General features: G+C 59.2%; 55 protein-coding genes (2 of these 55 running past the window's edge). 32 read left to right on the top strand and 23 right to left on the bottom strand.

Annotated features, from left to right (window positions below; all coding sequences use genetic code 11):
* Positions 1 to 926, bottom strand: the 5' portion of a protein-coding gene (locus tag AQ621_RS13465) for an ABC transporter permease (protein WP_058341868.1). 349 nt of this gene lie to the left of the window's left edge; the window shows 926 of its 1,275 coding nt (coding positions 1–926); its start codon is at positions 924 to 926; its stop codon lies off the left edge, out of view.
* Positions 923 to 1,624, bottom strand: coding sequence for an ABC transporter ATP-binding protein (locus AQ621_RS13460; protein WP_058341867.1), 702 nt, complete (start codon positions 1,622 to 1,624; stop codon positions 923 to 925). The genes AQ621_RS13465 and AQ621_RS13460 overlap by 4 nt, the downstream gene beginning before the upstream one ends.
* 69 nt (positions 1,625 to 1,693) lie before the next feature.
* Here AQ621_RS13460 and AQ621_RS13455 point away from each other — a divergent pair, with 69 nt between their 5' ends.
* Positions 1,694 to 2,206 carry a DUF3299 domain-containing protein gene (locus tag AQ621_RS13455; RefSeq protein WP_058341866.1) on the top strand — a complete coding sequence of 171 codons (513 nt, stop codon included), beginning with the start codon at positions 1,694 to 1,696 and terminating at the stop codon, positions 2,204 to 2,206.
* A 2-nt stretch (positions 2,207 to 2,208) separates the two neighbouring features.
* Here AQ621_RS13455 and AQ621_RS13450 read toward each other — a convergent pair whose 3' ends face one another.
* Positions 2,209 to 2,775: a ZrgA family zinc uptake protein gene (locus AQ621_RS13450; RefSeq protein ID WP_058341865.1), complete on the bottom strand. Its 567-nt coding sequence runs from the start codon at positions 2,773 to 2,775 to the stop codon at positions 2,209 to 2,211.
* A 184-nt stretch (positions 2,776 to 2,959) separates the two neighbouring features.
* Here AQ621_RS13450 and AQ621_RS13445 point away from each other — a divergent pair, with 184 nt between their 5' ends.
* From AQ621_RS13445 to AQ621_RS13425, 5 genes are all read left to right on the top strand, one after another.
* Positions 2,960 to 3,559, top strand: coding sequence for a UPF0149 family protein (locus tag AQ621_RS13445; protein ID WP_036219211.1), 600 nt, complete (start codon positions 2,960 to 2,962; stop codon positions 3,557 to 3,559).
* Positions 3,560 to 3,571: 12 nt separating this feature from the next.
* Positions 3,572 to 4,891 carry a Xaa-Pro aminopeptidase gene (gene pepP, locus AQ621_RS13440; protein ID WP_058341864.1) on the top strand — a complete coding sequence of 440 codons (1,320 nt, stop codon included), beginning with the start codon at positions 3,572 to 3,574 and terminating at the stop codon, positions 4,889 to 4,891.
* A gap of 19 nt (positions 4,892 to 4,910) precedes the next feature.
* Complete coding sequence (ubiH, locus tag AQ621_RS13435; RefSeq protein WP_227508386.1) at positions 4,911 to 6,182, top strand: 2-octaprenyl-6-methoxyphenyl hydroxylase; 1,272 nt, start codon at positions 4,911 to 4,913, stop codon at positions 6,180 to 6,182.
* A complete protein-coding gene (locus tag AQ621_RS13430) occupies positions 6,172 to 7,395 on the top strand; it encodes an FAD-dependent monooxygenase (protein WP_058341862.1) in 1,224 nt (407 codons plus the stop codon). Before ubiH ends, AQ621_RS13430 begins: the two co-directional genes overlap by 11 nt.
* Positions 7,396 to 7,491: 96 nt before the next feature.
* Positions 7,492 to 8,406, top strand: coding sequence for a DUF808 domain-containing protein (locus AQ621_RS13425; protein WP_058341861.1), 915 nt, complete (start codon positions 7,492 to 7,494; stop codon positions 8,404 to 8,406).
* A 19-nt stretch (positions 8,407 to 8,425) separates the two neighbouring features.
* Here the strand turns inward: AQ621_RS13425 and AQ621_RS13420 are convergent, their stop codons facing one another.
* From AQ621_RS13420 to ubiE, 9 genes are all read right to left on the bottom strand, one after another.
* On the bottom strand, positions 8,426 to 9,145 hold the full coding sequence (locus tag AQ621_RS13420; protein ID WP_058341860.1) for a 16S rRNA (uracil(1498)-N(3))-methyltransferase: 720 nt from the start codon (positions 9,143 to 9,145) through the stop codon (positions 8,426 to 8,428).
* Positions 9,145 to 9,927 (bottom strand): twin-arginine translocase subunit TatC, encoded by a 783-nt coding sequence (tatC, locus tag AQ621_RS13415; RefSeq protein WP_022988341.1) that lies wholly within the window; start codon positions 9,925 to 9,927, stop codon positions 9,145 to 9,147. The genes AQ621_RS13420 and tatC overlap by 1 nt, the downstream gene beginning before the upstream one ends.
* Positions 9,924 to 10,373: a Sec-independent protein translocase protein TatB gene (tatB, locus tag AQ621_RS13410; RefSeq protein WP_022988340.1), complete on the bottom strand. Its 450-nt coding sequence runs from the start codon at positions 10,371 to 10,373 to the stop codon at positions 9,924 to 9,926. Before tatB ends, tatC begins: the two co-directional genes overlap by 4 nt.
* 11 nt (positions 10,374 to 10,384) lie before the next feature.
* On the bottom strand, positions 10,385 to 10,612 hold the full coding sequence (tatA, locus tag AQ621_RS13405; protein ID WP_058341859.1) for a Sec-independent protein translocase subunit TatA: 228 nt from the start codon (positions 10,610 to 10,612) through the stop codon (positions 10,385 to 10,387).
* A gap of 86 nt (positions 10,613 to 10,698) precedes the next feature.
* Positions 10,699 to 11,028 (bottom strand): phosphoribosyl-ATP diphosphatase, encoded by a 330-nt coding sequence (locus AQ621_RS13400; RefSeq protein WP_022988338.1) that lies wholly within the window; start codon positions 11,026 to 11,028, stop codon positions 10,699 to 10,701.
* 12 nt (positions 11,029 to 11,040) lie between these two features.
* A complete protein-coding gene (gene hisI, locus AQ621_RS13395; RefSeq protein WP_058341858.1) occupies positions 11,041 to 11,457 on the bottom strand; it encodes a phosphoribosyl-AMP cyclohydrolase in 417 nt (138 codons plus the stop codon).
* Positions 11,458 to 11,484: 27 nt separating this feature from the next.
* Positions 11,485 to 13,128, bottom strand: coding sequence for a ubiquinone biosynthesis regulatory protein kinase UbiB (gene ubiB / locus AQ621_RS13390; RefSeq protein WP_022988336.1), 1,644 nt, complete (start codon positions 13,126 to 13,128; stop codon positions 11,485 to 11,487).
* A complete protein-coding gene (locus tag AQ621_RS13385; protein WP_058341857.1) occupies positions 13,125 to 13,766 on the bottom strand; it encodes a ubiquinone biosynthesis accessory factor UbiJ in 642 nt (213 codons plus the stop codon). Before AQ621_RS13385 ends, ubiB begins: the two co-directional genes overlap by 4 nt.
* On the bottom strand, positions 13,766 to 14,548 hold the full coding sequence (gene ubiE / locus AQ621_RS13380; RefSeq protein WP_058341856.1) for a bifunctional demethylmenaquinone methyltransferase/2-methoxy-6-polyprenyl-1,4-benzoquinol methylase UbiE: 783 nt from the start codon (positions 14,546 to 14,548) through the stop codon (positions 13,766 to 13,768). The genes AQ621_RS13385 and ubiE overlap by 1 nt, the downstream gene beginning before the upstream one ends.
* A gap of 116 nt (positions 14,549 to 14,664) precedes the next feature.
* Between ubiE and AQ621_RS13375 the strand changes: the two genes are divergently transcribed.
* On the top strand, positions 14,665 to 14,943 hold the full coding sequence (locus AQ621_RS13375) for a polyhydroxyalkanoic acid system family protein (protein WP_058341855.1): 279 nt from the start codon (positions 14,665 to 14,667) through the stop codon (positions 14,941 to 14,943).
* A 3-nt stretch (positions 14,944 to 14,946) separates the two neighbouring features.
* Here AQ621_RS13375 and AQ621_RS13370 read toward each other — a convergent pair whose 3' ends face one another.
* Entirely contained in the window at positions 14,947 to 15,696 is a 750-nt protein-coding gene (locus AQ621_RS13370) for a DUF8198 family protein (protein WP_058341854.1), read from the bottom strand.
* Positions 15,697 to 15,780: 84 nt separating this feature from the next.
* Complete coding sequence (locus AQ621_RS13365; protein WP_022988331.1) at positions 15,781 to 16,704, bottom strand: hypothetical protein; 924 nt, start codon at positions 16,702 to 16,704, stop codon at positions 15,781 to 15,783.
* 339 nt (positions 16,705 to 17,043) lie between these two features.
* On the opposite strand from AQ621_RS13365, the gene AQ621_RS13360 reads away from it, so the two are divergent.
* From AQ621_RS13360 to AQ621_RS13345, 4 genes are all read left to right on the top strand, one after another.
* The gene (locus AQ621_RS13360) at positions 17,044 to 18,414 is read left to right on the top strand and encodes a WS/DGAT domain-containing protein (protein WP_058341853.1); all 1,371 of its coding nucleotides are present in this window, start codon (positions 17,044 to 17,046) and stop codon (positions 18,412 to 18,414) included.
* A 179-nt stretch (positions 18,415 to 18,593) separates the two neighbouring features.
* The gene (locus tag AQ621_RS13355) at positions 18,594 to 19,727 is read left to right on the top strand and encodes a porin (RefSeq protein ID WP_058341852.1); all 1,134 of its coding nucleotides are present in this window, start codon (positions 18,594 to 18,596) and stop codon (positions 19,725 to 19,727) included.
* Between the two features lie 255 nt (positions 19,728 to 19,982).
* Entirely contained in the window at positions 19,983 to 21,143 is a 1,161-nt protein-coding gene (gene nosP / locus AQ621_RS13350) for a nitric oxide-sensing protein NosP (protein ID WP_058341851.1), read from the top strand.
* The gene (locus AQ621_RS13345) at positions 21,127 to 23,391 is read left to right on the top strand and encodes a hybrid sensor histidine kinase/response regulator (protein WP_058342436.1); all 2,265 of its coding nucleotides are present in this window, start codon (positions 21,127 to 21,129) and stop codon (positions 23,389 to 23,391) included. Before nosP ends, AQ621_RS13345 begins: the two co-directional genes overlap by 17 nt.
* 19 nt (positions 23,392 to 23,410) lie before the next feature.
* Here the strand turns inward: AQ621_RS13345 and AQ621_RS13340 are convergent, their stop codons facing one another.
* Positions 23,411 to 24,088 (bottom strand): response regulator, encoded by a 678-nt coding sequence (locus tag AQ621_RS13340; protein ID WP_058342435.1) that lies wholly within the window; start codon positions 24,086 to 24,088, stop codon positions 23,411 to 23,413.
* A 334-nt stretch (positions 24,089 to 24,422) separates the two neighbouring features.
* On the opposite strand from AQ621_RS13340, the gene AQ621_RS13335 reads away from it, so the two are divergent.
* The 3 genes from AQ621_RS13335 to AQ621_RS13325 are packed head-to-tail and all read left to right on the top strand — an operon-like array spanning position 24,423 to position 26,813.
* Positions 24,423 to 25,376, top strand: coding sequence for an ABC transporter substrate-binding protein (locus AQ621_RS13335; protein WP_082641084.1), 954 nt, complete (start codon positions 24,423 to 24,425; stop codon positions 25,374 to 25,376).
* Positions 25,373 to 26,149, top strand: coding sequence for an ABC transporter permease (locus AQ621_RS13330; protein WP_227508338.1), 777 nt, complete (start codon positions 25,373 to 25,375; stop codon positions 26,147 to 26,149). Before AQ621_RS13335 ends, AQ621_RS13330 begins: the two co-directional genes overlap by 4 nt.
* Positions 26,142 to 26,813 carry an ATP-binding cassette domain-containing protein gene (locus tag AQ621_RS13325; protein WP_058341849.1) on the top strand — a complete coding sequence of 224 codons (672 nt, stop codon included), beginning with the start codon at positions 26,142 to 26,144 and terminating at the stop codon, positions 26,811 to 26,813. The genes AQ621_RS13330 and AQ621_RS13325 overlap by 8 nt, the downstream gene beginning before the upstream one ends.
* A 218-nt stretch (positions 26,814 to 27,031) precedes the next feature.
* Here the strand turns inward: AQ621_RS13325 and AQ621_RS13320 are convergent, their stop codons facing one another.
* Genes AQ621_RS13320 through AQ621_RS13305 form a run of 4 tightly spaced genes read right to left on the bottom strand, consistent with a single transcriptional unit; the run spans position 27,032 to position 30,761 of the window.
* Positions 27,032 to 27,838, bottom strand: a complete 807-nt coding sequence (locus AQ621_RS13320) for an ABC transporter permease (protein WP_058341848.1) — start codon at positions 27,836 to 27,838, stop codon at positions 27,032 to 27,034.
* A gap of 1 nt (position 27,839) precedes the next feature.
* Entirely contained in the window at positions 27,840 to 28,562 is a 723-nt protein-coding gene (locus AQ621_RS13315) for an ABC transporter ATP-binding protein (protein WP_058341847.1), read from the bottom strand.
* On the bottom strand, positions 28,559 to 29,533 hold the full coding sequence (locus AQ621_RS13310) for a YVTN family beta-propeller repeat protein (RefSeq protein ID WP_058341846.1): 975 nt from the start codon (positions 29,531 to 29,533) through the stop codon (positions 28,559 to 28,561). Before AQ621_RS13310 ends, AQ621_RS13315 begins: the two co-directional genes overlap by 4 nt.
* Before the next feature lie 40 nt (positions 29,534 to 29,573).
* Positions 29,574 to 30,761 carry an ABC transporter substrate-binding protein gene (locus AQ621_RS13305; RefSeq protein ID WP_227508337.1) on the bottom strand — a complete coding sequence of 396 codons (1,188 nt, stop codon included), beginning with the start codon at positions 30,759 to 30,761 and terminating at the stop codon, positions 29,574 to 29,576.
* Positions 30,762 to 30,924: 163 nt separating this feature from the next.
* Here AQ621_RS13305 and AQ621_RS13300 point away from each other — a divergent pair, with 163 nt between their 5' ends.
* Together AQ621_RS13300 and AQ621_RS13295 are read left to right on the top strand one after the other, a co-directional pair.
* Positions 30,925 to 32,166, top strand: coding sequence for a sensor histidine kinase (locus tag AQ621_RS13300; protein WP_058341845.1), 1,242 nt, complete (start codon positions 30,925 to 30,927; stop codon positions 32,164 to 32,166).
* A gap of 3 nt (positions 32,167 to 32,169) precedes the next feature.
* A complete protein-coding gene (locus AQ621_RS13295; RefSeq protein WP_058341844.1) occupies positions 32,170 to 32,826 on the top strand; it encodes a response regulator in 657 nt (218 codons plus the stop codon).
* A gap of 27 nt (positions 32,827 to 32,853) precedes the next feature.
* Here the strand turns inward: AQ621_RS13295 and AQ621_RS13290 are convergent, their stop codons facing one another.
* Positions 32,854 to 33,510: a pentapeptide repeat-containing protein gene (locus AQ621_RS13290; protein ID WP_058341843.1), complete on the bottom strand. Its 657-nt coding sequence runs from the start codon at positions 33,508 to 33,510 to the stop codon at positions 32,854 to 32,856.
* 74 nt (positions 33,511 to 33,584) lie between these two features.
* The gene (locus AQ621_RS13285; RefSeq protein WP_058341842.1) at positions 33,585 to 35,432 is read right to left on the bottom strand and encodes a methanol/ethanol family PQQ-dependent dehydrogenase; all 1,848 of its coding nucleotides are present in this window, start codon (positions 35,430 to 35,432) and stop codon (positions 33,585 to 33,587) included.
* A gap of 361 nt (positions 35,433 to 35,793) precedes the next feature.
* On the opposite strand from AQ621_RS13285, the gene pedF reads away from it, so the two are divergent.
* The 5 genes from pedF to AQ621_RS13255 all read left to right on the top strand — a co-directional run bounded on the left by pedF (position 35,794) and on the right by AQ621_RS13255 (position 42,153).
* Complete coding sequence (gene pedF / locus AQ621_RS13275; protein ID WP_058341840.1) at positions 35,794 to 36,222, top strand: cytochrome c-550 PedF; 429 nt, start codon at positions 35,794 to 35,796, stop codon at positions 36,220 to 36,222.
* A 71-nt stretch (positions 36,223 to 36,293) separates the two neighbouring features.
* Positions 36,294 to 37,250 (top strand): substrate-binding periplasmic protein, encoded by a 957-nt coding sequence (locus AQ621_RS13270; protein ID WP_058341839.1) that lies wholly within the window; start codon positions 36,294 to 36,296, stop codon positions 37,248 to 37,250.
* A gap of 145 nt (positions 37,251 to 37,395) precedes the next feature.
* A complete protein-coding gene (locus AQ621_RS13265) occupies positions 37,396 to 39,171 on the top strand; it encodes a PQQ-dependent methanol/ethanol family dehydrogenase (RefSeq protein ID WP_058341838.1) in 1,776 nt (591 codons plus the stop codon).
* Positions 39,172 to 39,375: 204 nt separating this feature from the next.
* Positions 39,376 to 40,896, top strand: a complete 1,521-nt coding sequence (locus AQ621_RS13260) for an acetaldehyde dehydrogenase ExaC (protein WP_058341837.1) — start codon at positions 39,376 to 39,378, stop codon at positions 40,894 to 40,896.
* A 273-nt stretch (positions 40,897 to 41,169) separates the two neighbouring features.
* Positions 41,170 to 42,153, top strand: coding sequence for an acrylyl-CoA reductase (NADPH) (locus tag AQ621_RS13255; protein WP_058341836.1), 984 nt, complete (start codon positions 41,170 to 41,172; stop codon positions 42,151 to 42,153).
* A 1-nt stretch (position 42,154) separates the two neighbouring features.
* Here AQ621_RS13255 and AQ621_RS13250 read toward each other — a convergent pair whose 3' ends face one another.
* Positions 42,155 to 44,263: a NosR/NirI family protein gene (locus AQ621_RS13250; RefSeq protein ID WP_058341835.1), complete on the bottom strand. Its 2,109-nt coding sequence runs from the start codon at positions 44,261 to 44,263 to the stop codon at positions 42,155 to 42,157.
* A gap of 228 nt (positions 44,264 to 44,491) precedes the next feature.
* On the opposite strand from AQ621_RS13250, the gene pqqA reads away from it, so the two are divergent.
* The 10 genes from pqqA (at position 44,492) to AQ621_RS13205 (ending at position 54,359) form a co-directional block, all read left to right on the top strand.
* On the top strand, positions 44,492 to 44,563 hold the full coding sequence (gene pqqA / locus AQ621_RS17400; protein ID WP_007153157.1) for a pyrroloquinoline quinone precursor peptide PqqA: 72 nt from the start codon (positions 44,492 to 44,494) through the stop codon (positions 44,561 to 44,563).
* Positions 44,564 to 44,619: 56 nt separating this feature from the next.
* Positions 44,620 to 45,537: a pyrroloquinoline quinone biosynthesis protein PqqB gene (gene pqqB / locus AQ621_RS13245; RefSeq protein WP_058341834.1), complete on the top strand. Its 918-nt coding sequence runs from the start codon at positions 44,620 to 44,622 to the stop codon at positions 45,535 to 45,537.
* 7 nt (positions 45,538 to 45,544) lie between these two features.
* Positions 45,545 to 46,300: a pyrroloquinoline-quinone synthase PqqC gene (gene pqqC, locus AQ621_RS13240; RefSeq protein WP_058342432.1), complete on the top strand. Its 756-nt coding sequence runs from the start codon at positions 45,545 to 45,547 to the stop codon at positions 46,298 to 46,300.
* Positions 46,301 to 46,310: 10 nt separating this feature from the next.
* Positions 46,311 to 46,574: a pyrroloquinoline quinone biosynthesis peptide chaperone PqqD gene (gene pqqD, locus AQ621_RS13235; protein ID WP_058341833.1), complete on the top strand. Its 264-nt coding sequence runs from the start codon at positions 46,311 to 46,313 to the stop codon at positions 46,572 to 46,574.
* Complete coding sequence (pqqE, locus tag AQ621_RS13230) at positions 46,571 to 47,710, top strand: pyrroloquinoline quinone biosynthesis protein PqqE (RefSeq protein ID WP_058341832.1); 1,140 nt, start codon at positions 46,571 to 46,573, stop codon at positions 47,708 to 47,710. The genes pqqD and pqqE overlap by 4 nt, the downstream gene beginning before the upstream one ends.
* A gap of 55 nt (positions 47,711 to 47,765) precedes the next feature.
* Positions 47,766 to 49,529 (top strand): S9 family peptidase, encoded by a 1,764-nt coding sequence (locus AQ621_RS13225; protein WP_058342431.1) that lies wholly within the window; start codon positions 47,766 to 47,768, stop codon positions 49,527 to 49,529.
* Between the two features lie 69 nt (positions 49,530 to 49,598).
* Entirely contained in the window at positions 49,599 to 50,762 is a 1,164-nt protein-coding gene (ercA, locus tag AQ621_RS13220; protein ID WP_058341831.1) for an alcohol dehydrogenase-like regulatory protein ErcA, read from the top strand.
* Complete coding sequence (locus AQ621_RS13215; RefSeq protein ID WP_058341830.1) at positions 50,746 to 52,416, top strand: hybrid sensor histidine kinase/response regulator; 1,671 nt, start codon at positions 50,746 to 50,748, stop codon at positions 52,414 to 52,416. The genes ercA and AQ621_RS13215 overlap by 17 nt, the downstream gene beginning before the upstream one ends.
* Before the next feature lie 60 nt (positions 52,417 to 52,476).
* Positions 52,477 to 53,853 (top strand): class II fumarate hydratase, encoded by a 1,377-nt coding sequence (locus AQ621_RS13210; protein WP_058341829.1) that lies wholly within the window; start codon positions 52,477 to 52,479, stop codon positions 53,851 to 53,853.
* Positions 53,854 to 53,876: 23 nt separating this feature from the next.
* Positions 53,877 to 54,359: a CDP-archaeol synthase gene (locus AQ621_RS13205; protein WP_022988326.1), complete on the top strand. Its 483-nt coding sequence runs from the start codon at positions 53,877 to 53,879 to the stop codon at positions 54,357 to 54,359.
* Between the two features lie 5 nt (positions 54,360 to 54,364).
* Here AQ621_RS13205 and AQ621_RS13200 read toward each other — a convergent pair whose 3' ends face one another.
* Positions 54,365 to 55,339 carry a metallophosphoesterase gene (locus AQ621_RS13200; protein WP_058341828.1) on the bottom strand — a complete coding sequence of 325 codons (975 nt, stop codon included), beginning with the start codon at positions 55,337 to 55,339 and terminating at the stop codon, positions 54,365 to 54,367.
* Positions 55,340 to 55,512: 173 nt separating this feature from the next.
* On the opposite strand from AQ621_RS13200, the gene msrA reads away from it, so the two are divergent.
* Positions 55,513 to 55,528: the 5' end (the start) of a peptide-methionine (S)-S-oxide reductase MsrA gene (gene msrA / locus AQ621_RS13195; RefSeq protein ID WP_058341827.1), read on the top strand. It continues 635 nt past the right edge of the window; 16 of the gene's 651 nt are visible here — the first part of the coding sequence; it begins with the start codon at positions 55,513 to 55,515; the stop codon falls past the right edge of the window.

Genomic DNA, 55,528 nt, shown 5'->3' with positions numbered 1-55,528 from the left:
AGGCCGGTCAGGCTGGTAATGACCACAAACGCGCTGATGCCCAGCAAGGCTTTCTCAAACTGGCCCATCATGCGCCACAATTCGCTCAGGGCAACGCCCGGCAGAATGGCGGACAAGGGCTCCTCGCGATACTGGCTCAGCTCCCGTTGCAGCTGGAAGGTGAGTATCGGCTTGTCCAGCCCGATAAACGCTGCGGTAATGGCGTCTGGCTCGAAGGAGCGGGTCTTTGCCTTCTCTTCTGTCAGGGTTCGGCCGGGCAAGGCAATGCCGGATTCCCAGCCCACGTGGATGGCTTCCATGGCTTCCAGGCTGATGTAAACCGCCTGGTCTACCGGGGTGCCGGTAGGCGCCAGAATACCGGACACCGTAAACGGCAGGTCGGTATGGTTGGCAAAGCTGGTGCGTCCACCCCCGTGGGACAGCACAACACGGTCGCCAGCCTGGTGGTTGAGCTGGCGGGCCACGCCGGCGCCCAGCACCACATCGAACAGGCCAGTAAACCAGTGGCCGGCTGCCAGTTCCAGGGGCTGATCGTTGCCATATCGGAAGCGTTCAACGAACTGTGCGTTAGTGCTTACTACCCGGTAGCCCCGGTAGCTGTCGCCCAGTGAGACCGGAACCACCCAGTCTATACGCTTGTCCTGTGCCAGCTTCTGGTAAGTGGACCAGCGGATGTTGTTGGTGGCATCGCCAATATGGAAGACCGAATACAGCAGCAGGTTCAGCTGGCCGCTGCGGGCACCAACAATCAGGTCTGTTCCGCTGATGGTGCTGGTAAATGACTGCCGGACTTCAGTGCGAAGATACTGGATTCCGAGCAGTAGCGTGACGCTCAGGGTAAGGGTGAGGCAAACCAGTGCCAGTACCTTGCGCCGGTACCACAGGCTGGCGGTTGCCAGGGAGAGTGCCAGTCGGACCTTGCTCACGGCGTACCTCCCAGGGCCAGTTGATGGTGGAAGTGGCTGGCCAGGCTTCTGTCGTGGCTGACAAACACCACCGAGCATTGCCGTTCCCTGGCCAGCGTCAGCAGAAGATCCAGGAAGCGGTCGCGGTTGTCGGTGTCCAGGGCGGAGGTTGGCTCGTCGGCCAGAATGATTTCCGGCGCGCCGATCAGCGCCCGCGCGGCGGCCACTCGCTGCTGCTGGCCGATGGACAGATTGGTAACCCCGTGGTGCCAGTGGCTCTCGGGGATACCAAGTTCCTTCAGCAGTTCGCTGGCAGCGGTATCCGGGTGCCGGTCGGCACGGGCCCGGCGCAGCGCCGATAACCGGCAGGGCAGGGTCACATTGGCCAGCGCACTCAGGTAAGGCACCAGGTTGAACTGCTGGAAGATAACGCCCATATGGTCAGCCCGGAAGCGATCCCGGGCGCCGGCCCTCATGGCACTGGTTTGCTGCCCCAGCAGGCTGACCGCACCGGTTTGCGGCGTCTGCATGCCGGCCAGCAGGCCCAGCAACGTGCTTTTGCCGGTGCCACTGGGGCCGTGCAGAAACAGGTGTTCGCCTGCGGCCAGGGAAATGTCAGGAAAAACGAGCGGCTGTTCCCGGCCTGGCCAGCGAAACATCAGGTCTCGGGTCTCTATGGCCGGGCAGGCCGATCTGGCGGTTGCTGTACTGCTGTTCATATCGGTCTGGTCGGTTGCGTTGTATGATGTGGGCCGTGTTGTGAATCACCCCGATTGGAGAGGCCGTCCATGCCAGTGTATCCGAAGTCCCGGGCATTGTTTGCCTGCCTTTTGCCGCTGATGTTGCTGCTGTCATTATCAGCCCGGGCCGAGCTCCGGGAAATCGACTGGCTGGAACTGATGCCGGCCGAAGACCTGGCATTGCTGGAAAGCATGCCTGAGGTGGAGCACGAAGGCGACGGCCCGGTTTTGTTGCCCGACGAGATCATGACGGGCCGGGTTGTGCCGGAAATGGGCGATGTCGAAGGCCGTATTCCGGGCTTTGTGGTACCCCTGAAAACCACCAGTGACATGCGCATCCTCGAGTTCTTCCTGGTGCCTTACTACGGCGCCTGTATCCACGTACCGCCACCACCGCCGAACCAGATTATCCATGTGAAATACCGCGAAGGCTTCACCCTGGAAGCCCTGTACGACCCGGTCTGGATTGAAGGCAAGCTGGTGATTGAGCGTACCGAAAACGACCTGGTTACTTCGTCTTATTCCATGGTGGCGGAGTCTGTAGAGCGTTATACCGAGTAAGTTTACTGCCCCGGCCGGAAACGGTTGTCGGACCGGGTCAGCCGGGTGCCACCCTGGCCCTGCGCCGAAACCCACTGCACATTCAGGTGCTCCAGGGTCGGGTAGGCGTCCAGTATGGGTGCGGTGAAGGCGGAAGCATCTGGCAAGGCGTCGCATCGCAGGCTCTGGGTGATTTCCAGGTCGGAATGGTTTGCGTGGGCGTCCTGGTCATGCCCTTGGTCATCGTGAGCTTCGTGCCCTTCCCAGCCGGTATGCAGTTCCGAAGTGGTCACCCGGCAGTTGCCTCCTTCGGTGTTGATCAGGGCATTCGCGGCCACCCATTCGCGCAAACCGTCCAGTTTCTGCCGCTGTTCCTTTGTGCGGGGCTGGTGTTCAAAGCCCAGCAGGTTCCAGGCCGGCGACTCCAGCAACAGGTCAATCTGTTCACCGGCAAAGGCAATCTGGAGTTCGGCATGGCCATGCTGGTGAGCGGCCGGGTTATCCTGTGCCATGGCAGGTGCCGTCATGGTTGCCAGGCCAAGGGCCAGGATCAGTCTGGGGGAAGCGAGCAAGGGCAGGCGCTTTCGCATCGGGGGAATCTCCGGTGTTTTGATATGTTATAACATTTTTCTCCTTTGGCCCGGTAAAAGCAAGTGCCGATCTGGCCGGCCCGTGCCAGCACAGCGCCGTAATGCTAGGATAGACACCTCAAACAGACGGAGCGGCCGGGCAATGGCCCCGGCAGTCTCCCCCGAAACAGGAACCGGTTTTTTCATGTCTGAAAGCGATACTTCAGGTGCCGCCCGCGCTGCCGAATTCGAACGTTGGGCTAACGTCTTCACGGCCCACAAGGCCTTCAGCCACCCCTCCGAACTGCACGGTGTTCTCTGTGGTCGGCTGGCGGCCGGCACCCGTATTGAAGAACAGCAGTGGCTGGCCATGGTGTGCGAGCACATGGGGCTGGCGGATCAGGCCATGGAAGAATCGGATGACCTGGCGCCGTTTATGTACGGTGCCTACGAGAAAACCCTGGCGCAGCTGCAGTCCAGTGAGATGACCTTCCAGCCCCTGTTGCCGGATGACGACTATGCCATCGAGCAGCGCCTGGAAGCCCTGATCGCCTGGGTGCGAGGTTTCCTCGAGGGCATGGCCCTGGCGGCCGGTGCTTCGCTGGGGCAGGCTCCGGATGAAATCCGTGAACTGATTGAAGACATGGTTGCCATCAGCCAGCTGTCGGAAGACGAAGAGTCCGACGACGAAAGCGAGCAGCAGCTGCTGGAAATTACCGAATACGTCCGCCTGGGTGCCCTGGCGGTGTTTACCGAATTCAATGAGCCGGAGAAGCCGGCTGGCGCAACGCCCACCCTGCACTGATCAGGAGACAGCATGGCCTCAATGATTCCGATGAAAGAATTCGCCGACCGCCGCCGAAAACTGATGGACCGGATGGCTCCGGACAGTATCGCCATTCTGCCGGCAGCGCCGGAGCGTGTGCGTAACCGGGATGTTCTGCATCCGTTCCGCCAGGACAGCGACTTTCAGTACCTGACCGGGTTTGGCGAGCCGGAAGCGGTACTGGTATTGATTCCGGGCCGGGAACACGGCGAGACCGTGCTGTTCTGCAAGGAGCGTAACCCGGAAAAAGAACTCTGGGATGGTTTCCTGGTGGGGCCCGAGGGGGCCATTGAGCGCTATGGCCTGGACGATGCCTTCCCGATCGGCGATATCGACGACATCCTGCCTGGCATGATTGAAGGCCGAAGCCGGGTGTATTACCCGCTTGGCAAAGACCCGGTCTTCGATAACCGGGTGATGGACTGGGTGAAGGTCATCCGTAGCAAGGTGCGGGCCGGTGCCCATCCGCCCGGTGAGCTGGTGGCCCTTGAACACCTGCTGCACGACATGCGCCTGTACAAGAGTGCAGCCGAAGTGAAAGTGATGGCCAGGGCCGGGAAAATCAGCGCCGAGGCCCATTGCCGGGCCATGAAGCGGGCCCGCAAGGGTGGCTATGAGTACAGCCTGGAAGCCGAACTGGTCCACACCTTCATGGAACACGGTGCCCGCTCCACGGCCTATCCTTCCATCGTGGGTGGTGGCGCCAACGGCTGCATCCTGCACTACATCGAGAACAGCGCGCCGCTGAAAGAGGGCGACCTGGTGCTGATCGATGCCGGTTGTGAGCTGGACTGCTACGCTTCTGACATTACCCGCACCTTCCCGGTCAGCGGCAAGTTCAGCCCGGAACAGACAGCCCTGTATAACGTGGTTCTGGATGCCCAGTACGCCGCCATTGATGCGGTGCGCCCCGGTAACCACTGGAACCACCCCCACGAGGCGGCCCTGAAGGTGCTGACCCAGGGGTTGATAGATCTGGGGCTGCTGTCCGGCAGCCTGGACGATGCCATTGCCAGTGAAGCCTACAAACCGTTTTTCATGCACCGCACCGGCCACTGGCTGGGGCTGGATGTGCACGATGTGGGCGACTACAAGGTAGGCGATGCCTGGCGCCAGCTGGAACCGGGTATGGCGTTGACCGTAGAACCCGGGCTGTACATTGCGCCGGATAACGAGAACGTAGAGGAAAAATGGCGCGGTATTGGCATTCGCATCGAAGACGATGTGGTGGTAACCAAAGACGGCTGCCGCGTGCTGACCGACGCGGTCCCGAAAACCGTGGCCGATATTGAAGCCCTGATGGCGGACTGAGCCTGTGACCGAACCCCGGATGGATACCGACCTGATTATTGCCGGTGGCGGCCTTGCCGGCGCCACCCTGGCGCTGGCCCTGGCCCGCGTGGTGCCGGAATTGCGGGTGACCGTGGTGGAAAGTTTTCCGCTCTCGCCCGATGCCCTGCCGGACGACTACCAGCCCAGCTACGACGCCCGTTCCACGGCGCTGGCCTGGGGCTCCCGGCTGATCTTCGAAGAGCTGGGTTTGTGGGCAGCGTTGTCGGAACACGCCACGCCCATCCGGAATATTCATGTGTCTGACCGGGGCCGGTTCGGCGCCACCCGTCTGGATGCTGCCGACCATGGCCAGCCGGCCCTGGGTTATGTGGCGGACAACCGCTGGATGGGGCTTTGCCTCATGCGGGCGCTGCTGGAAACCCCGGTAAGCTGGCAGGCGCCGGCAGAAGTGGTTGGCATGACGCCGATCCCCGGTGGCGTTAAGGTCAGCATCCGTAAAGAGGGTGAAGAACAAGCCCTGACCGGCCAGTGCCTGGTGGTGGCCGATGGCGGCCGTTCCGGACTGCGGGAACAGTTGGGCTTTGTGACCCGAACCGAGGACTACGGCCAGAATGCATTGATTGCCAACGTGTCGACCAGCGATTCGCACGGGTACACCGCGTTCGAGCGTTTTACCGATTCCGGCCCCATGGCCCTGTTGCCCCATGGTTCGCCGGTGCGGGCCGGGAACCAGTCTGCGCTGGTGTGGACGCTGACTGACAGCGCGCTGGAGCAAATACTTTCGGTGTCTGACGATGAAAAATGCCGGCGACTCCAGGAACGGTTCGGCTGGCGTCTCGGGCGCTTTACCCGCATCGGTCAGTGCAATCATTACCCGTTGAAGCTGGTAACTGTAGACGAAGCCGTGCGCCCCGGCGTGGCCCTGGTGGGCAACGCCGCCCATGCCCTGCATCCGGTGGCCGGGCAAGGCTTTAACCTGGCCCTGCGTGGGCTGATGACGCTGGTGGAACAGTTCCGCAAGGCGGTGGATGCCGGTGTGTCGATCGGTGACCTGTCTGTGCTGGGTGAATACCAGCGCCTGCATCGCCAGGACTGGCAGCAGACAGTGCAGTTCTCTGATTCCCTGATCCGTGTTTTCGGGCAATCCCTGCCACCGCTGGCTGCCGCCCGGGATGCCGGCCTGGTCGGGCTGGACCTGGTGCCCGGAGCCAAGCGCTGGTTTGCCCGCAAGGCCATGGGCACCGGTGGCCGCAAGCCGGTGATTTCAGCCGCTGAGTCTTTGCCGGAGTCCGAACACCATGACCGCTGATGCCCCAACACAGCAATTCGATATCCTGGTCGTCGGTGGCGGCATGATCGGCTCCGCACTGGCCCTGGGCTTGTCCCGCCAAGGCTGGCAGGTGGGTCTGATTGAAGGTGCCCCGGCCGCAAGCCTGATGGCCCCGGCCGAACCCGCCAACTCGGTTGACGACTTCGAGCCCCGGGTCAGCGCGATTTCCCTGGCCAGCCAGCGCTTGCTGGAAGAGCTGGGAGCCTGGCCGAAGGTACAGGCCAGCCGCCACTGTGGTTATCGGGAAATGACCGTGTGGGACGGTGACGGCACTGGCCGTATTCATTTCGATGCGGCCGAACTGCACGCCCGCAGCCTTGGCACCATCGTCGAGAACCGGAACATCGTTCGCGCCCTGTTCGAAAGCCTTTCAGACAGCTCGGTACAGTTGCTGGATGGCGTGCGGGTGAAAGCCTGGAGCCGGGAGCAGGGTGTGGAGCTGGAAGACGGCCGGCGCCTGGCTGCCAGGCTGGTGGTGGGCGCAGATGGCGCGCTTTCGCGCTTGCGCCAGTGGAGCGGCCTGGCAACCCGGGAATGGGATTACGACCAGCAGGCCATCGTGTGTACCGTCCGCACCAGCCAGAACCATCGTTACACGGCGTGGCAACGGTTTTCTCCCACCGGGCCACTGGCCTTCCTGCCGTTACTGAATGAAGCCGGGGATGAACACTTCTGCTCCATTGTCTGGTCCCAGGACACCTTGGAAGCCCGCCGTCTGATGGCGCTGGAGACCGAGAGTTTCCGGAAGGAGCTGGAAGCCGCCATCGAGCGGGAGCTGGGTGAGGTGTTGGCGGTTTCCCGGCGCTTTGCCTTTCCCCTGCGCCAGCGCCACGCCAAGGATTACATCGCCGATGGCCTGGCCCTGGTGGGCGACGCCGCCCATACCATCCACCCGCTGGCCGGGCAGGGTGCAAACCTGGGCTATGGCGACGTGCGTGCGTTGCTGGAGGAGCTTGGGCGAGCCAGGGCACTTGGCCTTGCTCCGGATGATGCCTCCGTGCTGGCCCGTTATCAGCGCCGGCGCAAGGGTGAGAACCTGACCATGATGGCGGCGATGGAAGGTTTCAAGCAGCTGTTCGCCCGGGATGAATTACCCGTGCGCTGGCTTCGGAACACCGGCATGCGCTGGCTGAACCAGCTGGCGCCGCTGAAAAACCGCATTGCCGCGGAGGCGATGGGCATTGATGCCTGACCTGTCCGGTTCTGAGTGCCCGGAACTGTTTTCCCGCTCCGGGTTTTCGTAAACTTCGGTCTTTCCCTTCTTGTCGAATTAACAAAGGAACTGTTTATGGCCGGCTCCAGCCTGCTCGTTTTAATCGATGACATTGCGACTGTCCTGGACGATGTAGCGGTCATGACCAAGGCTGCCACCAAGAAGACCGCAGGTGTGCTCGGGGACGACCTGGCCCTGAACGCCCAGCAGGTAACCGGCGTAAAGCCGGCCCGTGAAATACCTGTGGTTTGGGCGGTGGCCAAGGGTTCGTTTATCAACAAGGCGATCCTGGTACCGGCGGCACTGGCCATCAGCTTCTTCGTGCCCTGGCTGATCACCCCTTTACTGATGCTGGGCGGCGCTTTCCTGTGCTATGAAGGTTTCGAAAAGCTGGTGCACAAATTCCTGCACAAGGAAGAAGAACAGAGGCACAGGGAAGAACTCCGGGAAGCGCTGAAGAAGCCGGAAGTGGACCTGAAAACGGTCGAGAAAGACAAGATCAAAGGCGCTGTTCGTACCGACTTTATCCTCTCCGCAGAAATCATCGCCATCACGCTTGGCACCGTGGCGGGCAAGGGTTTCGGAATGCAGTTTGCGGTGCTGACGGTGGTGGCGCTGATGGTCACCGTTGGAGTTTATGGCCTGGTGGCGGGTATTGTGAAACTGGACGATGCCGGTCTCTACCTGAGCCAGAAAGCGAGCGCCATGGCGCAGAAAGTGGGGCACGGCATACTCTGGCTGGCGCCCTGGATGATGAAAACCCTGTCGGTACTGGGCACCATTGCCATGTTCCTGGTGGGTGGCGGTATTCTGACCCACGGCATTCCGGCGGTGTACGACGCCATTCACCATGTGGCCGGTATGGTCTCATCGGTGCCGGAGGTGCTGGTCACCACGCTGGGGGATGGCCTGTTCGGATTGCTGGCGGGGGCTGTTCTGGTACTGGTTATTACACCGCTTTCGAAGCTTTGGCAGCGCAAGGCGGCGTAACCTTCTCACGCCTGCCAGTTCACAGGCAGGCGTCAAACAATCGGCTGACCAGCACCGGTACAGCGGTTTCTACCCGCAGGATACGGGGGCCGAGGTGCACGCCCTGGCAGCCGGCTTCCTCCAGCTTGCCCACTTCGTAATCGGTAAAACCACCCTCCGGGCCGATGCACAGGGCGGTAGGTTCGTTCAGGTGGGTGGGGCAGGGCGCTGCCATGCCGGGGTGGGCGACCAGTGCCCGCTTTCCTTCCAGCAATGCCGGTAATTCGTCTTCCACGAAGGGTTTGAACAGTTTGCGGATATGCACCTGTGGCATCACCGTGTCCTTTGACTGTTCCAGGCCCAGTGTGAGGTTTTCCCTCAGACTGTCGTCTGACAACCAGGGCGTTTGCCAGAAGCTCTTTTCCACCTTGTAGCTGTTGATCAGCCAGATATCTTTCACGCCCAGAGAGGCGCAGGTTTGCAGTACCCGGCGGAACATCTTGGGGCGTGGCATGGCAAGGATCAGGGTCAGCGGCAGGGCGGCCGGTGGCGGGGTCTCCAGCGTTAGCTGCAGTTCCGCTTCGGAGTCGTTCAGCTTGAGGACTTCACCGTACCCCATCAGGCCGTTGACCCGGCCCACCGGAATGCGGTCGCCGGCACTGGCCTTGAGTACGGTTTTCAGGTGTTGCAGCCGGCGACCCTGAAGCCGGGCACGGTCCGGGCTGACGAAGTCTTCGTCCAGCAGCAGGGCCAGGTTCATCAGGCTTCCGGTTCGTCTTCGGCGGCCTGTTCACGCTCGCGATAGGCCAGGCGGCCAAAGATGATGCCAAACTCGAACAGAATCCACATAGGCACCGCCAGCAGAGTCTGGGAAATGATGTCTGGCGGGGTCAGCAGCATGCCGATGATGAAGCAGCCGACGACCACGTAGGGGCGCTTGGCCGCGAGATCCTGCGGCGTGGTGGCGCCGGTGAGGATCAACAGTACGGTAGCAATGGGAATCTCGAACGCCACACCAAAGGCGAAAAACATCTTCAGCACGAAGTTCAGGTAGCTGGTGATGTCCGGCAGTTCCACGATGCCTTCCGGGCCGATGGCGGTAAAGAAACCGAACACCAGCGGAAACACCACGAAGTAGGCGAAGGCGGCACCGGCATAGAACAGGATGACCGAGGTGAACAGCAGCGGGAATGCCAGCCGCTTTTCATGGGCGTACAGGCCCGGCGCCACAAAACTCCAGAGCTGGTACAGGATGACCGGGATGGCGGCAAACACTGCCAGCACCAGGGCCAGTTTCAGGGGCGCAAAGAACGGCGAGGTGATGTCGGTGGCGATCATCATCTGGCCCACCGGCAACAACTCCCTCAGGGGCTGGGACAACAGCAGGTAGAGATCGTTGGCAAACGGGTAGATAACGGCGAAGCAGATAATCACTGCCAGCACCATTTTCAGTAATCGGTTACGCAGCTCGAGCAAATGCTCGATCAGGGGCATCTCCTGTTGTTCAGAAGATGCTTGATTGCCGTCTGGCTTGGCATTCATGAACGATGATCCGGTGAACTCTCAGTCGATGGGCCGGGCTCGGCGTCGGCGCTGGATGTGGTGTTTCCCTGATCCGCCGGGGCTGTTGCCGAATCCGGGCTGCTTTCCTCCGGCTTGTTAACCCGGCGGGTAGCGGGAGCCGGGCGGGTTTTCCTGGAGCCGTCGTCCAGGATCATGTGCTCGTACTTCTTGGCCTCATCCAGGGCGCCTTTGACCGTCTTCTGCACATCATCCAGGCCGACATCGCCGGCCTTTTTCAGCTCCTTGCGCAACTCTTCGGCTTTCAGCTCGCGGTCCAGCTCCGAGGTGAACTGGCCAACCATGCGCCGGGCGCCGCCAATCCAGCGGCCAGCCGCCCGTGCAGCGCCGGGCAGCCGTTCAGGGCCCAGCACCAGCAGGGCAATAATGCCGCAGATCAGCAGCTCAATGAAGCCGATATCGAACATTCAGTGGTTGCTCAGCTCTGCTTTTCCCTGGGCTTTTCTTCGGCCTGGGCCTGTTCGGCTTGCTGGCCCTCCAGGTTATCCTGGTCAGCCTGCTTCTTTTCTTCTTCGTCGCTCATGGACTTCTTGAAGCCACGAATAGCACCGCCGAGATCGGAGCCGATATTGCGCAGTTTCTTGGTTCCGAACAACAGGATAACGATGCCGAGTACGATAAGAAGTTGCCAGATACTGATACCCATGAGGGTTCCTCGTTCAATTGTTTCTGTTACGTGACATTGTACGCCAACGATTACCTCAGGCGGAAATCCCCGTTAGGGGTACTCCCTCAGGATTGCCGTGACGCTTTTTCTTCCAGGCCGGAGAGGTCGAACCGGTTGGCCAGCTCATCCAGGATATCCTGCGGGCCCAGGCCCAGGCTCGACAGCATGACCATGCTGTGGAACCACAGGTCTGCTGTCTCGTATACCACATCCCGGGTTTGTCCGGAATGTTCGGCATCCTTGGCGGCCAGCAGGGTTTCGGTGCACTCCTCGCCAACCTTCTCCAGAATCTTGTTCAGGCCCTTGGCATGCAGGCTGGCCACATAGGAGGTGTTCGGGTCTGCCTCTTTTCGGGCTTCCAGTACATGCGCCAGGCGCTCCAGTACATCGCTCACGGTGTCTGCTCCTCAGTTGCTGCCATAGATGGCGTTCGGGTCTTTCAGTACCGGTTCGGCACTCACCCACTGGCCATCTTTCAGGGTCCGGTAAAAACAGCTACGCCGGCCAGTATGGCAGGCAATGCCACCTTTTTGTTCGACTTTCAGCAGGATTACATCGGCATCACAGTCCAGGCGGATATCCCTGAGCACTTGCTGGTGCCCGGAGCTTTCGCCCTTGCGCCAGAGTTTGCCGCGGGAACGGGACCAGTACACCGCCTGGCCTTCCTGAACGGTCAATGCCAGGGACTCCCGGTTCATCCAGGCCATCATCAGGATGTCGCCGTTGTCGGCGTCCTGGGCGATGGCCGGTACCAGGCCGTCGTCTGTCCATTTGATGTCGTCCAGCCAGTCAGGCTGTAAGACGTTATCGGGGGAATCTTGCATTTGTGTGAATCCTGAAAATCTTTGTGTTCACCGGCTACCCCGGAGCATGACGCCTGCGGCTGCGGCAAGCAATGCCCAGCTCCACACCGGCATGTCGGTCACCAGTTGCTGTGCCTGCGGATGGCTGCTGCCCACGGCAATCACGGCCAGTACGGCGGCGATAAAGCCCCGGCGCCAGCGCCGTTCACTGCGCAGTTGCTGTTGCTTCATCAGCTCCAGTGTTGCCCGGTTCTGCTCTTCGGTCGGGCCGCTGCCGCGCAGCTGTAACAGGGCATCGTGCACCAGTTGCGGCATCTCGGGAGACTGCTCCAGCCAGGACGGCAGGTGCGTTTGCAGCGACTTGACCAGGCCCGCCGGGCCGATGCGCTTGCGCATCCAGTCCTCAAGGAACGGCTGGGCAGTACTCCACAGATCCAGTTCCGGATACAGCTGGCGGCCCAGGCCCTCCACGTTCAGCAGGGTTTTCTGCAGCAGCACCAGCTGCGGCTGCACTTCCATGTTGAAGCGGCGCGCGGTCTGGAACAGGCGCAACAGGAAGTGGCCGAAGGAGATGTCTTTCAGTGGCCGCTCGAAAATAGGCTCACACACAGTACGGATGGCGGCTTCGAATTCGTTCACCCGGGTATCCGGCGGTACCCAGCCGGACTGGATGTGCAACTGCGCCACCTGGCGGTAATCCCGGCGGAAGAACGCAAGCAGGTTGCGGGCCAGGTAGCTTTGATCGTCCGGGGCCAGGGTGCCGACAATGCCGAAATCTATAGCAATGTATTTCGGGTCTGCCGGGTTGGAGATGTCCACAAAGATATTGCCCGGGTGCATGTCGGCATGGAAGAAACTGTCCCGGAACACCTGGGTGAAAAAGATCTCGACGCCTTTCTCAGCCAGTACCTTCATGTTCACGCCGGCGTTTCTCAGGGTATCCACATCGGCAATGGGAATGCCGTGGATGCGCTCCATCACCAGTACGGACTTGCTGGTGTAATCCCAGTCGATGAAAGGGATGTAAATCAGCTTGGAGTTTTCGAAGTTGCGGCGCAGCTGGCTGGCGTTGGCGGCTTCGCGCTGCAGGTCCAGTTCGTCGTGGATGGTGGCATCGTAGTCGGCCACCACATCCACCGGGTGCAGGCGCTTGCCTTCAGACCAGTACTTTTCCAGCAGCCCGGCCATCAGGTACATCAGGCCCAGGTCCTGGCGGATAACCCTTTCGATGCCGGGGCGCAGCACTTTTACCACCACTTTCTGGCCATTGGGCAGGGTGGCGGCGTGTACCTGGGCTACCGAGGCCGAGGCCATCGGGTCCGGGCTGAATTCCGCAAACAGTTCTGACACCGGTGCGCCCAGGGACTTCTCGATAATGCCCCGGGCCTGGTCGCTGGGGAAGGGCGGCACCCGGTCCTGAAGCTGTTTCAGGGATTCGGCCATGTCGTCGGGCAGCAGGTCCCGGCGGGTAGAGAGAATCTGGCCGAATTTAACGAATACCGGCCCCAGTTCTTCCAGTGCCAGGCGCAGGCGGTCGCCACGGCTCAGCTTCGGTTGCGGAAACAGGTGCCAGGGCGCCAGCAGGAAAAAGACCTTCAGGGGCGTGGGCAGTTCCGACAGGGGCAGAAACGTGTCCAGCCGGTAGCGGCAGAATACCCAGGCAATTCGGAACAGGCGTTGCAGGCGGGTCACAGGGTCTCCGTATCGTTAATGCTACCGGGTGCTGCCAGCTGGTTCAGGCGAGCTTCCAGCCGCTCGGTGCGCAGGTTCAGCTCGTCGATGTCCTGAAAGGTGGCTTCCAGTTCGCGCCGGCCGGGCAGGGTGCGGCTTTCTTCGTGGATGTATTCTTCCACGTTGGCGTTCATGGTGCTGACCGCCTGCCGGCTCCATTTCGCGGCATTCCTGATACGCTGGCCCAGAAAGTGCGCGGGCACATCGCCGATGTGCCGGGCCATGGCGGCTTCCCAGTCGGGCTGCAGCTGGTTCAGGGCCCGCTGGAACTGGTGGGCCAGGGCGGTGTCGCCCTGTACTTGCAAGCGCTCGTCGGCAAAGACCCGGTCATCACCCAGCGCCAGGGCCGCGAAGGCAACCGGCCGGCCGCTGATCTCCAGTGCGGGGTCGTCTGCCGGCTGGCTGCGTACCTGTACCCTGTCGGCCACGGGTTCCAGTGTCCAGCTCATGGCCACCGGCGCGGTCAGGCTGAACTGAACCGGCCCTGCCAGTGCCTGCATCAGGGCCTTGTGGCCGGCAGGATCCAGCTCCAGGGCCCGGTTCAGCGCAGCTTCGATAATGGCGCTGATAGCAGACAGCAGGGTAGGGCCGGGAAACATCAGGGCTTGATTCCCACGTGCAGGGCCACGATGCCGCCGGTCATGTTGTAGTACTTGCAGTTCACCAGGCCGGCGTTTTCCATCATGCCTTTCAGGGTTTCCTGGTCCGGGTGCATGCGGATGGACTCGGCCAGGTACTTGTAGCTTTCGCTGTCACCGGCGATCAGCTGGCCCATCAGGGGCAGGGCGGTGAAGGAGTAGGTGTCGTAGGCCTTGCTCAGCAGCGGGTTGGTGGGCTTGGAGAATTCCAGCACCATCAGTTTGCCGCCGGGCTTCAGTACCCGGGCCATGTCGCGCAGGGCCTGGTCTTTGTCGGTGACGTTACGCAGGCCGAAGGCAATGGAAACCGCCTGGAAATTGTTGTCCGGGAACGGCAGGTGTTCGGCATCGGCCTGGACATATTCAATGTTGCCGGCATAGCCCCGGTCGGTCAGGCGGCTGCGGCCTACCTGCAGCATGGAGGCGTTGATATCGGCCAGCACTACCTTGCCGGACGGGCCTACCAGGTCGGAGAATTTCATGGTCAGGTCGCCGGTGCCACCGGCAATGTCGAGTACCTGGTGGCCGGGGCGAACACCGCTGAGCTCGATGGTGAAGCGCTTCCACAGGCGGTGGATGCCCATCGACATCAGGTCATTCATGAGGTCGTATTTGCCGGCCACGCTATGGAAAACCTGGGCTACCTGGCTGGCTTTCTGGCTCTTCGGTACATCGCGGAACCCGAAATGGGTGACGTCGTCCTGGCCGTTGCCGGGAGTGCCCGGTGCTTGCTGCTCGCTCATGGGTGTTCGTCCTGTCAGAATCTAAGGTTGGTATTCTAACCTTTGAGGGGTTGGCTACAAGTTTATTGCCGGCTTACACTGTAAAACCGTTTCCAAATCACCGAGAAAACTGATTCATGTCTGTTATCGATATCCATCGCGCCCATTCCCTGGACAAGGCCCATGCCCGAGAGGCCGCCGAAACCCTGGCCAAGGACTTGTCCCGGCAGTTCGACGTTAACTATCAGTGGGAAGGCGACCTGCTTAAATTCAAGCGCAGCGGCGTGAAAGGCCAGCTGGACATTGCCGAGACCGACCTGCATATCCGCCTGGAACTGGGCATGATGCTGCGGCCGTTCAAATCCCGCATCGAGCAGGAAATTCATTCCCAGCTGGACCAGATCATCCAGGCCTGACCGCTACAGGTCGCCCGGCAGCGTAAACGGCTCCGGGTGGCCTTTCAGTATGTTCTCCATTACCTGCCTTTCCCGGCTGATCAGCCGCTCGATCAACAGATCTACCTTGTCCATTTTCCGGAAAGCGCTGTAACCCCGGTGCAAAAAGCTGTGCAAATCGCCCAGTTCCGCCATTTCCGCCGGCCCCCGGGTCATCGACAGCAGCCAGCCCAGTGTGCGGTTGCGTACATAGCGGTCGAGCTGTTGGCCGGTATCGGAAACCAGTTCCAGTTGCCGGTGCCGTGCCGGAAGTTGCCCGCTGGCCCGGTAGCCTTCGCACCAGCTTGCTGGGGTGATCGAGCCGGTATCCATGCCTTGCCGGTCAAACCATTCGGCGAGTTCCAGGTCCAGGCTCTGGGTCAGCAAGTTCAATTCGACCAGGCCGGCAAAGGTGGCCAGTAGGTGGTCGGGCAGCCACTTCACCATTTTCGGGAATACGCGGTCGATGTTGTCGTCGCGGCGGGTCATGCCGGCCGGGGCGTAGAGGTCGGTCAGCAGGAATTCCAGGCCGGTGTGATAGCCGGGGTGGCGGTACAGGTCCTGGTGGGTAGTTTTCAGGCGCTCGGCCTGCCAGTCGGCAATCCGGCGGGTGTCGTCCAGCAGCGGGCTGGCAGCTTTCAGTTGCCGGAAGTCGTGGTACTCAAGCAGCAGGCGCTTGAGCCTGTGGGCGTTTTCTGACTGCACTTCCGTTGCGACCAGGCGCTCACGATACATGCCGGGACTCCATCACACTGAACCTGAAACCGCGCAGTTTAACGGAGCCCCGCAGCCGGTGCACCCGGAATCGGGGCCAGGAATTCAGCCTTGTGCGGCGGCAGGCAGGGTTTCAAAGCCCGGTACCCATTCCTTGCTGTCCAGGGTGATGAAGTGGCTGGGTGCCCCGGTTTCAACAATCCGCATGGTGGTGGGGCTGGTGCGGGCGCTGGCCAGCATGGCGGTGCGGTCCAGAATGCGGTCGGTGCCGGGAATCAGGAAGGTGCCATGGCGCACATGCTGGTACACGGAACTGTCTGTGCGGGCCATCCACTCCATGATGTTCTCGATGTTGCGAACAATGGTGAGGTGATCCTTGGTGGCGTAGAACAGTTTGCCCAGCAACTGGCGCTTGCGCGGGTTCATCTTGCCGAAGAAGGTCTGGCCATAGGCTGACTGCGGGGCACTGTTGATCAGGCGGATCAGCCAGGGCCACATACCGTGGCTGACCGGTTCCAGAAGCGTGGTGACCAGGGCGTGCAGTTTGCCCTGGGGCAGTACCGGGGCTTCCAGCACGACTTCCGCGTCTTCATAGAGTTCCGGCCACTGGCGGATGGCTTCCAGAATAACCGCGCCACCCCGGGAATGGCCGTGCACCCGGATGTTGCGGGTGGTGGGCAGGTTCTGAAGGGCCTGGTTCAGGATGCAGGCATCGTATTCGATGGTGCCTTCAAGGTGTTTGATGGGCACTTCCCAGTCTGGAGTTTCAGGCGTTACGCCATTCACCGGTATGTGGTAGTTGCTGCAAGTGAGCAGGATCAGTTCGGTTGTAGGGGCGTCGTAGGCCTGGGTGAAGTAGCAGTGGTTTTCCAGAAAGCCGTGTACGCCGATCACGGTCTGTTCTGCCGCGCCGCTGTGGTTCCGCACAGACACAGCGCCCTTGCCAACCCGGAATACCCGGCCGGAAAACATTTCCGAATAGGCGTTTTCGATGGGTTTGATCAGCTTGCGAACATGACTGGCTTTCATTGTTCATCTCCCCCCGGCACAGCTTCAGGCTTTTTTTGGAATTGGATAGCCGGTTTAGCTTTTGTACCCCGATCGGCGTGCGGGTGTAGTGGCACCAGTGCCCGGATTTTTGGTGATTCGGGGCCAATCAGGCTTTGCGTCGTTCAGTTTATAACCATTGCATCAAGCCATATAGCGAGTATAGAAGCGAACAGTTAATCGCGTGTAACTTTTTGTAAGCCTGTGCGCGGTATCCACACGATGGAGCCGGATGAACGACTCTGGCACAATGCCGGATTGGCTTTTCACCAGTTTACTGACCGGGGACCTTCAGGTTTGAACCAAGAGCACTCGCATCTCATGCTGCCTTCGGATTCGGCCTGGCTGGCTTTGGAACGGCCGGACAACCCCATGACCATCACCATCATGCTCCGGGTGGACGGGCTGACCGCCGGCCGTTTCCGGGAGTTTCTTGAGGTTTACTGGTCGGCCTGGGAACGCTTTGGTTGCCGCCCGGTGTGGAAAGCCCCGGCCTGGTACTGGCAGCCAGACGCTACCTTTAATGTGGCGCACCACCTGGATGTGGCGCTGGACCGGTTTGACCAGCACCAGCTGCAGGACTGGGTGTCTGCCCGGTTGAACGACCCCCTGCCGCTTTATCGCCCGGCCTGGAAATTCTGGCTGGCCCCTAACGCCGAAGGCGGCGCTGCCCTGCTGCTGCGATTGCACCATTGCTATGCCGATGGTTTGTCGCTGTTGAGTATTTTCGACCAGTTGTGCCCGGCGTCGCCCCGGCAATACCCGGCGGTATACGGCGCCCCGGAGCAGCCCCGGGTAGGGCGCTGGCTGGAAACCGCCCAGCAATGGCTGGGCTCACAGCTTGCCCGCTGCGGCGCCACCACACAGACTGATTCAGAAAAGCCGGAGACCGGCCTGGAGCAAACCCTTGCGGCCCGCACCGTACAGAACGGGGCGCGACTGATGCATGAGCTGAGCGAATTCCTGGCCGAGGAAGAAGATTCCCCCTCTGATCTCAAGCGGCCGCTGGCCGGCCAGCGCAATTGCCGGTGGTCGGCTCCGGTGCCGCTGGAGCGCTTTCGCGCCATTGCCCACCAAACCCGCACCACCATCAACGATGTGCTGCTGGCCTGCGTGGCTGCAGCGGTACGCCCGCGGCTGGGCATGACACCGGAACAGCTGGACGATGCGGTGATGCACGCCGCCGTGCCGGTAGACATCCGCACCCGCTTGCCCGAAGGCATCAAGCCCGAAGCCGGCGAGCCCGGCAACTGCTTCGGTACCGTGTTTGTGCCACTGCCGGTAGATGGCGAAAGCGCCCTGGAGCGGTTGTTCCGCATCAAGCATGAAACCCGCAAACTCAAGAAGAGCTGGCAACCGGGCCTGGCGTGGGGCCTGACTGCCTGTGCCTCCCTGCTGCCAGACATCGGCCGCAAACCCCTGGCCGATCTATTCTTTCGCAAGGCCTCGGCCGTGGTTTCCAACGTGCCGGGCACTCCGGAAACCCGTTACCTGGCCGGTTGTGCCATCACCGAACAGATGTTCTGGGTGCCCCAGGCCGGCGATATCGGGTTGGGTGTGAGTATCGTCAGCTACGCCGGTCAGGTGCAGTTTGGTGTCGTGGCAGACGAGGCCATTTTGGCCAACCCTCATGAGTTTCTTGATGACTGCTTGTCTGAACTGGACCAGTTCCCGGGTGGTCTTTCCACGTAGTCGTACTTCCAAAGTTTCATTTCAGATGCCTCCCAAATGAGCAGAAAACCTGCTCGCTGGAAGCATTCCCCCCTCTTGTTGCATCACCGACCATGGAAATCAGGCATCAGACCTCGCCTGGAGCGATCGGATAACCGGTCCTCTTATCCCAGATTTCCAAAAAAACAACCGGGGGATGTATGAAAAACAACAACTTCAGAAAGTCAGGGTTGGCCATTGCCATGATGGCGGCCATGGGAGCCAGTGCCGGAGCCAATGCGGCCATTGAACTGTACAATGAGGACGGCACCAGCTTTTCGGTGGATGGCTACTTCAATGCGTTTTACGTGAACCGTGATGACAAGCAGAAAGACGTTCGGGATTCCCGCATCAAGATGGGCTTTCTTCCTAACACCATCGGTTTCAATTTCAGCAAGGAAATGGGTGATTTGACCCTGGGCGGACGGTCGTCGTTCTGGACCACAATCAACGACAGTCTGGAAGGTGGTAAAGCGACAGACACCGCCATCGACGTGCGCCAGTTCTACGCCACGGTAGACGGCGATTTTGGTCAGGTACTGATCGGTAAGGACTTTGGTCTGTACGCCCGTTCTAACATTTTTCTCGATGAAATCTTGATGGGTTTCGGTTCCAAAGGTTTGGATGCGGGTGGCGTCTCCTTCGGCAACATTCGCGCTGGCTATCCCTACCCGACACCCTCCGCCCAGATTACCTATCGCTCGCCGGATATGAGCGGCCTCAAAGTTGCGGTCGGGGTACTGGATCCCGCCGATACGGTGACCGGTTCCGATGATGAAAACGCCGCACCCCGCTTCGAGTCTGAGATCACCTACAGCGCCAACCTGAACGACGTTGCCCTGACGGGTTGGGTGAATGGCCGCTACCAGTCTGCCGAAAATGGCACTACGACTGTGGACAGCACTGGGCTTGGATACGGCATCAAGGCTTCGGTTGCTGGACTGACCCTGGCCGCTTCCGGTTTTACTTCCAAAGGAGATAATCCTGTTCTTGCGGTTAACGCTCCTATTCAAGAAGAAGACGCTGACGGTTTTCTTGTTCAGGGTTCCTATGCCTTCGGTTCTAACCGTGTAGTGATTTCTTATGGTGAAACTGATGCAGACCCGAACGGTCTTGGTCCAGCTGGTCTCGGGGACTTCGAGACTGAGAGCACCACAATCGGGCTTTTCCACGACGTTAACAGTAACTTCAAGCTGGTGGCCGAGTACAACATGTTCGAGCAGGAGCGCAAGTCCGATGGTACAAAACAGGAAGACGCCAATACTCTGGCATTGGGTGCCGTTGTGATGTTCTGAGGAGCTTCGCTCCTGTAAATGGTATCGCAGGCAACCGGCAGGATGCCGGTGCGCCTGCGATGGCCGTCTCAGACTAAAGTGCCGGTTTGCTCTTGCCAAAACCTGGCTGCGTCACCGGACATTGATTCAAGGGGAATATAGTCAATGGCTTACGGAAGATTTGGCGCGCCGACAAAGTGCACTGAAGTCGCATTGGCTGGTGGTTCAGGAGGCGTAGAATCGGTATCAGATTCCCGCATTCCGAGCAGGCTACCGATGAAGCCAGTCAGTCAGTTACCCGCAGTGCGAGTCGCCAGTTCCAGCGTCCGCAAGCCCGAGCTGGCTGCCGCAGAGCTTGCCAGGCAGCTTGTGCACGACAACCTGGGTTGCGTGCTGTTCTTCTGTTCTGTTGAGTACGACCTGCAGAAACTGGGCCCGGCTCTGCAAAAAGCCTTCTCTGGTGTGCGTGTCTACGGTTGCACCTCGGCCGGTGAGATTACCGAGCAGGGATACGACCGGGGCTGCATCAGCGCCATCGGGTTTGATGCCCGCTACTTCGCTATCGATTGTGCTTTGATTCGGCAGCTGGACCGATTCACCTTGCAGGACGCCCAGGGTGTCATTGACCAGATGCTGGCCACCTGCCGGGATGCCAACCTGGCGCCGGTCAAGGGTAATACTTTCGCGATTACCTTACTGGACGGGCTTTCCAGCCGGGAAGAGCTGGTGCTGGCGACCCTCAATGCGGCTTTAGGCACAATCCCTCAGTTTGGTGGTTCTGCGGGGGACGACGAACGCCTGGCCGATACCCACGTTTATTACGATGGGGAATTTCACTGCGGGGCGGCCACCGTCATGCTGGTCAATACCCCGCTGGATTTCCGGGTGTTCTCGACCCACCACATGGAACCGCTGGATGAAAAACTGGTGGTTACCCGGGCTTGCCCGCAAAGCCGGACGGTATACGAGTTGAACGCGGAGCCGGCAGCCGAGGTTTATGCCCGGGCGGTGGGCGTATCGCTGGATGAACTGGACCGCAAGGTGTTTGCCCTGCGGCCCCTGGGCGTTCGAGTGGGCGGGAACTATTTCGTTCGCTCTATCCAGAGAGTCAATCCTGATCGCAGTCTCACGTTCTATTGCGCAGTGGAGACTGGCATTGTGATGACCGCCATGGCGCCGGGTTCGCTCCTGGACAGTGTACGAACCCAGATTGAAGCCTCCGAGCGGGTGGTCGGTACACCGCTGGTGACACTGGGGTGCGACTGCTTTTTACGCCGGCTCGAAGCCGAGCTGACCGGCCAAAGTGACGCCGTTTCCGAATTCCTCAAAGCGCACCGTGTGGTGGGGTTCAACACCTATGGGGAGCAATTCAACGGCATGCACATTAATCAGACCTTTACGGGGGTGGTCATTGGCCAGCCTGAGTTCAGTACCTGATCTCCCCGAATCTTCCGGCGAGTCCGCCAAGGACCAACGCATCGCGGAACTGGAGGCTGAAAACCGGCGCCTGCGTGACATCCGGGACGCGCTGATTGTTCGGGTGGAGTCTGGCTCTGCCCACAAGCCGGAGCCCTACGCGGCGTTCGAGCACTCGGTGATACTGGCCGAGCAGGTCCGTGAGCGCACGGAAGCCCTGAACCTGACCATGGAAGAACTCAAGGCCAGCAATAAAGCCCTGATGCGTGCCCGGGAAGAGGCGGAGACTTCCCGCCAACGCCTGAACGATGCCATTGAGAGCATTGCCGATGGTTTCGTGCTGTTTGACCGCGACCACTGCCTCATCCAGACCAATAGCCGGTTCCGGAGCTACTGGCGCCACGCGGGGGTGCCGGTACCCCAAGCAGGCACGCCCATTGAAGCGGTGAAAGCCCTGGCCCTGAGTTCCGGCCTGGTGGTTGAAGAGCACAGTCACGAAGACGCCGAAGGAGCAGTGTTCCTGCTCTCTAACGGCCGCTGGGTACAAATGACCGAGCGTACCACCCGTGAGGGTGGTCAGGTGGTGCTCTACTCCGATATTACCGACGTCAAGAACAGTGAAATGGCCCGTCGCATCAAGGCGCTGGAAGAAAGCGAGCGCTGGATCCGGGTCGTCACCGACCATGTGCCGGCGTTGATTGCCTATGTAGGGGCAGACCTCACCGTCCAGTTCTGCAACAAGGTTTATCAGACCTGGTATGGCCGTAATGGTGTGTCGCCACTGGGCAAGCGTCTGGAGCAAGTGCATTCCGGTGAGTTCTACCAGCGTCTGCTGCCCCAGATACTGGAAGTACTGGACGGGCACAGTGTGAACTTTGAGTTCGAGGAAACCGGCGAGCATGGTGAACAGCGGTACATGTTGCGTTCCTATGTGCCCAACAGAGATGAAACCGGCGAGGTGACCGGCTTTTTTGTTCTGATCCGAGACATCACTGAAAGGCGCAAGACCGCGATTGCGCTGGAGCAGGCCTACGACGATCTGGAGCACCGGGTGCGAGAGCGCACAGCCGCCTTGACAGGCCTGAACCAGCAACTCCGGCAGGAAATTTCGGAACGTTCTGCAGTGGAAGCCCGTCTCCGGGAAGCGAAGCAGGAGGCTGAACAGGCCAACCTGTCCAAAACCAAATTCCTGGCTGCTGTCAGTCACGATCTGCTGCAGCCGCTTAATGCCGCACGCTTGTTCACCAGTGCATTACTTGAGCAGAGCTTCGGGCCCAAGGCCGAGAGCCTTGTGCGTTCGGTCAGTACTTCGTTGGATGATGTAGAGAATCTGCTGGGCACACTGGTGGATATTTCCAAGCTGGATGCCGGAGTGATCACTCCGGACGTGACCGCCTTTGATCTCCGGGATCTGCTCAATAACATCGCCCGGGAGTTCCGGCAGATGGCCCTGGCTGAAGGGCAGCGGCTGGATTTCGTGCCCTGCTCTGCAGTGGTTCAGTCGGATTCACAGTTGCTGGCGCGGATACTGCGAAACTTCCTGACCAATGCCATTCGTTATACCGGCCAGGGCCGGATTCTGCTTGGTTGCCGTCGCGAGCATGACCACGTGTTGCTGCAGGTCTGGGACACCGGGCCAGGTATTCCGGCAGACAAGCTCACCGAAATCTTTCAGGAGTTTAAACGGATTCGCCCCAAGGGTGCCCAGGCAGACAAAGGGCTGGGCCTGGGCCTGGCTATCGTTGACAAGATTGCCCGGATGTTGGGCCATGAGATCTCGGTATCATCTGTTGAGGGAAAAGGCTCCGTATTCAGCGTCCGGGTGCCCCTCGGAGAACTTCAGCCAGCCCAACCGGCACCCCGAGGGCCTCACCTGCCGATGCTCGATAGTGGTTTGAAAGGCGCCCGGGTGTGGGTGATCGATAATGATCTGGCTATCTGCCAGGGGATGAAGACCTTGCTGGAAGGCTGGGGTTGCCGGGTCACCACAGCCGTTTCTGCCGAGGGCCTGGCAGGGCAGGTAGATGTGGCAAGGGCTCCGGTAGATCTGATACTGGCGGATTATCACCTGGATAATGATGAAAATGGCGTCGACGCGGTGGCAGTGATCAATGCTCAGCGCTCACAGCCAGCGCCGGTCCTGATGATCACCGCCAACTACACCAATGAACTGAAACAGCATATCCGGGAGCTTGGTTACCTGTTGATGAACAAACCGGTCAAACCGCTTAAGCTCAGGAGTGTACTCAATCACGTGATGCGTTGCTGAGTGCTGATGCCGGCTGCGTTCAGCGTTTGAGATACTGACTGAAGTCCACATCCCCAGCCGATAGGATAGCCTGTACCCGGTTGTGAACACCGAGCTTTCTCAGGATCGCGGAGACGTGGGCCTTGACCGTGGTTTCTGCGATGTTGAGGTTGTAGGCAATTTGCTTGTTGGATTCACCCTTGGCCATACGTTCCAGCACCAACAACTGGCGCCGGGTGAGAGAGTTCAGTAGTTCCGGCGAAATCAGGTTCTCATCGCTTCGAGTACGCCGGTGGGAGCTTTCTTTACTGGTGCGGATAATGTCTGATGGCAGGTAAACATTGCCGTTCAGTATCTGCTGGATGGCCTCAGTCATCTGGGCCCGGGGTGAGGACTTGGTGATAAACCCTACCGCGCCATAGGTGATCGCCTGCAGCACTATCTGTTTGTCTTCCTCGGCAGAGACAATCACTACGGGAATGGTGGGTGCTTCGTTACGCAGGGTAATCAGGCCGTTGAGCCCGTGCATGCCGGGCATATTCAGGTCCAGCAGGATCAGGTCCAGGTCGTCATTCTCGCGGGTGATTTCCAGAGCGCTGTCCAGGTCATCGGTTTCGATGATTTCACTGCCTTCGAAGCCGGAGGCGATAACGCTGCTGATGGCTTCCCGGAACAGCGGGTGGTCGTCGGCAATCAGAATCTTATACGCCGGTTCCATGGTTGCTTCTACCTGCTTGTTTTCATTGTCGGGGATGGCTTCCGAGTCATGATAGCGGTTTTCGGAAGACAGTGCGGCATCGAGCTCGTTCAGCATGGCGGCCTCCTGTGCAGAGAATCGCCGGAGTCGGTTCCGATCCTCTGTTTATTATTGTGATGGTTTCATTACACGCCATCTTGGTCTCGGGTTGAATGCGACCATCGCACCAAAAAACAGGCACCAAAGTACTATTCTTGCCGGGCTGCGGGCTTCGTATCGTGTAGTAATGAGCCTACAACCAACAATAACGACCGTCTCCGCATTCTCTCTTGCTGATCCATGGATCAAACAGGCAATGGCCGCACTGCTATGTTTTCTTTTGAGTCTTGCTGGCGGTGTCCATGCCCGGGAAGAAGCATCTGACCTGCCCATGCTGTCTGTCAGCGTGTTGCAGTTTGGAACCGCCCACTGGGAGCTCGATCATCTCCTGCATCGGGAGCTGGACCGGGAATATGGCTATCGGCTGGAGTTGAAACCGGTTGCCAACCTGCCGGCCTCCAGGCTGGCGGTCACCAGCGGTTCGGTGCACGGCGCTGTGGCCGATCTGCTGTGGGCACAGTCACGATTCGAGGCCGGCACGCCCTACCTGTACGTGCCGTTCTCCTCCCAGATTGGCGATATCGTTGTCGCTGACAACTCTCCGATTCGCTCGGTGGCGGATCTGGCCGGCAAGCGCATCGGCGTTGCGGGCGGGCCGGACAGCAAGGGCTGGATACTGCTCAAGAAAGTCGCACAGCGCCAGGGAATCAATCTGGAGGAATCCGCCGAACTTCAGTTCGCAGCCCCGCCTCTGTTGAGCCAGGCGCTAAAGCGCGGGCAGGTGGATGTTATCGTTACCTACTGGCATTTTGCGGCCCGCATGAGGGGCGAGGGCGGCTGGCGATCGGCGTTTGGTATGGCTGACCTGCTCACTGAGCTGGACCTGGATCGCAACCTGCCGGTGCTTGGTTATGTCTTTCCAGAGCTCTGGGCGCGAGACAATGACCCGCTGATGGATCGGTTTGCAGCTTCCCTGCAACAGGCCAAAGCCGAGCTGGCGGAGAGTACATCCTACTGGCAGCGCTTGCGTCCTCTCATGGGAGATCCGGACGACAGTGTTTTCGCAGCACTGCGAGAGGGCTTTGTCGCCGGGACGCCTGCGCCGCAAACGGACCAGAGAATCGCTGACCTACAACGTTTGATGACCCTCACCGGCGCCGACCCGGACAACCTTATGCCGGCCCATCTGTTTTACCAGAGGCAGCCGTGAAAGGCCGTGCCGGCCGGCCGCCGCTGTGGAGCTACTGGGTAGTCCTGCCGTCGTTTGTCCTGCTCTGGGGGCTCATTGCCTGGCTGCTTCAGTCGCCCCTCTTGCCGACGCCTCTGAACGTGCTCGACACCCTGATTCGTGAATCGGCGACCGGCGAGCTCTGGCATCATCTGGGCGCGACCCTCGGGCGTGTGGTGGTCGCCTTTATTCTGGCCATGATCATCGGTACAGCCATCGGCATCGTCATGGGCCGTTCGCCAACCACCAATGCCCTTTTCGATCCCTTGCTGGTGCTTTTGCTGAACCTGCCGGCCCTGGTCACCATCATCCTCATGTATGTCTGGTTCGGCCTGGTGGAAGTGGCTGCGGTGATGGCAGTTGTGATCAACAAAGTGCCCAACGTGTCGGTTACTGTCCGGGAAGGTGCCCGTAGCCTGGACTATAGGCTCGAGGAAATGGCCACCGTTTACGAGTTCACCCGATGGCAACGATTGCGGGAAGTCTGGGTACCCCAGCTGTTTCCCTATCTCATGGCGGCTACAAGAGGCGGCCTGGCCCTGATCTGGAAAATCGTTCTGGTGGTGGAGCTGCTCGGCCGTTCCAGCGGCGTTGGCTTCCAGCTGCATATGGCATTTCAGGTGTTCGATGTGGCCGCCATTCTTGCCTACAGCCTGGCGTTTATTGCCGTCGTCCAGCTGATTGAACTGGCCATCCTCCAGCCCCTTGAGCGCCGCTCCAGTCGCTGGCGACAGCCGGAGGCGGCCCATGCTTGAGCTCAGAATCGCAGGCCGCGATTTCGGCCAGCCTGTGCTCGGAGAGGTCTTCGCAACCATAGAACGAGGCGACCGGATCTGCCTTCTGGGCCCATCGGGTATCGGCAAGACCACGCTGCTGAACGCCATTGCCGGTCTCGATAAATCGGTGCCAGATGAGGCGGTTATCGGGCGTGACAAACTCCGGGTGGGTTACCTGTTTCAGGAACATCGCCTGCTGCCTTGGCGCAGTCTGGATGCAAATCTGAAACTGGTGGGTGCCAGTGACCAGGAAGCGGATAGGTTGTTGGAACAGGTGGGATTAGGCGGTTATGGCTATTACCTGCCGGACCAGCTCTCCCTGGGTATGGCCAGAAGGGCGGCCCTGGCCCGTTGCCTGGCCGTGAAACCGGACTTGCTGTTGCTGGACGAGCCGTTTGCGTCATTAGATCCCGTGATGGCGGGTGAGCTCAAGGCGCTGATTGCCGGGATTCTGGATTCGTGTCCGGAGATGGCGATGATCTGTGTTACCCATGATGGTGGAGATGCCGAGATATTGGCGAACCGTCTGTGGTACCTGGATGGCAAGCCCGCTCGGTTGCAGTGGGATGACGCGATCGGTGAGCCCGGATTGATCGATGGGCTGCTTGGGAGGCTTCGTGATCTGGATTTGACGGGCTCGTAGGTTGATCGACGGGTGTCCGCAGTCTGTCGGATTACGCTTTGCTAATCCGACCTACGAGGTCTACCGGTTTTGGCGGTTTGTACGGAGTATGGGTGGGCAGCGGGGAGAAGGTTTCCAAAACTGTGCGGAGCCAGGGATGGCGGAGCCCAAGCGTCACAGGGATGTGCCGTAAGGAGCGTGTTTTGGAAACCTTCTCCCCGCTGACCACTGGCACCAAATCAAGCCGGCTTGGAAGCCCCAAGTATCCTGGTGCGTTGCGGCCGGAAGCCAGCGGTCGCTAGCAAAGCGAGGGTAACTGTCACGCCGGCGGTAATCCCGTAAGCCATCGGGTTCCACTCCAGATACAGCGAAAACCGGATCGCCTCCACCGCATGGGTGAACGGATTGAACTGACAGATCCAGTACAGCCAGGGACTGGCCTCATTCATGCGCCAGAGCGGATAGAGCGCCGAGGACATGAAGAACATCGGGAAGATGACAAAGTTCATCACCCCGGCGAAGTTCTCCAGCTGTTTGATCCAGGTGGCGATCAGCAGCCCCAAAGCTCCCAGCATCAGGCTGGTAAGAATCAACGCTGGCAATACGGCCAGGTAACCCCAGAGCGGTGGCTCTACATCCATCAGCAGTGCCAGCAGCAGGAACACATACACCTGGCCGATGGACACCACACCCATGGCCAGCAGTTTGGTCACCAGCAGGAAGGGCCGGGGCAGGGGGCTCATCAGCAACACACGCATACTGCCCAATTCCCGGTCGTAGACCATGGACAAGGCGCCCTGCATGCTGTTGAACAGGATGATCATGCCGCACAGCCCGGGGGCAATGTAGGTCTCGTAGGTGATGTAGGTCTGATAGGGCGGGATGATGGAAATGCCCAGTACCGCCCGGAACCCGGCAGCGAATACCACCAGCCAGAGCAGTGGCCGGACCAGGGCGCTGGCGAAGCGGGTGCGCTGCTGCCAGAACCGCAACCATTCTCGTGTCTGGATGCCTACGAAACAATGCCAGTAGTGAGCTGCTTTCATATCAGCCGGCTCCGGTCAGGGAATGGAAGGTTTCGGCCAGGTCCCGGGTGCCGGCGGTTTCGCAGATGGCCTGGCCTTTACCGTCAGCCAGCAACTGGCCCTGGTGCAGGATCAGGACCCGGTCTTCCGCACGGACTTCCTCGATCAGGTGGGTAGCCCAGAGCACGGTCAGGTCGTCTTCCTTGCATAGGGTTCTTACGTGTTCGTTGAGCGCTTTTCGGCTGGCCACGTCCAGGCCCACCGTGGGTTCGTCGAGCAACAACAGCGAGGGTTCATGCAGCAAGGCGCGGGCAATTTCCACCCGCCGTCGGTGGCCGCCGTTGAGCTGGCGGACGGCATCGTTGGCCCGGTCCAGCAGGCTGAAGCGTTCCAGCTCCCGGTCACCCCGAGCCCTGGCTTCCTTGCGGGAAAGGCCATGCAGCGCGGCGTGGTACTGCAGGTTCTGGCGGACGGTCAGATCCAGGTCCAGGGCGTTCTGCTGGAACACCACGCCGATCTGGCGCATGGCATCGGCAGGCTGCTTTTTCAGAGACTGCCCGGCCATGAAGATATCGCCCTGCTGCAGGGCTAGTAGCCGTGTGAGCAGCCCGAACAGGGTTGATTTGCCGGCACCGTTGGGTCCGAGCAAGGCGTGGAAGCGGCCAGAGGTCAGCGCAAAGCTGACCTCCCGGAGCACCGGCTTGTCGCCGTAACGAAAGCTGAGGTTGCTCGCTTCGATGGTCATGAAGTCGGGTCGATGACCACACCCCAGGGGTAGCGGCCTACCTTGATGGACTTGATCACCTTCAGGTCTTCCACATCAATCACGGACACGTCACCGGAGACCCCGTTGGTGGTGTAAAGGTGCTTTTCGTCTTTATCCAGGTCCAACTGCCAAACGCGGCTACCTACCAGAAGATAGTCCAGTACTTCGTAGGACTGGGCGTCTACGACCGCCACATGGTTTGAGGGGCCCAGGGCCACGAAGGCATATTTGCCATCAGAGGTCAGCTCGATACCCACCGGCTGGACCCGATCCGGGCTAACGCCGGGTACCTTGAATGACATCTCGTGGACCTGCTCCAGATTGTCTACATCAATGATGTGGACGGTACCGCCGATTTCAGCAGAGGCCCAGGCGATTTTACTGTCCTTGCTGAACTCGACATGGCGCGGGCGCTGGCCAACAACGATGTTTTTCTCGATCTCGAAGGTTTCGGTGTTGATCCAGTGCAGCATGCTGGTGGTTTCGGAGGTGTTTACTGCCCACTTACCATCCGGGCTCACCGCCATGCCTTCGGGTTCGATACCCACGTCAATCTGGGCCAGGACCTCCTTGGTCTCAACATCCACCACGGTCACGATCGCATCATCTTCGTTGGCGATGTACAGATGTTTGTTGTTAGGGTGCAGGGAAAACTGCTCCGGATCCTCCCCTGAGGGCAAAGTGTCAACAATCTTGCGGGTGGCCAGGTCAAAAACCTGTACGGTATCGTCATCGCTGGCGCAGATGTAGAGCTTGGTGTAGTCCTTGGACAGCAGAATGCCCCGGGGGCGCTGGCCAACATCGATGGTTTCGACCACTTCCTGGGTTTCGGTATCGATGATGGAAAGCGTGTTGTCCTTCTCATTGGAGACATAGGCCAGGCTGGCCAGTGCGGGCGTGGAAAGGCCAATCATGGCAGCCAGTGCCGTTTGCTTGAACAGGGTTCTCATGGGTAACTCCTTCTTGTTTTGAGTACTGCCGCCTCGGCGGTCAGTTGTTGATTCGGCATTTACTTTCCGGCTTGTCGTAGCCGAGGGTGTCCATCTCGCTTTCGGGATGCAGGAAACCCTCAAAGGGCGCCTGAGCAACCAGGCCCCTCGGGTGAACCAGCGGAATCGGCTGACGGAGTTGGCCATTCCAGTCCCGGAAGGTGAGCTTCCGGCCCTTGAAGCCGGCAAGGTCAAATTTGTCGCTGAACAGGAAGTCTCTGATGGCAGGCGCATCCCCTTCGCTGATGGCTGTCACTGCGGTGCCGATGGCTCGCACTGCAGCCCAGGCCGCGTAGTCTTCGCTGTTCATATTTCGGCCTGACAGTTCCCGGAACCGGTTCTGAAGCTGGGCAGCGCCCCAGCTTTCCACCACCCGGTGCCAGGCAACCGGTGTCATGCCCTGGGTTCCCACCACCGGGCGCGGCAGCCAGGTGTTGAACGGCACATATTCACCAAAGTCACCCCGGACATCGGCAACGACTACCGCGTCGTAGTCGTCGCCCTGGGTAAACAGGGGCAGTTCCTTTGAAGCGGTCCGGCGCAGATCCGCATCGAAGGTCCAGGGCTTATCTTCAACGATGTCTAATCCAAAACGCTTGCTGGTGCGGCGGAAGGCCTCGGCCCAGGCTTTGTCTTCTGGTGTCGGGCCGGTTATCAGAAACAACTCCTGCCAGCGGCGTTGCTTCAGCCACTGCCCCAGGGCATCCGTCAGCATGGCGTGGCTGGGTATGGTGTGTAACAGGTTAGCGTGGCAGCTGGCGGTCCTCAGGGCATTGTCCCGGGCACCGGCATTAAACAGCAGTGTTTTGTCGTCGGCACTTTCGACAACCTTGCGGAGGGTTTGGCCGGGAATCCGGGTAATGATCAGGTCGATACCGGCGTCCTGCAGTTCGGTATAGGCGGCCAGGGCAGTCTCTTCAGAATCCGTCACACGGGTTTCCAGAAGATAGTTCTGCCCCAGAAACTTGCCGGAGGTGTTGTTGTCTGCCAGGGCAAGCTCAGTACCTCTCAAACCGGCATCTTCCGGTTCCGGGATGACATTGGAAAGTACCGGCCCCTGATCGGGTACGAACTGCAGGTAACCGATACGAATATCCAGGGCAAACGCGGGTGTGGCTGTTGCTAAGGCGCCGATCAGCGTGCATCGGGTAACGGCTGTCATCAGGGTCTGTCTGATGGAGAGGGTCATGGCATTCTCCGGGTTTTTATTGTCCTTCCAGCTTATGGAAGGGAAATCCTCCCGGAAATATTCAGAAAGTAGGAATGTGCCGGTACTAAAGAACTATTCCTGCAAAAAATGGCCGCCGTAGCATGTAGGTAAGGCCTCTAAATACCGCCAGATGGATAACGACATGACCGCCTACCGGAAACTTTCCCTGCTGATGCTGGCCGTTTTCCTGCTTGTATATGCAGTGGGCGGGGTGTTCTACACCCTTCAGGCGAGGGGAGATATTGCGCGGGAACTTGGGTCAGTGATGGAGCTGGCCGCAAGTCTTCCAGCACCAACGCAGCTGGCGCCGGAGCTGGTACCGGAAATGCGGCATCTCAGACCGGTTTCCGTTGGTGAGGCGGTTTCGGGTACCACACGGGAAATGCCGGATTGGTTTTATCGCCTGATGGCAGATGGCATTCCCGCTCAGGCGGTGAACGGCTGGCAGCTGGATCCTGCAGACGAAATTGAAGAAATCTGGGAGAGCTTTGTGCTGATCTCCGCGGCCTTTTTGCTTGGCATGACTCTTTGCTTTGTGGCCCTTGGTTGGGCTATCCGGCAGGGATTGCGGCCCCTGGCGGAGCTTGGCGAGGCTATGGCGAGTGTTGAGCGGGGCCAGCTGGCATCGAGGCTGGGTGCACAGAATCTGCAGGAGGTGAACGACCTGGTGGCGCGCTTCAATACCATGGCGGCTGCCCTGGAGCAGGAGCAGAAAACGGTGCGCGAGCTGATGACGGAACTTTTACGGGTCCAGGATCGGGAGCGTGAACACATAGCCCGGGTTCTGCATGACGACCTGGGTCAGTATCTGACCGGTATTCGCGCCCAGGCGAGGGCATGGCTGTACGACCCGGCGCTGAACAGTGAACAGAAAAAACAGGCCAGTGAACTTGCGCATCATTGCGAAACTGTGCAAAAGCACTTCCGGCACCTGTTGCAGGACTTGCATCCGTTGGTGATGGAGCAGCTGGGACTGAACTCGGCCATAAGCCACCTGGCCGAGCAGTGGCAACAACTCAGTGGCCTTAGCTGCCAGTTAGAGCTGGATGAGTGCTTGCCGGAACTGACCGGTGAGCAGCAAACACACCTTTACCGTTTCTTGCAGGAAGCATTAAACAACATTTCCCGACATGCCCAGGCTACACGGGCATCACTGACAGTTGCCCAGTCAAGCGGTGCGCTGGAGGTGGTGGTTTGCGATAACGGTCGTGGTACCGGGGATCTGTCGGGCTGTCGCGGTTTGGGGTTGCGTTCGATGCGCGAACGGGCCCGTTGTCTGGGTGGCCGGATGGAACTGTTCAGCCATCTGGGAGAGGGCACCCGGGTATTGCTGGCGATGCCGGCGGCGGGAGCGGGTTCGCCTTCGGCCGGTTCAGGAGGTTAACGAATGAAACTGATGATTGTGGATGATCACCTGGTTGTCCGGCAGGGTATCGCCAACCTGCTGCGCAATCTGTTGCCGGCAGTCGCGATTACTGAGCTGGACAACGGGCAGGATGCCGTTGCCCGATATGGCAGTATTCAACCCGATGTGCTGATGCTCGACATGGGCCTGCCGGATATTTCCGGTCTTGAAGTAGCTCGCCGTATCCGCCAGCGCTGGCGGACTGCGGCCATTCTGTTTTTTACCATGCACGATGAACTACCCATGGTTCGGCAGGCGCTTGATGTGGGCGCGATGGGGTTTGTGTCGAAGAACTGTGCTCCGGAAGAACTGGCTGATGCCGTTCGAAGGGTAGGCGCCGGCCAGCCCTACATTGAACATCCGATTGCGACCCGGCTTGCCTTGAACCGGGAACGCCCTGTGGACCGTCGTCTGCGGGATATGACCCAGCGCGAAATGGAAGTGTTGCTGATGTTTGCCCGTGGTGATGCCGTGGCCAGAATCGCGGAACGCCTGTGCGTTAGCAGCAAAACCGTTTCCAACCATCTGGCGTTACTGAAAAGCAAGTTGCAGGTGGAATCGTCCATCGAACTGGTGCACCTGGCCGTTGATGCCGGGCTGGTGCGTTTCGGGCAGGGGCTTGATGCTGGCAATGCCTGAGCCGGACCCCGCCCTCTCCGGGTGCGCTTACCAGTCAAAGGGGCAGTCTGTGCAGCCTTCCATAAACGTGCCTTCAAAGGTGGCAAAGTGAATCCTTGCTCCGGATAAACGGGCTTTGGCAAGGTTGGCGTGCCCGAACTTGGCTTCCTGCAGGTCTGCCCCGGTCAGGTCAGCGCCCTCCAGGTTGGCTTTAGGCAGCCAGGCAATTTCAAAGCTGCTGAATGGTGCCCGGGTATCGGCCAGTGTTGCTCCTGAAAAGCGGGAAAAGGCGAAGTTGGCGCCGGAAATATCCGTTCCGGTGAAGTCCGCTCCCTGGGCAAACAGGTATTCGCCTTGAAGGCCTGGCAGGGTGGCATTACGAACCTTGGCGCCGCGCAGGGATGCCCGGTAGAGCTGTAGCCGGTAGCCTGTGGCATTGTCCAGTTTTGCACCATTGAGGTTGGCACCCCGAAGGTTTGTGTGGTTTAGGGTGGCACCAGTCAGGTTTGATCCCCGCAAATCTGCGCCGCGAAGGTTCAGGTTTGACAGGTCTGCGGCTCGCAAGTCAGCGCCCGGGCAAGCGGTTTCTGCCTCCAGTTTGCAACCGTTGATCACCTGAACAGTGTCCAGGTCGGCCATGTCATCGTTGGCCATGGCAGGAAAAACAGCCGAGGTCAGTAGAGTTGCTGTGATCCATAATTTCATGTCTGGCTCTCTTTTTGTTTGGACATTCTTTGGCATGAAAAGGCCCGGCATTGCCGGGCCTGGTAGGTCGGCACTCAGCGTGAAGCCTGTGCCCATGACGGCAGCTTGAACACCCAGAATGATCCGCCCTGGGAAATCGGTTTGGTCAGCTCAGCCATGTCGCCGCCCCAAAGGGGTACAGCGCCGCCATAGCCGGAGGTGACACCGATGTACTGCTCGCCATCCATTTCCCAGGTGATGGGTGGGGAAATGATTCCGGAGCCGGTCTGGAACTTCCAGAGCTCCTCCCCGGTTTCGGCGTCAAAGGCTTTGAGAAAACCGTCGCCAGTCCCGGTGAATACAAGCCCACCCTTGGTCGTGAGCACACCGGCCCATAACGGCATCTTCTCTTTATGCTCCCACTCGATCTCACCAGTGAGGGGGTTCATCGCTCTCAACACGCCTACGTGGTCATCGTACATGCGTTTGATGCGGAAGCCCTGGCCCAGATAAGCAGCCCCTTTCTTGTAGGTGACTTCTTCAGTCCAGTAGTCTTCTTTCCAGTGGTTGGCGGGAATGTAGAACAGGCCAGTATCCTGGCTGTAAGCCATTGGGTTCCAGTTCTTGCCGCCCAGGAAGGGCGGTGATACTTCAATGGCTTCGCCCCGGGTTTCACCTTCCGGAACAGGTGGCGGCCGCTGGCCTTTGACTTCAATCGGGCGACCGTTCTTGTCGATACCCTCTGCCCAGGTGATGTTGTCCACAAACGGGAAGCCTTTCCTGAATTCGCCGTTGGTGCGGTCCACCACATAGAAAAAGCCGTTGCGGTCGGCGTGGGCAGTGGCTTTTACCTGTTCTCCGCCTTCGGTGTACTCAAACAGTACCAGCTCGTTGTTGCCGGAGAAGTCCCAGGCATCGTTGGGGGTATGCTGGTAGAACCATTTCACCTCGCCGGTGGTTGGGTCTACGCCAACTTGTCCTGATGTGTATAGGTTGTCGTAATCGGCCGGATCTCCACCGGGCGCTGTTCTGGCCCAGGTATTCCAGGGGGCCGGGTTGCCGGCACCGATGATGATGGTATTGGTTTCCGGGTCAAAACTGGCGCTTTGCCAGGGCGCTCCGCCGCCGTGGCTCCAGGCTTCTACCTTGCCGGTCGGGCTGTTGGGGTCATCCGGCCAGCTGGGAGCCCTGGGGTCGCCGGTGGGGGTGCTTTTCTCGCCGTTGAGGCGCCCGTAATGGCCTTCAACGAAGGGACGCATCCAGACTTCCTCACCGGTGTCCGGATCCCGGGCGAAGAGTTTGCCCACCACACCGAACTCGTCTCCGGAAGAGCCGTGGATCAGCAGAACCTTTCCGGTTTTCTGGTCTTTCACCAGCGTCGGGGCGCCGGTCATGGTGTAGCCTTCTTCGTGGTCAGCGAACTTCTTGCGCCAGGCGATTTTCCCGGTGTCTTTATTCAGGGCCACAATGCCCGCATCCAGAGTGCCGAAGAAAACCTTGTCGCCAAAAATGGCAGCGCCGCGGTTCACCACATCACAGCAGGGCCGAATGCCTTCCGGCAGACGATGGTTGTATTCCCATAGCCGTTCCCCGGTTTTTGCATCGAGTGCATACAGCCGGGAGTAGGAGCCGGTAACGTAGATCACGCCGTCGTGTACCAGCGCCTGAGACTCCTGGCCCCGTTGTTTTTCATCCCCGAACGAGAATGACCAGGCGGGAACCAGCCTCTCGATATTGTCCTTGTTGATGGTTGTCATCGGGCTGTAGCGCTGGGCCTTGGGGCCGATACCATAGCCCAGAACATCCTGGGTGGTTTCGGCGTCGTTTACGATGTCTTCCCAGCTCACTTCTTTTGCCTGAGTGGTCATGCTCAAGGCGCCCGCAGTCCCCATCGCCAGGGCCAGGCTGATGCCCCTGATCAGTGGATGTTGTCGACGATTCATATTCCTTCCCCTTGATTGTTGTTGTGAACAGCGCGTTAAGAACGCTGACGTTCCGAGTATTGGCAAATGCCCGGTAGTCCGGCGACGGAAAATGACAGGTGATGTTCGGGAAAATGTCAGAAATTATCGGGAAAATTTCCCGGATGATCGGTTTCTTGCTGAAAAATGGCTGGATTTTCGTTTTCAGGATGCTGCCTTGTGCTTTCGCCTTCGCCCGGATCGTGTACTACCAAGGAACTAAGCCGGAAACCCCAAAGTGGCATTCGGAACAGCAGTACAGGTTCTTAGACTGTCTGGCAGTGAGTTGGCAACCGACAAATCCAATAGCCAACACTGGGGCAACCACAAAGAGGTAGCAACAATGACAATGCCTATTTCAATCAGACCGCTTATTGCCATCGTGCTGGCAGGTGCTGCCGGTTTGGTCATGGCTCATGGCAACGTGACACCACAGCCGGTAAACACCGGTAACCTGCCTTCTCTTGGCGACGAAGTGCGTATGGAGAATCCATTCCGTGAAGGAAATGAGTTGAGTGAGTACTACAGTGAAGCCGTGAAAGTGGGCGAAAGCGCCTATGCCGGCAACTGTGCCAGTTGCCATGGTATTCGTGCCATGTCGGGCGGGCTGACGCCGGACCTGCGGGAGCTGACGGAGTGGGATGACGAGTACTTTATTACCCGGGTGCGTAACGGTACCGACCGGGGTATGCCGTCCTGGAAGAAAAGCCTGGATCAGAACGCAATGTGGGCCATCCGGACCTATGTTGAGTCTCTGCCCAAGCCTGAATAACGCCATGATTGTCCAGATGCTCTGAACATAGCCGGCCCTGTGCCGGCTCGCTGTCGTTGGGGGAACCAATAATGAAAACAATTCTATCCTTTCTGGTCTCTGTGCTCTTGTCGCTGCCCGTGGTGGCCCAGGAGGTTAACGATGGTGACGAGCTGCTGAACCGGCCGGCGGATCGCACTTACGACATCGTTCTGGATTCCGGTTACCTGAAAGTGGGGGTATATCGGGACTTTCCTCCCTACTCCTATGAGGTGGATGGGCAGCCCCGGGGTATTGATGTGGAACTAGGGAAGCTGATTGCACAGGAAATGGGTGTGGAGTTCCGAGTGCACTGGATCATCCCGGACGAAGAGCTGGGAGATGACCTGCGCAACAACGTGTGGAAAGGCCACTACCTGGACAAGCAGCGGCTGGCGGACGTGATGATGCGGGTGCCTTACGACAAGCAGTACGCCTACATGCAGGATTCCACCGGTGAATACATCAATGAGCAGGTGGTGCTGTTCGGCCCCTACCAGCAGGAAACCTGGCAAATTGCCTATAACCCGGAAAAGCTCGATACCGTCGATACCGTGGCGGTGTTCCAGTACCACCCCATCGGTGTTGAGATTGATACCTTGCCGGATTTCTATCTGAGTTCCGCGTTGCAGGGGCGAATGCGCAACCAGGTGCGCCACTACCCCAACGTCAGGGCAGCGTTTGAAGCCATGCGCAATGGCGAGGTCAGTGCCGTTATGGGGATGCGAGCAGAAATCCACCATGAGCTGGCAAAGCCTGAGAATGAGGCCTTTATGCAGGCCCAGAATGGTTTCCCGGGGTTGATGAAGCAGGTCTGGGATGTGGGAATGGCGGTCAAGCATACCCACCGTCAGCTGGGTTATGCCATTGAGGGAATTGTTAATCGACTGGTTACCGAGGGAACCCTTAGTGAGGCTTTCACCGGAATGGAGCTTGCTTACAGCGTGCCGGGCTATTACCGGGATTTCCTGAGTGAGGAAGCCATTGCGCAGGCAGAAGGCCAGAAATAGGGCGGGTCTTACTACCAAGTGATGAGAAAACCTGTCCGTGGGGGCAATTGTTGAGTTTGCGAGGTTTGCGAAAAATCAACGCAGGGTCGGGAAAACTTCCCGGTTCGGCTCGAAACTGACAACAAGAGACTTGGAGAGCGCAACCATGAGATCGAACAAATTCGGGATTCGCATTGCCGCCAGTGCACTGGCACTGGCCGTATCCTGCGGGGCCCATGCGGTAACCAATGAAGATATTCTGAAAGACGCCGAAACCACCGACGACATCGTTAGCTATGGCATGGGACTCCAGGGCCAGCGCTTCAGCCCGCTGACGGACCTGAATACCGACAATGTAAAACACCTGCAGCCGGTGTGGGGCTTTGCCTTTGGTGGTGAGAAAATGAGGGGGCAAGAATCCCAGCCCATGATCAAGGACGGCGTGATGTATGTAACGGCTTCCTATTCCCGTGTCTATGCCATTGATGTGAAGACCGGTGAGGAAATCTGGCAGTACGATGCCCGGCTGCCGGATGGCATCATGCCTTGCTGCGACGTGGTTAACCGGGGTGTGGCGCTGTATAACGACAAGGTGATCTTCGGCACCCTGGACGCAAAGCTGGTGGCGCTGAATAAAGACACCGGCAAGCCCATGTGGATCAAGAAAGTAGCTGATTACCAGGCAGGTTATGCCATCACAGCTGCACCACTGATTGTTAAGGGCAAAGTGATCACCGGCGTATCCGGCGGTGAATTCGGTATTGTGGGTAAGGTAGAGGCCTACGACGCTAACACTGGTGACCTGATGTGGACCCGTCCGACCGTTGAAGGCCACATGGGGTACGTCTACAAAGACGGCAAGAAAATCGAGAGCGGTATTTCTGGTGGTAAAGCCGGACAGACCTGGCCGGGCGATATGTGGAAAAATGGTGGTGCTGCAACCTGGCTGGGCGGCACCTACGATGAAGAGACCGACTCTCTGTTCTTTGGCACAGGCAACCCGGCTCCCTGGAACTCTCATCTGCGCCCGGGCGACAATCTGTTCTCGTCTTCACGCCTGGCCATTGATCCTGATGATGGCAGCATCAAGTGGCACTTCCAGACCACGCCCCATGACGGCTGGGATTACGATGGCGTAAACGAGTTGATCTCGTTTGATCTTAAGGAAAACGGCAAGACCATCAAAGCGGCGGCTACTGCTGACCGTAACGGCTTCTTCTACGTGCTTAACCGCGAGAACGGTGATTTCATTCGCGGCTTCCCGTTTGTCGACAAGATCACCTGGGCTGAAGGCCTGGATCCGGAAACCGGCCGGCCGATCTTTGCCGAGAACGGTCGCCCTGGCGATCCCTCGAACTCTGAAGCTGGCAAGGGTGAAACGGTAGTGGCCCAACCGGCCTTCCTGGGCGGCAAGAACTGGATGCCGATGGCCTACAACCCGCAAACCGAGCTCTTCTACGTGCCGTCGAACGAGTGGTCGATGGACATCTGGAACGAGCCGGTTTCCTATAAAAAAGGCGCGGCCTTCTTGGGGGCTGGTTTTACCATCAAGCCTACTAACGACGAGTATATTGGCGTGCTCCGGGCGATGGACCCGAAAACCGGTGAGGAAGTCTGGCGTTACGAGAACCCGGCCCCTCTTTGGGGTGGCGTAATGACCACTGCGGGAGACCTGGTGTTCACAGGAACCCCGGAAGGCTACCTGAAAGCCTTTGATGCGAAGACCGGCGAAGAACTCTACAAGTTCAATACCGGTTCAGGCGTGGTTGGTACACCGGTCACCTGGACCATGGATGGCGAACAGTACGTGTCAGTCCTCTCTGGCTGGGGTGGTGCTGTACCCCTTTGGGGCGGGGAAGTGGCCAAGGTGGTCAAGGATTTCAACCAGGGTGGTATGGTCTGGACGTTCAAGCTGCCCAAGGATCGTGTTGCCGCTAAATAAGCTGAGTTGAGTGTCTCTTCGGGCTGCCTGCGGGTGGCCCTTTTTTTATCTTTGCGATTGCTGGCACCCCGGCATCTACTACCAAGGTACCAGTGGTTCCCCTCCAACGAATCATTCACGAATCAGCGTGTGGCGACTACATTGAATACGTAAACGCGAAAGGCCGCGTTGCCAAGCGACAAACACAACAAAGAGGTCAACGTCATGATCTACGCACAACCAGGTAAGGAAGGCTCCGTTGTTTCATTCAAATCCCGCTACGAGAACTACATTGGCGGTGAATGGGTAGCGCCGGTAAAAGGCCAGTATTTCGAGAACATCACGCCGGTAACCGGCGAAGTTTTCTGTGAAATTCCGCGTTCCAGCGCTGAAGACATCGAGCTGGCGCTCGACGCCGCCCACAAGGCCGCGCCGGCCTGGGGCAAAACATCCCCTACAGAGCGTTCCAACATCCTGCTTAAAATTGCTGATCGTATCGAGGCCAATCTCGAAAAGCTGGCGGTGGCGGAGACCTGGGACAACGGCAAGGCCGTTCGTGAAACCCTGAATGCCGACATCCCGCTGGCGGCCGACCACTTCCGTTACTTCGCAGGCTGCCTGCGTGCCCAGGAAGGTCACATGGGTGAGATCGACCACAACACCGTAGCTTATCATTTCCATGAACCGCTGGGCGTGGTTGGTCAGATTATCCCCTGGAACTTCCCGCTGCTGATGGCGGCCTGGAAGCTGGGCCCATGCCTGGCCGCCGGTAACTGCACCGTGCTGAAACCCGCCGAGCAGACCCCGGCCAGCATCCTGGTGCTGATGGAAATCATTGGCGACTTGCTGCCGCCGGGCGTGCTCAACATTGTCAACGGCTACGGCATCGAAGCCGGCCAGGCCCTGGCCACCAGCAAGCGTATTGCCAAGATCGCCTTCACTGGCTCCACCCCGGTTGGCTCGCACATCCTCAAGTGTGCAGCCGAAAACATTATTCCGTCCACGGTTGAGCTGGGTGGCAAGTCCCCTAACATCTATTTCTCTGATGTGATGAAGGCAGAGCCGGAGTTCATCGACAAGTGCGTGGAAGGCCTGGTGCTGGCGTTCTTCAACCAGGGCGAAGTCTGCACCTGCCCGTCACGGGCGCTGGTTCAGGAAGATATGTTCGAAGAGTTCATGCAGAAAGTGGTTGAGCGCACCAAGGCCATCAAGCGTGGCAACCCGTTGGATACCGACGTTCAGGTGGGTGCCCAGGCATCCAAGGAGCAGTTCGACAAAATCATGTCGTACATGGAAATTGGTCGTCAGGAAGGCGCGGTTGTGCTGACCGGTGGTGACCGCGAGCATCTGGAAGGCGAGTTCAACAACGGTTTCTACATCCAGCCGACCCTGTTCAAGGGCGACAACAAGATGCGGGTGTTCCAGGAAGAAATCTTCGGCCCGGTGGTGGGCGTCACCACCTTCAAGACCGAGGAAGAAGCCCTGGCCATCGCCAACGACACCGAGTTTGGTCTGGGTGCCGGCGTGTGGACCCGCGACACCAATCTTGCGTACCGCATGGGCCGCAATATCCAGGCCGGTCGGGTCTGGATGAACTGCTACCACGCCTACCCTGCCCACGCGGCCTTCGGTGGTTACAAGAAGTCCGGTGTCGGCCGCGAGACCCACAAGATGGCGCTGGAACACTATCAGCAGACCAAGTGTATGTTGACCAGCTACGACACCAACCCTCTCGGGTTCTTCTGATCTGCAAGCGGCAGTTGGGGCCCGCCCGCCTGGGCCCCGTTTCGTGTGAAAGCACAGGGACTGTGTATTTGTTGGGCCCGGCACCTGCCGGGCTGCTCTTCGGAGCACGGGATAGATCTACCAACCTCTTCAGGCCCCTCCCAGGGCCTTTTTTTGTTCTCTGTTGTTAAAACGGTATACGCTACAGTGAGAATGGATCCACAAACTGTTTGTGTCTGGGGTTCGCCATCGTAAATCTGGCGTGTTCCTCGATAACTGATCTCTGGAGGGCAGATGTTCAAAGGTATTCTGATTGAAGGCAGTCGGGGCGATCAGCAGGTTTCTCTCAAATCCATTGATGAAGCACGGTTGCCGGAAGGCGATGTGACAGTGGATGTTGCGTACAGCACCCTGAACTACAAGGACGGCCTGGCTATTACCGGCCGAGCGCCCATCGCCAAGACCTATCCGATGGTTCCGGGCATCGACCTGGCTGGTGTGGTGACTGAATCGTCCAACCCCGACTTCAAGGCCGGAGACGAAGTGGTGCTCAATGGCTGGGGAGTGGGTGAGAAACACTGGGGCGGCCTGGCCCAGAAAGCCCGGCTTTCGGGTGACTGGCTGATCCCGCTGCAGGCGCCGTTCACGGCCCGCCAGGCCATGGCCATCGGCACCGCGGGTTACACCGCCATGCTGTGTGTCATCGCCCTGGAGAAACACGGCGTTAAGCCAGAATCCGGCGACATCCTGGTAACCGGTGCTACAGGTGGTGTTGGCAGCGTGGCGGTGGCCATTCTGGCCAAGCTGGGCTACTCGGTGACTGCGGTAACGGGCAGGCCGGAAGAGGAAACTTACCTGAAATCCCTGGGTGCCAAACAGATTCTGGACCGGGCCGAATTGAGTGAGCCGGGCAAACCGCTGGCCCGGGAAACCTGGGCAGGTGCTGTGGATGTGGCCGGCGGCCAGGTACTGGCCAATGTTTGTGCGGGCATGAAGTATCACGGGGTAGTGGCCGCGTGTGGCCTGGCAGCCGGCATGGATCTTCCGGCAACCGTGGCTCCGTTCATCCTGCGTGGCGTGACCCTGTGTGGCATCGACAGTGTGATGGCCCCGAAAGCGGACCGGGTGTATGCCTGGAAGCGCCTGGCCGAGGATCTGTCTCCGGAACTGCTGGACAGCATGATCACCGAAGTGGCCTTTGATGATGCCATCGACGCCGCTGGCCGGCTGATGGATGGCAAGATTCGTGGTCGTATCGTAATCCCCGTGGCGGGCTGAATCAGGCCCCGACCGCATCCGTGGCCAGGATCCGTGCCTGTTTTTGCCGTTGTTTGTTGCGAACAATGGCATCCACGCACTGGTTCTGGTCACGCAATATCACCACACATTCCAGGCACTGGATGCACTCGTCATAGTCCACCCGACCATCCTTGCGAATGGCGTTAATGCCACACTCGTTCTTGCAGTGCTGGCAGGGCTGCCCGCAGCGTTTGACCCGTTCCAGCCAGCTGAACAGACGGAAGCGCCCCAGCACCGCCAGCCCTGCACCCAGCGGGCACAGGTAGCGGCAGTAGAACTTGTGGATGAACATGCCGATGGCCAGCAGGGCCAGGGCATAGACCACGAACGGCCAGTAACGCACAAAGTACAGGGTGATGCTGGTTTTGAATGGCTCAACCTCCGCTAACTGCTCCGCTAGCGTTAACGAATGGAAAGCGGTGCCAACCAGAATCAGCAGAATCGGGTATTTCAGTAATATCAGCCGGCGGTGCCACTGTTCCGGGACTCTGACCTGGCGCAACCCGAGCTTCTGGCCCAGCCAGGACAGCATTTCCTGTAGCGCCCCGAACGGACACAGCCAGCCGCAGAACAGCCCCCGCCCCCAGATAAAGAGAGTGACGAAGGTGTACGTCCAGAGAATGAAAATAATCGGATCCAGCAGGAACACGTTCAGGGAAAAACCGTCCCAAAGCGCCAGAAACAGCGTGTAGATGTTCACCACGGAAAGCTGGCCCTGGGCATAGAAGCCAATAAAGAACAGGGTGAAGAACAAAAAGCCCCACCGAAACCGGTGTACCAGTTTCGGGTAACGGGTCAGGGTTTTCTGGCGGGCAAAGAACACGGTTAATAAGGCCAGGCTTGTTACCAGCAGACTGATTTGCCACCAGCGCTCTTTCCACAGGCCCACCCAGACCGGCTCTCTGCCCTGGTGCGGGTCGGGCTCCAGCTCCACGGTTTCAAACAGCTCGCCGGCAAAGGTGACGGGCATGGTGAAGCGGGCGTTGTCGGATACCAGGTGGTTGCGCGGCAGCGACACATCCAGGTGAAAACCTGACTCAGCACCCGGGTTGAACCCGGCATTGCCGCCTATCCGGAACAGGTTCATGGCATCCATGGCTGGCGCCCCCTGCGCCGCAATGGTTTGCCCCGGTTCCAGCCAGTTCAGGTCGCGCATTTCGATGGCTAGCTGGCCCTGATTCAGGCCAATCCGGCTGGGAGTGCTGCCGGGTACAAAGTCCGGACTGATGTGGGGGTATACCCCGCGCGACAACACCAACATTACCTTGCCCTGATCGGCCAGTCGTTGCCTGAAGGCCTTGTAGGCCTGGTCGCCCAGCAGGTTTCTGCCCACCATGGGGGAATTCATGTAGGCGTAGTAAACCTCTGAAAAGGGTTCTCCGGGTACAGGTTCAAGATCCATCGGGTAGTCAGATAGAGACCGCCCGACTTCGGCTTCTACCGCCTCGGCAGACAGCGTGGCTTTGTGGATATAGCCGCGATCCAGCATCTGCTGCCAGGTCAGTGGCTCATAGAAATCCTGCCGGGCCCTGGTTGGCGTGGCCTGTGCAAAGCCTTCCAGTTTTTTGCGTGCCACCTGCAGTGCAGATGACAGAACACTGTCGTTGATGATCAGTACGGAGACAGTCGCCTTGCTGACACCATCGAAGTACACCTGATTGCCGCTGTTGTTGCGGGCAGAACGGCTCGAGGCCTGGACAATGATCTGCTCGGTCAGGGAGCGTCCTTCGTACTGGTCGACAAACTCGGTTAGCGGCCCTTCCCCAAGGCCATGGAGGAAGACCGGCTCGTGATGGTGGAGTACTTTTACTCCGGTGAACCGGCCTTTGGTGTCCAGCCCGATCATCATGGTGATGGGTTTACCGGCGAAGCCCTGAAGTTTCACGAAATCGGTGGAAACGTAGGCGTAGCCTAGAAGTTCCTGTAGTTGATACACCGGGTATACCGGAAAATCGGGCAGTTTGTCCTCAATCACCGTGGCGGAGGGGAACAGGTCCTGGATGACGGCTCGGGTTTCTTCCGGCGGCTCTGTGGCGTGGCTGTGGGAAGACAACACCAGCAGGATCATAAGCAACACGCGCCCGACCATGAGACTTCTCCTGACATTATTATTGTATCTGTCACATGTTAGGAGCCTGCCGGATAGCCTCAATAGAACCTCCGGGCCAAAGCGCTGCTACTTTAAGGCGGGCGAAAACAGTTCCAAAGTACCATATGGTTGCCCGACCTCTGTCATTAGCATGAAACCGTACCCTTGGCTTTTGCACGGGTGCCGATACATGCAACGCACTAATAATCATGACAAGAGGTGAACATCATGTGGACCAAGCCAGCTTATGAAGACCTTCGCATCGGTTTCGAAGTAACCATGTACTTTGCCAACCGCTGAGAGCACAGACAGCCAGCTCCGTGCTGGCTGTCTGATTTCTGCCCAGGAGGTCTCCCATGCAGATTCGAATTCTGGGTTCCGGGGCGGGCGGCGGTTTTCCCCAGTGGAACTGTAATTGCCGGAATTGTTCCGGTTTCCGCAACGGCACTCTCAAGGCCCGCGCCCGTACACAGTCATCCATTGCCATCAGTGAAGACGGCGAGTACTGGATTCTGTTCAACGCATCGCCGGACATCCGTGCACAGCTGGCAGACTTTCCCGCCATGCAGCCGGCCCGGGCACTCCGGGACACCGGTATCTCTGCCATTGTTCTGATGGATAGCCAGGTGGACCACACCACCGGCCTGCTATCCCTCCGCGAGGGGCTGCCACTGGACATCTGGTGCACAGCTCAGGTGCGCGATGACCTGAGCAGCGGTTTTCCCTTGTTCAAGATGCTCCAGCACTGGAATGGTGGGTTGAACTGGTGCGAAATTAACCCGTCCGAACAGCAACCGTTCAGTATTCCATGTGCTCCGTCGATCGAACTGACGGCCATTCCACTGCTCAGCAATGCGCCGCCTTACTCACCAAGGCGTGATAATCCGCATCCGGGGGACAACATCGGGCTGTTCATCCGAGACCGGGTGCGCAACCAGTCCCTGTTGTACGCTCCGGGCCTTGGCCAGCCGGATGAGCGTATCCGGGCCTGGATGCAGCGGGCGGATGTTTTGCTCGTAGATGGCACCGTGTGGCACGACGATGAAATGATCCGGCAGGAGGTGGGAACCCGTACCGGCCAGCAAATGGGACACCTGGCCCAGGCCGGCGAAGGCGGTATGATCGAGCTGCTCGACAGTCTGCCAGCCAGCCGCAAGATACTTATTCACATCAACAATACCAATCCGATCCTGGACGAAGACTCACCCGAGCGTGCCTATCTGGCTGCCCACGGTATCGAAGTGTCCTGGGATGGTATGCACATTGATCTGTGAGGTTGCCATGAACGCCAGAGCCAATACTCCGCTAAACCGCACAGACTTTGAGCAGGCGTTGCGGGCAAAAGGGGCTTACTACCACATCCATCATCCCTTTCACCGAGCCATGTACGGTGGTGATTGCTCGCCAGAACAAATCCGTGGCTGGGTCGCCAATCGTTATTACTACCAGATTAAGATTCCCCAGAAAGACGCCGCCATTATGGCGAACTGCCCGGATGCCTCGGTGCGCCGGCTGTGGTTGCAGCGGATTCTGGACCATGATGGCCACAGTGATGACGCCGGCGGCATCGAGGCCTGGTTGTTGCTGGCGGAAGCCGTAGGCCTCAGCCGTGAGGAAGTCGTTGACCAGCGCCATGTGCTGCCGGGCGTGCGGTTTGCGGTGGATGCCTATCTCAACTTTGCCCGCCGTGCCAGCTGGCAGGAGGCCGCGTGTTCGTCACTGACCGAACTGTTTGCGCCGGAGATCCACCAGTCCCGGCTGGACAGCTGGCCGGATCACTACCCGTGGATTGAGGCGGATGGATATCGCTACTTCCGCAAACGCCTGTCGGAAGCTCGTCGTGACGTGGAACACGGGCTCTCGATTACCCTTGATCATTTTGTTACCGAGACGCAGCAACACCGGGCGCTGGAAATCCTGCAATTCAAACTGGATATTCTGTGGACCATGCTGGATGCCATGTCGATGGCCTATGTACACAAGACGCCCCCGTACCACACAGTCACCGGTGAGCAGGTCTGGCACCGGGGCTTGTAAGGAGAGTGCCATGGAGACCATTCCAAGATTGCGCCGTGGCTTCCGGTTCCAATGGGAGCCTGCCCAGCAGAGCCATGTGTTGTTGTATCCGGAAGGCATGGTCAAGCTCAATGACAGTGCCGGTGCGATTCTGGCCGAGGTGGATGGTGTGAAATCCCGGGCCGATATTGTGGCTGCGCTGGAAGCACGGTTCCCCGATGCGGGGGCTTTGTCGGACGACGTCTTCGCCTTCCTGGATGAGGCGAGCCGCCAACACTGGATCGAGTGGCTATGACAAATTCCCATACTGACCATAAGATCGGCCCGCCCCTGTGGCTGCTGGCGGAACTGACCTACCGTTGCCCGCTGCAATGTCCCTATTGCTCAAACCCTCTGGATTATGCCAGTCAGGAGCAGGAACTCTCGACCCAGCAGTGGCTGGATGTCTTGCAGCAAGGGCGTGCCCTGGGGGCGGCCCAGCTCGGTTTTTCCGGCGGTGAGCCGCTGGTTCGCCAGGATTTGCCGGAGCTTATTGGCGGCGCCCGGGAGCTTGGTTACTACACTAACCTGATCACTTCTGGCCTCGGATTGACCGAAACCAAGGTGAAGGCGTTCGCCGATGCCGGGCTGGATCATATCCAGGTCAGCTTCCAGGCCTCCGACCCGGAACTGAACAACGCAGTAGCAGGTTCCCGTAAAGCCTTCCAACAGAAGCTGGCCATGGCCCGCGCTGTCAAGGAAGCCGGTTATCCGATGGTGCTGAACTTTGTGATCCACCGGCACAATATCCACCAGATGACGGATATTCTGGCCCTGTGCGAGAACCTCGGGGCAGACTATGTGGAACTTGCCACTTGCCAGTATTACGGCTGGGCTTTTGCTAACCGGGAGGGGTTGATGCCATCCCGGGCTCAGCTGGCGGAAGCAGAAACCCGGGTAAACCGTTACCGGGCAGAGTTGGTCGAGCGGGACCACCCCATGAAAGTGATCTTCGTGACGCCGGATTATTATGAGGAGCGCCCCAAAGCCTGCATGAACGGCTGGGGTAGCCTGTTTCTCACGGTGGCTCCGGACGGTACCGCCTTGCCCTGCCATAGCGCCCGTTTGCTGCCCATCGAGTTTCCGAATGTAACGCAGGCCTCGCTGGAAGATATCTGGTACCGAAGCCCGGGGTTTAACCACTACCGTGGTGACGGCTGGATGCCCGAGCCCTGCCGTTCCTGTGACGAGAAAGACAAGGACTTTGGTGGCTGCCGCTGCCAGGCTTACCTGCTCACCGGCAACGCGGATAATGCTGACCCGGTTTGCGCCAAGTCGCCTCAACATGACCGGATCCTGGCCGCCCGCACCGCGGCAGACCATGCCACTGCAGGGCTGGAAGATCTCACCTACCGAAATGCCCGCAATTCCCGTGTGTTTTGCCGAAGCTGAACCGTTGTCCTCCCAGGAAGCCTGCCGGGCATTTCAGCAGTGCGCGGAACTTCAGGTGTCTGGAGGTTCTGTGTTCTGGCTGGCCTCCGAGCCTGAAGCCGGTGGCACGGCGCTCTGGTGTTATAGCCGGCAGGGTAGCCGAAGGCTCGACACCGGAGGTAGTGTTCGCAGCCGCCTGAATAGCTATGGCGGTGGCGCCTATGCGGTGATGGACGGCGTCGTATGCTGGATATCCGAGGACCAGCATCTCTGGGTTATGGATCTGGATAACGGCCATAGACGCAAGCTTGTGGGCACTCGAGGAGCTGTCTGGGGTGGAGTGGTGGCAGATTCACTGCGCAACCGCTGGCTCGCTGTTCGTGAGTGCCACGGCCGGCAGGCATTGGTGGCGATCGATCCCGATGGAAGGTTATCGGTGCTGCATGACCATTTTGACTTCTACGGTGCGCCGACGGTTTCCTGCGATGGCCGTGAGCTGGCTTGGGTCAGCTGGATGCTGCCAAATATGCCCTGGGATCAGTCCTTTCTGTGCACGGCCGCTGTTGGGGAACCTGGTGAGCTGACCCGGGTTGCCCGCACTGCACCTCCCGGTGGAGGCTCTGTCCAGCAACCTCAGTATGTCGGTAATCGGCTTTGGGTGATCTCTGATCACCAAGGGTGGTGGCAGCCGTTTTGGGTCTGCCAGGCAAACGGACAGTGGGTGTGGCAGCCTGGTAGTACGGCGGAAGCAGACCATGCCAATGCTCCCTGGCAGCTGGGTGAGCGCCATGCCTGCCGGCTACCGTCAGGCTGGGCCAGGGTTCGGTACCGGAACGGAATTGCTGAGCTCTGGCTTGAGCGTGAGGGTGGCCAGCAACGGGTTGCCGAAAGGTTCAGTGATTTTCGTTCACTGGCAAGGCTGGAAAACGACCTTCTGTGCATTGCCCGCAGTCCGGACCGTACCGACAGCATACTGCGGATTTGTCCGGCAACCGGGCATTTCGAGGTTTTGTTTGGCGGCCAGCGGCCATGGACAGAGATAGTCCCTGTGTCGCCGGAAAGCATCGTGGTGCCCGCTGGCCAGGACAGCCGGTATGCATTGCAGGGCTTTTTCTATCCACCCTCCGGCGCGTCCCTGAACCGAAACGGGGGCAAACCACCTTTGATCCTGATCGCCCATGGTGGGCCCACCTCAGCAGCCTATGCCATTTTCAATCCACAGATTCAGTACTGGTGCCAGCGAGGTTTTGCGGTAGCCGAAGTGAACTACACCGGCAGCACCGGATTTGGCCGGGCTTTTCGCCAGGCCCTTGCTGGTCAGTGGGGCCTGGCAGACGTGGCGGACATGTTCCGGATGGCGGATTACCTGGTTGACCGGGGGCGGGCAGATCCGCAGCGCTTGTTTATTCAGGGGCGCAGCTCCGGTGGTTATACTGCGTTGATGGCTGCCATGGCGCCCGGGAGCAGGCTCAGCGGCCTGGCCAGCCTTTACGGGGTAACCGATCCGTTGCGGTTGCGGGAATCTACCCACCGGTTTGAATCCGGCTATCTGGACTGGCTGCTTGGGCCGGCGGGAGAGGATGGTGCGTATTGGAAGCAGAAAACGCCCCAGCGGATGGCTGAGCGCATTTCATGCCCGGCCATCTTCTTTCAGGGCGGGCAGGATCCTGTTGTGGTGCCGGAACAAACCCGGAGCATGGTAAACGCCATGCGAAAGGTCGGGAAGCCGGCGCAGCTGGTATGGTTTGAGCATGAAGCCCATGGCTTCCGGTGTTCAGGTAACCAGGCGCAGATGCTTGACCGGCTTTGGTGTTTCTACTCTAAACCAAATGCTCAATGAAGCACCTCGAAACTTGAGTTAGTATGTCAGCAATTCCTATAACAACAAGCTGGTTGCATCAGACGCCTTATGAGCTACGACATATCTGCACTGCGTAAATTTGTCTCTCCGGAAATCGTTTTCGGCGCCGGTTCCCGCCGTTCGGTGGCTAATTTCGCGAGTAACTTCGGTGCCCGCCATGTGTTTCTTGTGTCGGACCCCGGTGTGTCGGAAGCTGGCTGGGTAGGAGAGATTGAAACACTGCTGCTGGATGCAGGCCTGCGCTGCACCACCTTCACGGATATTTCTCCTAACCCCAAGGTTGACGAAGTTATGGCCGGCGCCGAGCTGTACCGGTCCAGCGAGTGCGATGTCATTGTGGCTATTGGTGGCGGCAGTCCGATGGACTGTGCCAAGGGCATCGGCATTGTGGCCACTCACGGCCGGCATATTCTGGAATTTGAAGGGGTGGACACCATTACCAATCCCCCTCCACCGATGATTCTGATTCCCACCACTGCGGGCACATCGGCAGACGTTTCACAGTTTGCGATCATTTCTGACCCTGGCCGGCGCTTCAAATTTTCTATTATCAGCAAGGCGGTGGTACCTGATGTTTCGTTGATTGACCCGGAAGTCACTGAAACCATGGGGGCCTATCTTACCGCCTGCACCGGTGTCGATGCCCTGGTGCACGCTATCGAGGCCTTTGTATCCACCGGCAGCGGGCCGCTCACCGATACCCACGCCCTGGAGGCCATCCGGCTGATTAACCGTAACCTGGAGCCTTTGGTGGCCAATCCGGCAGACCCGGTGTTGCGGGAACAGATTATGCTGGCTTCGATGCAGGCCGGGCTGGCTTTCTCGAACGCCATTCTCGGGGCTGTGCATGCCATGTCCCACAGCCTGGGCGGCTTCCTGGATTTGCCCCATGGCCTTTGCAATGCCTTGTTGCTGGAGCATGTGGTGGCCTACAACTTCCCGTCGACTGAGGATCGTTTCCGCCGTGTTGCAGAGGCTATGGATATTGATACCCGTGGAATGAGTAATGCCCACGTGAAAAAACGCTTGATGGAGAGGATTGTCCTACTCAAGCGGAAAGTGGGACTGGAGGCCAGGCTAAAGGAATTGGGCGTAACCAGCTCAGACATCCCCTACCTGTCTGGTTATGCCCTGAAGGACCCGTGCATCCTGACCAACCCCCGAAAATCTTCTCTGCGGGACGTTCAGGTGGTTTATGAAGAAGCCCTCTGACCCCGGCGAAAACAGGTATGGTATTGGCGACTTGCTTGGGCTGGGCAGTCAGTCTGTACGTAAGAGCTATTACCCGGCACTGCAGGATCGGATAGAAGAGCTGGAACAGGAACGTAACCGTTACAAGTGGCTGTTTGAAAACGCGCTGCATGGGATTTTCCAGGCCGACCTCAGAGGTGGTTTTGTGGCGTGCAACCCGGCCATGGCTCGTATCTGCGGCTATGACAGCCCAGAGCAGCTCAGGGCCCGGGTAATCCGGCTTCGGGAACAGCTGTTTTGCAGCTCCTCAGAGTTTGACGCAATTCGCCAGGCCTTGCTCGATGAAGGAAGTTTGAATGCCCGTGAAACCCGGTTCCAGCGCTCAGACCAGACTCCCGTGCATGTGGCAGTTACCTTGCTGCGCCGGCCGGATCTGGGGCCGGAGGTAGTTGAAGCCTTTGTTGCCGACATTACCGACCGCGTGCAGGCTCGGCAGAAGCTTGAACAGTTGAATGCGGAACTTGAGCGCAGGGTTGAAGAGCGCACCGAAGAGCTTCAGAACGCCAATCGCAGCAAAGACAAGTATCTTGCCGCAGCCAGCCATGACCTGTTACAGCCGCTGAATGCAGCTCGGCTGATGATTTCGGCCCTGCAGGACAGCCATTTGCCTGATAAAGAAGGGCGGATGGTGGAACAGGTTCACCGTGCGCTGGAAGGGGCGGAGGATCTGCTGGCAGATCTGCTGGACATTTCAAAGCTTGACCAGCAAGCCATGAAGCCGGACTTGGTGTATACCGATATGGATGCGCTGGTGAGAGGGCTCGGGGCCGAGTTTGAAGCCGTTGCCGAGAACGCCGGACTGGATTTTCGGGTGCGTTCATTACCTGCCATGGTACAGACTGACCAGCGTATGTTGACTCGAATCATCCGGAATCTTCTCAGCAATGCGTTCCGATACACCCGGACGGGCGGCGTGCTGTTGGCCCTGCGCCGCCGTGCAGATACCCTGAAGGTAGAGGTATGGGATACCGGCGTCGGAATAGAGCCGGCCAAGCTGCGGGATGTTTTCAGAGAGTTTCACCAGATCGTTCCTCAAGGTTCCGGTGGCCGGCAGGGTGTCGGGCTTGGGCTTGCCATTGTGGAACGTATGGTAAGGGTCCTGGACTACCGCATTGATGTGGCATCGAGGCCAGATACCGGTTCGCGCTTCACCCTGACACTTCCCCTCGCTTCAGCTCCTAGCCTGCAGGCCTGGTTTCGGCCGGTCATACCGGAGCCTCCCGGTAATGGTTTTGACGGAGTGTCTGTGCTTGTTATAGACAATGAGCCTGCGGTCCTCGAGAGCATGCAGGCGCTGCTGGAACGCTGGGGATGCAGGGTAATGACGGCCACCAGCCGGGTTCAGGCGTTGGAACGGCTTGCGCAGGATGGTGGTCGCCCGGACGCACTTCTGGTCGATTACCACCTTGATCATGATTTGACCGGATTCGACGCAATTTACGGGGTTCGCAAGTATCTGAAAGCCGATATCCCTGCCGCAGTGATAACTGCAGACCGGAGTGACGAAGCCCGCTCGTTGCTTAGGGCCCAGTATCTTCCCGCACTGAATAAACCTGTCAAACCCAACCGGTTACGGGCTCTGCTAACCAGCCTTCTCGCAACGGGTACTGTCTGACAGGCGACAATATTTGAGTTACCGTTGCAGGAGCAAACGGAATACCTACAGGAGAAACCGGTGACCGACTACAGAACCGAACAGGACAGTCTGGGCGAAGTGGCAGTACCCGCAGAAGCCCTCTGGGGCGCCCAGACCCAAAGGGCCATCGACAACTTTCCGGTCAGCGGCCAGCCCATGCCGGCCGATTTCATCAAGGCGGTGGTACTGGTGAAGTGGTCTGCCGCCCAGGCTAATGCTTCCCTGGGCTTGCTGGATGCGCCCTGTCGGGATGCCATTGTGCAGGCCTGCGGTCGCCTGAGCATGGGCGAGTTTGCTGACCAGTTTCCGGTTGACCGCTACCAGACCGGGTCCGGCACCAGTACCAATATGAACGTGAACGAAGTGGTAGCCGCCATCGCCCGCCAGCAGGGCGTGGATGTGCATCCCAATGATCACGTGAACATGAGCCAGAGCTCGAACGATGTGATCCCCACGGCCATCCACATCAGCTCGGTGCTGGCGGTAAAGAACAAGTTGCTGCCAGCCATCTCGCACCTTCGCGGGGTGATTTACCAGCGCGAGGGTGAGATGGCAGGGCAGGTGAAAACCGGGAGAACCCACCTGATGGATGCCATGCCCGTTACCCTTGGCCAGGAACTGAAAACCTGGCGGGAACAGCTGGCAGCAGTCGAAAAGCGGCTTGAAGCGGCGATGGACGAGCTGGCAGACCTGCCCCAGGGGGGCACGGCGGTCGGCACCGGGGTAAATGCCGCTTCCGAGTTTGCCGGGCAGTTCATCAAGTTCCTCAAGATAAACAGTGGCTACAGTTTTCGATCCCTCAACCACAAGTTCGTAGCCCAGAGTGCGGTGGATGCGCCGGTGGCGCTGTCGGCCCAGCTCAGGGGGCTTGCGGTGGTGCTGACCAAGATCGCCAACGATCTGCGCTGGATGAACAGCGGCCCCATTCATGGCTTATCAGAGATCAGCTTGCCGGCGCTGCAGCCGGGCAGCAGCATCATGCCCGGCAAGGTAAACCCGGTCATTCCGGAATCGGTGGCCATGGTTGGAGCCCAGGTGATGGGGCTGGATAACGCCGTGGCCATGGCGGGCCAGTCCGGCAATTTCCAGCTGAACGTGATGCTGCCGCTGGTGGGCGCCAATCTGCTGGATATGATCGGCTTGCTGGCCAATGCCACAACCATGCTGGCCGACAAGGCCATTCAGGGCTTTACGGTCAATGCCGATAACCTGAATGCCGGTGTGGGGCGCAACCCCGTGCTGGTGACGGCCCTGAACCCGGAGATCGGCTATGCCCTGGCGGCGGACATTGCCAAGGAAGCCTACCGCACCGGCCGGCCGGTGATTGATGTGGCGGAAGAACGCAGTGGCCTGAGCCGTCAGCGTTTGGAAGAGCTGATGGATCCGCTCAAGCTGACCCGTGGAGGGCTCGCCTGAGCCAGTCCCGCCGGAGGTAACCCGTGCTGTTGTCGCTGGAGTTGTTTGTCATGCTGGTTCTGGCCAACGGTTCTCCGGTGGTGGTGGCCCGGCTGTTGCACAATCGCTGGGACTGGCCGGTAGATGGTGACCGGCTATGGCGTGACGGCCGGCCGGTGTTTGGCCACAGCAAAACCTGGCGCGGGCTGGCCTCCGGTGTGCTGTCCTGTCTGTTATTCGCGGCCTGGCTGGGGCTGGGGTGGATTTTCGGGGCGCTGTTCGGCTTCCTGTCGTTGCTGGGGGATTTGCTCAGCAGTTTTATTAAGCGCCGTGCAGGGTTGGTGTCCAGTTCCCGCGCCCTGTGGCTGGATCAGTTGCCGGAAGCCCTGTTGCCCATGCTGATGGCCTGGTACTGGTTGCCGCTGGCGTTATGGCAGGCGGTTGTGGTGGCTGTGCTGTTTGCCATTGCCAACGTGGTGGTGTCGCCGCTGCTGTTCCGGCTGGGTATCCGCAAGCAGCCTCACTGAGGGCCTCAGGCCGGGCCCCGGGTGAGGGTATGCAGTGTCACTTCCGGCGGGCAGTTCAGCCGCACATTCAGCACCGAGGTTCCCGCCCCCGGCGAGGTATACCCCTGCATACCGTTCACCTGCCAGGAGCCCTTGCCGAGCCTGCGGGGACAGTCGGAGTCGAGGGTGACCGGAATGCCGCCGGGCAGGCAGATCTGCCCCCCGTGGGTGTGGCCGCATAAAAACATGTCATAGCCCGCGTGGGCCGCTTCGCGCCAGATTTCAGGCGTGTGGCTGAGCAGCAGGCTGATACCGCCTGCGGGAATGTCGTCGCCGGCCCGGTGCAGGTTGTGCACTTTGTAGTAATGGGCGTCGTCTACTCCGGCCAGGTAAATCCTGGCCTGTTCCCGTTCCAGTGGCACCATTTCATTCATCAGCAACCGGTAGCCCATGTCTTCCAGTGCCGGAACCATGCGCACGCTGTCGTGGTTGCCCAGCACCGCGTAGGTGTCTCCCCGGATCGCCTCCCGGAGCTTTTCCATGCCCGCCAGGGCGGCATCTACCGGGCCCCAGGTGCGCTGGCGATAATCGCCGGTCAGTACGCACAGATCGTAGTCCAGTGGTTCAATCTGGCGGATGACGGCTTGCAGGTTCTGCTCGTCCATATCCACGTGCAGGTCGGTCAGGTGCAGTATCCTGAAACCTTCAAAGGCCTCGGGCAGGTCTGGCAGCACGAAGCTGTTGTGGGCAGTTCGCAGTTTGCGGCTGTTGCTCTGGGCCCGGTTAAACAGACCGACCGCCTGCAGGCAAAAACGGATGAAACCCGGCGCATTGGCGAGGTTTTCCAGGTGAAATGATCGCTTGTCGCGGCCCAGAACCAGGGCTTCGGATTCCTGCTCTATGCCCAGGCGCTGGCGGGCGTGTACCGGCCCCAGCCGAAGGCTTAGGCGGTAATGGAGAAGCTCGTCCTGATCTTCCGGTTCGCGGACTTTTGCTGTCATGCTGTTTCCCTGATGCCGAGCGGGGTCTTATCGCTGGCCCCTGTTTTCATTATGGTGGCTGACAGGGCATGTGCAACCGCCCTGACATAATTTCATGTTGCGGTTGTGTCTGTTTATCATCGGTGGTCGTATACACGGGTATAACCTGTGCAACCAGAAACTGGAGACAAACTATGACCGAAAGCTGCA

It is taken from the genome of Marinobacter sp. P4B1 (assembly GCF_001447135.1).
In the GTDB taxonomy this organism is placed as follows: Bacteria; Pseudomonadota; Gammaproteobacteria; order Pseudomonadales; family Oleiphilaceae; genus Marinobacter; species Marinobacter vinifirmus.
The sequence above is the reverse complement of the archived record's forward strand: the minus strand, read 5'-3'. Positions and strand labels throughout refer to the sequence as shown.

Bases quoted from the DNA above. Each gene is read 5' to 3' on its own strand.
- AQ621_RS13460 (WP_058341867.1), bottom strand. From the start codon at position 1,624: ATGAACAGCAGTACAGCAACCGCCAGATCGGCCTGCCCGGCCATAGAG.
- AQ621_RS13455 (WP_058341866.1), top strand. From the start codon at position 1,694: ATGCCAGTGTATCCGAAGTCCCGGGCATTGTTTGCCTGCCTTTTGCCG.
- AQ621_RS13450 (WP_058341865.1), bottom strand. From the start codon at position 2,775: ATGCGAAAGCGCCTGCCCTTGCTCGCTTCCCCCAGACTGATCCTGGCC.
- AQ621_RS13445 (WP_036219211.1), top strand. From the start codon at position 2,960: ATGTCTGAAAGCGATACTTCAGGTGCCGCCCGCGCTGCCGAATTCGAA.
- pepP (WP_058341864.1), top strand. From the start codon at position 3,572: ATGGCCTCAATGATTCCGATGAAAGAATTCGCCGACCGCCGCCGAAAA.
- ubiH (WP_227508386.1), top strand. From the start codon at position 4,911: ATGGATACCGACCTGATTATTGCCGGTGGCGGCCTTGCCGGCGCCACC.
- AQ621_RS13430 (WP_058341862.1), top strand. From the start codon at position 6,172: ATGACCGCTGATGCCCCAACACAGCAATTCGATATCCTGGTCGTCGGT.
- AQ621_RS13425 (WP_058341861.1), top strand. From the start codon at position 7,492: ATGGCCGGCTCCAGCCTGCTCGTTTTAATCGATGACATTGCGACTGTC.
- AQ621_RS13420 (WP_058341860.1), bottom strand. From the start codon at position 9,145: ATGAACCTGGCCCTGCTGCTGGACGAAGACTTCGTCAGCCCGGACCGT.
- tatC (WP_022988341.1), bottom strand. From the start codon at position 9,927: ATGAATGCCAAGCCAGACGGCAATCAAGCATCTTCTGAACAACAGGAG.
- tatB (WP_022988340.1), bottom strand. From the start codon at position 10,373: ATGTTCGATATCGGCTTCATTGAGCTGCTGATCTGCGGCATTATTGCC.
- tatA (WP_058341859.1), bottom strand. From the start codon at position 10,612: ATGGGTATCAGTATCTGGCAACTTCTTATCGTACTCGGCATCGTTATC.
- hisI (WP_058341858.1), bottom strand. From the start codon at position 11,457: ATGCAAGATTCCCCCGATAACGTCTTACAGCCTGACTGGCTGGACGAC.
- AQ621_RS13385 (WP_058341857.1), bottom strand. From the start codon at position 13,766: ATGTTTCCCGGCCCTACCCTGCTGTCTGCTATCAGCGCCATTATCGAA.
- ubiE (WP_058341856.1), bottom strand. From the start codon at position 14,548: ATGAGCGAGCAGCAAGCACCGGGCACTCCCGGCAACGGCCAGGACGAC.
- AQ621_RS13375 (WP_058341855.1), top strand. From the start codon at position 14,665: ATGTCTGTTATCGATATCCATCGCGCCCATTCCCTGGACAAGGCCCAT.
- AQ621_RS13370 (WP_058341854.1), bottom strand. From the start codon at position 15,696: ATGTATCGTGAGCGCCTGGTCGCAACGGAAGTGCAGTCAGAAAACGCC.
- AQ621_RS13365 (WP_022988331.1), bottom strand. From the start codon at position 16,704: ATGAAAGCCAGTCATGTTCGCAAGCTGATCAAACCCATCGAAAACGCC.
- AQ621_RS13360 (WP_058341853.1), top strand. From the start codon at position 17,044: ATGCTGCCTTCGGATTCGGCCTGGCTGGCTTTGGAACGGCCGGACAAC.
- AQ621_RS13355 (WP_058341852.1), top strand. From the start codon at position 18,594: ATGAAAAACAACAACTTCAGAAAGTCAGGGTTGGCCATTGCCATGATG.
- nosP (WP_058341851.1), top strand. From the start codon at position 19,983: ATGAAGCCAGTCAGTCAGTTACCCGCAGTGCGAGTCGCCAGTTCCAGC.
- AQ621_RS13340 (WP_058342435.1), bottom strand. From the start codon at position 24,088: ATGGAACCGGCGTATAAGATTCTGATTGCCGACGACCACCCGCTGTTC.
- AQ621_RS13335 (WP_082641084.1), top strand. From the start codon at position 24,423: ATGGCCGCACTGCTATGTTTTCTTTTGAGTCTTGCTGGCGGTGTCCAT.
- AQ621_RS13325 (WP_058341849.1), top strand. From the start codon at position 26,142: ATGCTTGAGCTCAGAATCGCAGGCCGCGATTTCGGCCAGCCTGTGCTC.
- AQ621_RS13320 (WP_058341848.1), bottom strand. From the start codon at position 27,838: ATGAAAGCAGCTCACTACTGGCATTGTTTCGTAGGCATCCAGACACGA.
- AQ621_RS13315 (WP_058341847.1), bottom strand. From the start codon at position 28,562: ATGACCATCGAAGCGAGCAACCTCAGCTTTCGTTACGGCGACAAGCCG.
- AQ621_RS13310 (WP_058341846.1), bottom strand. From the start codon at position 29,533: ATGAGAACCCTGTTCAAGCAAACGGCACTGGCTGCCATGATTGGCCTT.
- AQ621_RS13305 (WP_227508337.1), bottom strand. From the start codon at position 30,761: ATGACCCTCTCCATCAGACAGACCCTGATGACAGCCGTTACCCGATGC.
- AQ621_RS13300 (WP_058341845.1), top strand. From the start codon at position 30,925: ATGACCGCCTACCGGAAACTTTCCCTGCTGATGCTGGCCGTTTTCCTG.
- AQ621_RS13295 (WP_058341844.1), top strand. From the start codon at position 32,170: ATGAAACTGATGATTGTGGATGATCACCTGGTTGTCCGGCAGGGTATC.
- AQ621_RS13290 (WP_058341843.1), bottom strand. From the start codon at position 33,510: ATGAAATTATGGATCACAGCAACTCTACTGACCTCGGCTGTTTTTCCT.
- AQ621_RS13285 (WP_058341842.1), bottom strand. From the start codon at position 35,432: ATGAATCGTCGACAACATCCACTGATCAGGGGCATCAGCCTGGCCCTG.
- pedF (WP_058341840.1), top strand. From the start codon at position 35,794: ATGACAATGCCTATTTCAATCAGACCGCTTATTGCCATCGTGCTGGCA.
- AQ621_RS13270 (WP_058341839.1), top strand. From the start codon at position 36,294: ATGAAAACAATTCTATCCTTTCTGGTCTCTGTGCTCTTGTCGCTGCCC.
- AQ621_RS13265 (WP_058341838.1), top strand. From the start codon at position 37,396: ATGAGATCGAACAAATTCGGGATTCGCATTGCCGCCAGTGCACTGGCA.
- AQ621_RS13260 (WP_058341837.1), top strand. From the start codon at position 39,376: ATGATCTACGCACAACCAGGTAAGGAAGGCTCCGTTGTTTCATTCAAA.
- AQ621_RS13255 (WP_058341836.1), top strand. From the start codon at position 41,170: ATGTTCAAAGGTATTCTGATTGAAGGCAGTCGGGGCGATCAGCAGGTT.
- AQ621_RS13250 (WP_058341835.1), bottom strand. From the start codon at position 44,263: ATGGTCGGGCGCGTGTTGCTTATGATCCTGCTGGTGTTGTCTTCCCAC.
- pqqB (WP_058341834.1), top strand. From the start codon at position 44,620: ATGCAGATTCGAATTCTGGGTTCCGGGGCGGGCGGCGGTTTTCCCCAG.
- pqqC (WP_058342432.1), top strand. From the start codon at position 45,545: ATGAACGCCAGAGCCAATACTCCGCTAAACCGCACAGACTTTGAGCAG.
- pqqD (WP_058341833.1), top strand. From the start codon at position 46,311: ATGGAGACCATTCCAAGATTGCGCCGTGGCTTCCGGTTCCAATGGGAG.
- pqqE (WP_058341832.1), top strand. From the start codon at position 46,571: ATGACAAATTCCCATACTGACCATAAGATCGGCCCGCCCCTGTGGCTG.
- ercA (WP_058341831.1), top strand. From the start codon at position 49,599: ATGAGCTACGACATATCTGCACTGCGTAAATTTGTCTCTCCGGAAATC.
- AQ621_RS13215 (WP_058341830.1), top strand. From the start codon at position 50,746: ATGAAGAAGCCCTCTGACCCCGGCGAAAACAGGTATGGTATTGGCGAC.
- AQ621_RS13200 (WP_058341828.1), bottom strand. From the start codon at position 55,339: ATGACAGCAAAAGTCCGCGAACCGGAAGATCAGGACGAGCTTCTCCAT.